At 43.5% G+C, this 57,671-nt stretch carries 47 protein-coding genes, 3 tRNA genes and 1 other RNA gene (1 of these 51 running past the window's edge); 25 read left to right on the top strand and 26 right to left on the bottom strand.

The genetic code is table 11. From position 1 onward, the window contains the following. Both CCC32_RS09460 and CCC32_RS09455 read left to right on the top strand, forming a co-directional pair. Nucleotides 1-338, top strand: the 3' portion of a protein-coding gene (locus tag CCC32_RS09460; RefSeq protein WP_287074016.1) for an L-threonylcarbamoyladenylate synthase. The gene continues 229 nt to the left of window position 1, outside the view; 338 of the gene's 567 nt are visible here — the last part of the coding sequence; the start codon falls outside the window, past its left edge; it ends in the stop codon at nt 336-338. Nucleotides 339-365: 27 nt separating this feature from the next. Then, complete coding sequence (locus CCC32_RS09455; RefSeq protein ID WP_044072304.1) at nt 366-2,159, top strand: chloride channel protein; 1,794 nt, start codon at nt 366-368, stop codon at nt 2,157-2,159. A 242-nt stretch (nt 2,160-2,401) separates the two neighbouring features. Here CCC32_RS09455 and fmt read toward each other — a convergent pair whose 3' ends face one another. From fmt to rfbA, 6 genes are all read right to left on the bottom strand, one after another. Continuing rightward, nucleotides 2,402-3,379, bottom strand: a complete 978-nt coding sequence (fmt, locus tag CCC32_RS09450; RefSeq protein ID WP_042517555.1) for a methionyl-tRNA formyltransferase — start codon at nt 3,377-3,379, stop codon at nt 2,402-2,404. A 4-nt stretch (nt 3,380-3,383) separates the two neighbouring features. Further along, on the bottom strand, nt 3,384-5,234 hold the full coding sequence (glmS, locus tag CCC32_RS09445) for a glutamine--fructose-6-phosphate transaminase (isomerizing) (RefSeq protein ID WP_287074006.1): 1,851 nt from the start codon (nt 5,232-5,234) through the stop codon (nt 3,384-3,386). Nucleotides 5,235-5,404: 170 nt separating this feature from the next. After that, nucleotides 5,405-5,791 carry a GtrA family protein gene (locus CCC32_RS09440; protein ID WP_044064952.1) on the bottom strand — a complete coding sequence of 129 codons (387 nt, stop codon included), beginning with the start codon at nt 5,789-5,791 and terminating at the stop codon, nt 5,405-5,407. An 87-nt stretch (nt 5,792-5,878) separates the two neighbouring features. Continuing rightward, the gene (locus CCC32_RS09435) at nt 5,879-6,313 is read right to left on the bottom strand and encodes a BT0820 family HAD-type phosphatase (RefSeq protein WP_022316559.1); all 435 of its coding nucleotides are present in this window, start codon (nt 6,311-6,313) and stop codon (nt 5,879-5,881) included. After that, entirely contained in the window at nt 6,313-8,823 is a 2,511-nt protein-coding gene (locus CCC32_RS09430) for a GumC family protein (protein WP_287074002.1), read from the bottom strand. Before CCC32_RS09430 ends, CCC32_RS09435 begins: the two co-directional genes overlap by 1 nt. 7 nt (nt 8,824-8,830) lie before the next feature. Beyond that, complete coding sequence (gene rfbA / locus CCC32_RS09425; protein ID WP_287074457.1) at nt 8,831-9,709, bottom strand: glucose-1-phosphate thymidylyltransferase RfbA; 879 nt, start codon at nt 9,707-9,709, stop codon at nt 8,831-8,833. 204 nt (nt 9,710-9,913) lie between these two features. On the opposite strand from rfbA, the gene CCC32_RS09420 reads away from it, so the two are divergent. From CCC32_RS09420 to CCC32_RS09385, 8 genes are all read left to right on the top strand, one after another. Next, entirely contained in the window at nt 9,914-10,537 is a 624-nt protein-coding gene (locus CCC32_RS09420) for a DUF8491 family protein (RefSeq protein ID WP_022316562.1), read from the top strand. A gap of 72 nt (nt 10,538-10,609) precedes the next feature. Then, nucleotides 10,610-10,903 (top strand): coiled-coil domain-containing protein, encoded by a 294-nt coding sequence (locus CCC32_RS09415; protein ID WP_287073998.1) that lies wholly within the window; start codon nt 10,610-10,612, stop codon nt 10,901-10,903. Between the two features lie 8 nt (nt 10,904-10,911). After that, complete coding sequence (locus CCC32_RS09410) at nt 10,912-11,208, top strand: cell division protein ZapA (RefSeq protein WP_042517564.1); 297 nt, start codon at nt 10,912-10,914, stop codon at nt 11,206-11,208. A gap of 64 nt (nt 11,209-11,272) precedes the next feature. Further along, nucleotides 11,273-12,805 carry a ribonuclease Y gene (gene rny, locus CCC32_RS09405; RefSeq protein WP_022316565.1) on the top strand — a complete coding sequence of 511 codons (1,533 nt, stop codon included), beginning with the start codon at nt 11,273-11,275 and terminating at the stop codon, nt 12,803-12,805. A gap of 254 nt (nt 12,806-13,059) precedes the next feature. Continuing rightward, complete coding sequence (gene metA / locus CCC32_RS09400; RefSeq protein WP_287073996.1) at nt 13,060-13,977, top strand: homoserine O-acetyltransferase MetA; 918 nt, start codon at nt 13,060-13,062, stop codon at nt 13,975-13,977. A gap of 9 nt (nt 13,978-13,986) precedes the next feature. Further along, on the top strand, nt 13,987-15,849 hold the full coding sequence (locus CCC32_RS09395) for a peptidase U32 family protein (RefSeq protein ID WP_287073993.1): 1,863 nt from the start codon (nt 13,987-13,989) through the stop codon (nt 15,847-15,849). After that, the gene (locus CCC32_RS09390; protein ID WP_287073991.1) at nt 15,842-16,870 is read left to right on the top strand and encodes a zinc ribbon domain-containing protein; all 1,029 of its coding nucleotides are present in this window, start codon (nt 15,842-15,844) and stop codon (nt 16,868-16,870) included. Before CCC32_RS09395 ends, CCC32_RS09390 begins: the two co-directional genes overlap by 8 nt. A gap of 120 nt (nt 16,871-16,990) precedes the next feature. Continuing rightward, on the top strand, nt 16,991-19,429 hold the full coding sequence (locus CCC32_RS09385) for a TonB-dependent receptor (RefSeq protein WP_287073989.1): 2,439 nt from the start codon (nt 16,991-16,993) through the stop codon (nt 19,427-19,429). Nucleotides 19,430-19,544: 115 nt separating this feature from the next. Here the strand turns inward: CCC32_RS09385 and CCC32_RS09380 are convergent, their stop codons facing one another. Further along, complete coding sequence (locus tag CCC32_RS09380) at nt 19,545-20,822, bottom strand: cofactor-independent phosphoglycerate mutase (protein WP_287073987.1); 1,278 nt, start codon at nt 20,820-20,822, stop codon at nt 19,545-19,547. Nucleotides 20,823-20,881: 59 nt separating this feature from the next. Further along, nucleotides 20,882-23,311: a bifunctional aspartate kinase/homoserine dehydrogenase I gene (thrA, locus tag CCC32_RS09375; RefSeq protein WP_287073985.1), complete on the bottom strand. Its 2,430-nt coding sequence runs from the start codon at nt 23,309-23,311 to the stop codon at nt 20,882-20,884. 268 nt (nt 23,312-23,579) lie between these two features. Here thrA and CCC32_RS09370 point away from each other — a divergent pair, with 268 nt between their 5' ends. The 12 genes from CCC32_RS09370 to CCC32_RS09315 all read left to right on the top strand — a co-directional run bounded on the left by CCC32_RS09370 (nt 23,580) and on the right by CCC32_RS09315 (nt 32,002). Next, a complete protein-coding gene (locus tag CCC32_RS09370) occupies nt 23,580-23,954 on the top strand; it encodes a RidA family protein (protein WP_022316572.1) in 375 nt (124 codons plus the stop codon). 2 nt (nt 23,955-23,956) lie between these two features. Continuing rightward, the gene (queC, locus tag CCC32_RS09365) at nt 23,957-24,610 is read left to right on the top strand and encodes a 7-cyano-7-deazaguanine synthase QueC (protein ID WP_042517575.1); all 654 of its coding nucleotides are present in this window, start codon (nt 23,957-23,959) and stop codon (nt 24,608-24,610) included. A gap of 633 nt (nt 24,611-25,243) precedes the next feature. Beyond that, nucleotides 25,244-26,554 carry an MFS transporter gene (locus tag CCC32_RS09360; RefSeq protein ID WP_022316574.1) on the top strand — a complete coding sequence of 437 codons (1,311 nt, stop codon included), beginning with the start codon at nt 25,244-25,246 and terminating at the stop codon, nt 26,552-26,554. Between the two features lie 51 nt (nt 26,555-26,605). Next, a complete protein-coding gene (locus CCC32_RS09355) occupies nt 26,606-27,154 on the top strand; it encodes a bifunctional nuclease family protein (protein WP_022316575.1) in 549 nt (182 codons plus the stop codon). A 12-nt stretch (nt 27,155-27,166) separates the two neighbouring features. Continuing rightward, a complete protein-coding gene (locus CCC32_RS09350) occupies nt 27,167-27,901 on the top strand; it encodes a 16S rRNA (uracil(1498)-N(3))-methyltransferase (RefSeq protein ID WP_287073981.1) in 735 nt (244 codons plus the stop codon). Nucleotides 27,902-27,963: 62 nt separating this feature from the next. Next, nucleotides 27,964-29,316: a DUF4836 family protein gene (locus CCC32_RS09345; protein WP_287073978.1), complete on the top strand. Its 1,353-nt coding sequence runs from the start codon at nt 27,964-27,966 to the stop codon at nt 29,314-29,316. Between the two features lie 19 nt (nt 29,317-29,335). Beyond that, the gene (locus tag CCC32_RS09340; protein WP_042517578.1) at nt 29,336-29,980 is read left to right on the top strand and encodes an ATP-binding cassette domain-containing protein; all 645 of its coding nucleotides are present in this window, start codon (nt 29,336-29,338) and stop codon (nt 29,978-29,980) included. Then, a complete protein-coding gene (locus CCC32_RS09335; protein WP_042517580.1) occupies nt 29,977-31,176 on the top strand; it encodes a transporter in 1,200 nt (399 codons plus the stop codon). Before CCC32_RS09340 ends, CCC32_RS09335 begins: the two co-directional genes overlap by 4 nt. Before the next feature lie 53 nt (nt 31,177-31,229). After that, nucleotides 31,230-31,565: a cupin domain-containing protein gene (locus tag CCC32_RS09330; RefSeq protein WP_022316580.1), complete on the top strand. Its 336-nt coding sequence runs from the start codon at nt 31,230-31,232 to the stop codon at nt 31,563-31,565. A 144-nt stretch (nt 31,566-31,709) separates the two neighbouring features. Then, nucleotides 31,710-31,797 (top strand) — tRNA-Ser (locus CCC32_RS09325). A 15-nt stretch (nt 31,798-31,812) separates the two neighbouring features. Next, nucleotides 31,813-31,884, top strand: a tRNA-Glu gene (locus CCC32_RS09320). Between the two features lie 43 nt (nt 31,885-31,927). Continuing rightward, nucleotides 31,928-32,002: transfer RNA gene (locus CCC32_RS09315), tRNA-Glu, on the top strand. 133 nt (nt 32,003-32,135) lie between these two features. Here the strand turns inward: CCC32_RS09315 and CCC32_RS09310 are convergent. Further along, complete coding sequence (locus tag CCC32_RS09310; RefSeq protein ID WP_042517582.1) at nt 32,136-33,473, bottom strand: DEAD/DEAH box helicase; 1,338 nt, start codon at nt 33,471-33,473, stop codon at nt 32,136-32,138. A gap of 123 nt (nt 33,474-33,596) precedes the next feature. Further along, the gene (gene dnaB, locus CCC32_RS09305) at nt 33,597-35,108 is read right to left on the bottom strand and encodes a replicative DNA helicase (RefSeq protein WP_022316582.1); all 1,512 of its coding nucleotides are present in this window, start codon (nt 35,106-35,108) and stop codon (nt 33,597-33,599) included. Nucleotides 35,109-35,545: 437 nt separating this feature from the next. Between dnaB and rnpB the strand changes: the two genes are divergently transcribed. From rnpB to CCC32_RS09290, 3 genes are all read left to right on the top strand, one after another. Continuing rightward, nucleotides 35,546-35,973, top strand: an RNA gene (rnpB, locus tag CCC32_RS09300) — RNase P RNA component class A. 175 nt (nt 35,974-36,148) lie between these two features. Next, nucleotides 36,149-37,459 (top strand): YihY/virulence factor BrkB family protein, encoded by a 1,311-nt coding sequence (locus CCC32_RS09295; RefSeq protein WP_044064914.1) that lies wholly within the window; start codon nt 36,149-36,151, stop codon nt 37,457-37,459. Nucleotides 37,460-37,619: 160 nt separating this feature from the next. Further along, entirely contained in the window at nt 37,620-38,000 is a 381-nt protein-coding gene (locus tag CCC32_RS09290; protein ID WP_022316585.1) for a YkvA family protein, read from the top strand. 297 nt (nt 38,001-38,297) lie between these two features. Here CCC32_RS09290 and CCC32_RS09285 read toward each other — a convergent pair whose 3' ends face one another. The 16 genes from CCC32_RS09285 to CCC32_RS09210 all read right to left on the bottom strand — a co-directional run bounded on the left by CCC32_RS09285 (nt 38,298) and on the right by CCC32_RS09210 (nt 57,559). Then, on the bottom strand, nt 38,298-40,019 hold the full coding sequence (locus tag CCC32_RS09285; protein WP_022316586.1) for an AAA family ATPase: 1,722 nt from the start codon (nt 40,017-40,019) through the stop codon (nt 38,298-38,300). Nucleotides 40,020-40,116: 97 nt separating this feature from the next. Further along, the gene (locus tag CCC32_RS09280; protein ID WP_287073970.1) at nt 40,117-42,624 is read right to left on the bottom strand and encodes a transglycosylase domain-containing protein; all 2,508 of its coding nucleotides are present in this window, start codon (nt 42,622-42,624) and stop codon (nt 40,117-40,119) included. Nucleotides 42,625-42,682: 58 nt separating this feature from the next. Continuing rightward, entirely contained in the window at nt 42,683-43,591 is a 909-nt protein-coding gene (gene miaA / locus CCC32_RS09275; protein WP_287073968.1) for a tRNA (adenosine(37)-N6)-dimethylallyltransferase MiaA, read from the bottom strand. Nucleotides 43,592-43,725: 134 nt separating this feature from the next. Then, nucleotides 43,726-44,496, bottom strand: a complete 771-nt coding sequence (gene lpxA, locus CCC32_RS09270) for an acyl-ACP--UDP-N-acetylglucosamine O-acyltransferase (protein ID WP_042517591.1) — start codon at nt 44,494-44,496, stop codon at nt 43,726-43,728. A 16-nt stretch (nt 44,497-44,512) separates the two neighbouring features. Continuing rightward, entirely contained in the window at nt 44,513-45,898 is a 1,386-nt protein-coding gene (locus CCC32_RS09265) for a bifunctional UDP-3-O-[3-hydroxymyristoyl] N-acetylglucosamine deacetylase/3-hydroxyacyl-ACP dehydratase (RefSeq protein ID WP_287073965.1), read from the bottom strand. 30 nt (nt 45,899-45,928) lie between these two features. Then, a complete protein-coding gene (gene lpxD / locus CCC32_RS09260; RefSeq protein WP_287074455.1) occupies nt 45,929-46,969 on the bottom strand; it encodes a UDP-3-O-(3-hydroxymyristoyl)glucosamine N-acyltransferase in 1,041 nt (346 codons plus the stop codon). 484 nt (nt 46,970-47,453) lie between these two features. Then, nucleotides 47,454-48,056, bottom strand: a complete 603-nt coding sequence (gene rsxA, locus CCC32_RS09255) for an electron transport complex subunit RsxA (protein WP_022316593.1) — start codon at nt 48,054-48,056, stop codon at nt 47,454-47,456. A 2-nt stretch (nt 48,057-48,058) separates the two neighbouring features. Continuing rightward, nucleotides 48,059-48,643, bottom strand: a complete 585-nt coding sequence (rsxE, locus tag CCC32_RS09250) for an electron transport complex subunit RsxE (RefSeq protein ID WP_022316594.1) — start codon at nt 48,641-48,643, stop codon at nt 48,059-48,061. Between the two features lie 16 nt (nt 48,644-48,659). Next, nucleotides 48,660-49,277: an RnfABCDGE type electron transport complex subunit G gene (locus tag CCC32_RS09245; protein ID WP_022316595.1), complete on the bottom strand. Its 618-nt coding sequence runs from the start codon at nt 49,275-49,277 to the stop codon at nt 48,660-48,662. Nucleotide 49,278: 1 nt separating this feature from the next. After that, nucleotides 49,279-50,286 carry an RnfABCDGE type electron transport complex subunit D gene (locus CCC32_RS09240; protein ID WP_287073963.1) on the bottom strand — a complete coding sequence of 336 codons (1,008 nt, stop codon included), beginning with the start codon at nt 50,284-50,286 and terminating at the stop codon, nt 49,279-49,281. 146 nt (nt 50,287-50,432) lie between these two features. Continuing rightward, the gene (gene rsxC / locus CCC32_RS09235) at nt 50,433-51,785 is read right to left on the bottom strand and encodes an electron transport complex subunit RsxC (RefSeq protein ID WP_042517592.1); all 1,353 of its coding nucleotides are present in this window, start codon (nt 51,783-51,785) and stop codon (nt 50,433-50,435) included. Nucleotides 51,786-51,788: 3 nt separating this feature from the next. Then, a complete protein-coding gene (locus CCC32_RS09230) occupies nt 51,789-52,691 on the bottom strand; it encodes a Fe-S cluster domain-containing protein (RefSeq protein ID WP_287073960.1) in 903 nt (300 codons plus the stop codon). A 76-nt stretch (nt 52,692-52,767) separates the two neighbouring features. Then, entirely contained in the window at nt 52,768-53,184 is a 417-nt protein-coding gene (locus CCC32_RS09225) for a SoxR reducing system RseC family protein (RefSeq protein ID WP_042517594.1), read from the bottom strand. 507 nt (nt 53,185-53,691) lie between these two features. Continuing rightward, on the bottom strand, nt 53,692-54,138 hold the full coding sequence (locus CCC32_RS09220; RefSeq protein ID WP_287073957.1) for a hypothetical protein: 447 nt from the start codon (nt 54,136-54,138) through the stop codon (nt 53,692-53,694). A 45-nt stretch (nt 54,139-54,183) separates the two neighbouring features. Next, on the bottom strand, nt 54,184-55,698 hold the full coding sequence (locus tag CCC32_RS09215; RefSeq protein WP_287073955.1) for a glycoside hydrolase family 10-like protein: 1,515 nt from the start codon (nt 55,696-55,698) through the stop codon (nt 54,184-54,186). Nucleotides 55,699-55,897: 199 nt separating this feature from the next. After that, entirely contained in the window at nt 55,898-57,559 is a 1,662-nt protein-coding gene (locus CCC32_RS09210; RefSeq protein ID WP_022316602.1) for an AMP-binding protein, read from the bottom strand. Nucleotides 57,560-57,671: the final 112 nt, after the last annotated feature.

Genomic DNA, 57,671 nt, shown 5'->3' with positions numbered 1-57,671 from the left:
GGGACCTGCTTGAGCTGGCTGAAAAACCGACAACCGTGATATTGGACAATGCCGTAAACCTGGCAGACAACCTGATAGCCGACGACGGAAGCATAGCAATGAGAATTACCAAAGAACCGTTCTCCAAAGAATTATGCTACAGATTCCAGAAGCCGATAGTATCCACAAGCGCAAACATCAGCGGAGACCCTGCCGCACAGAATTACATGGACATCAGTGAAGAGATACTGAATGGCGTGGACTATGTGTGCTGGTCGAGAAGACAGGAGCACAAGCCCCACAATCCATCAAGCATCATAAAGCTGTCGGAGAACGGCGAGGTGAAAATCATCAGATAGAAAAGAGAAAGACTTGAGGAACAAATCATGCACGAAAAAATATCAGCGCTGCTGAACCAGTTCATTGAATGGCGCACAAGACACATTAACAACAAGCAGTTCACATTGATACTGAGCCTGGCTGTCGGTTTCCTTGCTGCAGTAGCAGCAAGCATACTACACACGCTCATCAAGCAGATACAGCATCTGCTCACGGTGGGATTCGACATCGACGGATTCAACTGGCTATATCTCATATATCCGGTGATAGGAATCTTCCTCACGTCGCTATTCGTAAGATACATCGTGAGAGACAACATCAGCCACGGAATAACACGCATCCTATACGCCATCAGCAGCAAGAAAAACAGACTTAAAGCCCACAACTGCTGGAGCTCCGTGATAGCGTCTGCCATCACCATCGGATGCGGAGGAAGCGTGGGAGCCGAGGCGCCTATCGTGCTAACTGGCTCAGCGATAGGAAGCAACCTGGGAAGGCTGTTCAAGATGGACAACCACACGCTGATGCTGCTCGTGGGATGTGGCGCGGCAGCTGCCATCGCAGGAATCTTCAAGGCGCCGATAGCCGGACTGGTATTCACGCTCGAGGTATTGATGATAGACCTGACGATGGCTTCACTCCTGCCAATACTCATAGCCAGCGTGACGGCAGCATGTTTCACATACATATTCTCGTCGGACGGAGTGCTCTTCGACTTCCATGTTGACGGAACGTGGACTCTCTCAAGAGTGCCCGCATATATACTGATGGGAGTGGCTGGCGGAATAATAAGCCTGTATTTCATGCGCACGATGACAGCATGCGAGGGCGTGTTCGGAAAACTCAAGAACCATCCATACATAAAGCTGGCTCTCGGAGGAGCTATGCTGAGCACACTCATTGCCTTGTTCCCCGTGCTCTATGGCGAAGGATACCACAGCATCAACATTCTACTCAACGGAAGGACTCCGCAGGACTGGGACCAAATCCTCAACAACTCTCTCTTCTACGGACACAGCAACCTGCTCGTGGTGTATGTACTGCTTGTAATACTCACCAAAGTGTTTGCCACATCAGCTACCAACGGAGGAGGAGGATGCGGAGGAACATTCGCACCGTCATTGTTCATCGGAGCCTATGTGGGATTCTTGTTCGCAAGACTCTGGAACATGTATGAAATCGGAATTTACGTGCCTGAAAAGAATTTCGTGCTCCTGGGAATGGCTGCCGTAATGGCGGGAGTAATGCATGCTCCGCTCACGGGAATATTCCTTATAGCCGAAATAACCGGAGGCTACCAGATGTTCATACCGCTGATGATTGTCAGCATCTGCTCATATCTTACCATCATCATCTTCGAACCGCACAGCATATACGGCATGCGACTGGCAAGGCAGGGAAAACTCATCACCCATCACACAGACAAGGCAATCCTCACGCTCATGAACATAGACAGCGTGATTGACAAGAACATCAGCCACGTGCCTGAGGACATGGACCTCGGAGCTCTCGTACACGCCATAAGCAGAAGCCACACCACCATCCTGCCCGTTCTAGACGAGGGCGGGAAGTTCATGGGAGAAATCGATATGTCGAAGCTCAGGCACATAATATTCAGGACGGAACTTTACCACCACTTCAAGGTGAAGCAGCTAATATCCCAACCGCCATGTGTGCTCAGCGTAAACGACCCTATGGAGACAGTGATGAAGAATTTCGACCAGACAGACGCCGGAATGCTGCCTGTACTTGAAACCGACGGCACGTTGAGAGGCTACGTAAGCCGCTCGCATCTATATTCCACTTACAGGAAAATGGTGGCAGACATGTCGGCAGAATAACCGCAGAAACACACCTATAAGACAATAAAACCGCCGAATTGCTAACGCAAAACAAGCGACAAGCATACTACAAACAAGCGGTTGTCAGATGACAAACAACGATAAAAGCAAGCTAACGAGGAGACAAAACTTCTCTTAGCTTGCTTTTATCATTAAGACAAAAATGCGTTTATCCCAAATCGGTCATTAGGGCTTGCTATATATTACCAATCTGAGTCTACAGCATAACCTAACAGACTGGTCTACAATTTCACTTTCCAGCCCGAAACATCCTTACCATTTAGGAAATCGCGCGCCTCCATCCTCTTCTTGCCGCTAAGCTGAATGACTTCAAGCTGCAGCTTATAATCCGAAGCATTGACAAGCAGACGACCCTGGTCTACGGTAAACAGTCCTACCCCACCGTCGGAAGGGATTTCCGTCTTGGCAGCCTTATATATCTTGAGCACATATTCCTTACCCTTGTCGTCGAGCACGGCAGTCCATGCTCCTGGCACTGGTGAAAGACCACGAATGAAGTCATAAACCTTCTTTACAGGCTGATTCCAAGAAATATTACACGTATCCTTGAAAATCTTTGGGGCTGAATGCAAATCTGACGATGAAGCCACCATGTCGCTTTGAGCCATAGACTCAACATGGCCGTCGCCTTCCAACATCTTGTCGATAGTCTTCAGAGCGAGATTTGCTCCCAACTCCATCAGACCGTCATAAACATTCTCCACGTTGTAGTCGTCGTGGATGTCGAAGGTGTCTTGCATTATAATCCTGCCTGTGTCAATGTCGTGGTCTAGGAAGAAAGTGGTGACTCCTGTCTGTACCTCACCATTGATGACTGCCCAGTTTATAGGTGCTGCGCCACGATATTGCGGCAGCAAGGCGGCATGAACATTGAATGTGCCGAAACGCGGCATAGACCATACCACCTCCGGAAGCATGCGGAACGCCACTACCACCTGGAGGTCGGCATCATAGGCACGCAAGGCTTCAACAAACTCCGGGTCTTTCATCCTGACGGGCTGCAGAACAGGGATGTTCTTGCTCATCGCATATTGCTTTACAAGCGAAGGCTGGAGCGTGTCTTGATGACGGCCCACGGGTTTGTCGGGCTGGGTCACCACGGCAACGACGTTATAGCCACCCTCCACGAGTTTGCTCAACGTACCGACGGCAAACTCCGGAGTACCCATGAACACTATACGTAAATCTTTCTTTTCCATTTGATTATTCAACAGTAACTGATTTTGCGAGGTTTCTTGGCTGGTCCACATTAAGGCCCTTGAACACAGCTACATGATAGGCTATCAGCTGCAACGGCAAGACAGAGAGCAATGGTGCCACTACAGGCAAAGTGGCAGGAATCTCAATTGTGGCCTCGGCAATGTTTTTCACCGCTTCATCGCCTTCTGTGACAATTGCGATGATTCTGCCATTACGGGCTTTCACCTCCTGGATGTTGCTCAATATCTTCTTGTATAGCTGATGGTGGGTGGCGACGAAAACCACTGGCATATTCTCATCAACCAACGCAATCGGGCCATGCTTCATCTCTGCTGCCGGATAGCCCTCAGCATGGATATAACTGATTTCCTTAAGTTTCAGAGCTCCCTCAAGAGCTACAGGATAGTTGAAGCCACGACCCATATAAAGAGCATTGCGGGCATAGGTCAGAGTGCGCGAAATGTCTTTTGTCAAAGCATCCTGCTCCAACACCTTCTTCATCTTCTCTGGTATGAGAGACAACTCTGTAACGTATTTCTCAAACTCCATCTGGGAAATGCTGCCCAGTTCATGACCCAGAGCCAGGGCAAAGAGGGTAAGAACCATCACCTGACCGGTAAACGCCTTGGTTGAAGCAACACCAATCTCCGGACCGACATGAGTATAAATACCTGTATCGGAGGCACGGGCTATACTTGAACCTACTACATTCACGATACCGAAACACAGGGCACCTCTTTCTTTTGCCAATTCAAAGGCGGCAAGAGTATCTGCAGTCTCTCCACTCTGGGAAATGGCTATGACGACATCTCCTGGCTGAATGACAGGCTTGCGGTATCTGAACTCTGAGGCATACTCCACATCAACGGGAATCTTCGCCCATTGCTCTATCATCTGCTTGCCAATCAGACCAGCATGCCATGAAGTGCCACAGGCTACGATAATGAAACGGCTGGCACGCAAAAGCCTGTCGCGATGCTGGTTTATCGCACTGAGCACAATCTTCTTCTCATCTGCCAGCAATCTTCCTCTGATACAATCGGAGATACAGCGTGGCTGGTCATAAATCTCTTTGAGCATGAAATGTTCATAACCTCCCTTCTCAAGAGTATCGAGATTTACGTCCACTTCCTTGATCTTAGGGTCTACATCCTCATTGTCAAGTGTATGGATCTCTATTTTCTGTCCTACCTTCAGCAGAGCCACCTCTCCATCATTCAAATATACCATCTGCTTGGTGTATTCCACGATAGGCAGAGCGTCTGAAGCAAGGAAAAATTCCTTGTGGTCTTCACCAATTCCGACTACAAGCGGACTTGACTTTCTTGCCACTACGATTTTGTCTGGATTCTCCTTGTCAACCACAGCAATGGCATATGCTCCCGTTACTCGACGCAAAGCCGAAACTACGGCACCTTCCAGATCCTTGCCGTACTCATCCTGTATGAACTGAATCAACTGAACAAGCACTTCGGTATCTGTAGAACTCTTGAAGGTAAAACCCTTGCCCTCAAGAAAAGTCTTCAGATTGGAGTAGTTCTCGATAATGCCGTTATGAACAAGGGCCAGTCTGCCATTTTGTGAGACGTGGGGATGAGCATTCAATGTAGAAGGCTCTCCATGTGTAGCCCAACGAGTATGGGCAATGCCGATATGGCCGGATATGTCTTTAGAGGCAGCAGACTCTTCCAGATTGCTGACCTTACCCTTAGACTTATAAATGTTCATCTTATGATCGCCGGCAAGAAGAGCAACGCCTGCCGAGTCATAACCACGATATTCCAGACGATGCAAACCTTTTATCAAAATCGGATAAGCATCTCTATATCCTATATATCCTACTATACCACACATAATTTATCTAATTAAAAATTGTTGTTAAAAAACTAATCCGTATCGAATGATATTTGTACGCAAAGGTAACAAATAAAAATAAAACAATAGAAGATTTTCTATCTTTTATGTAATTGAGAACCAAGACTGGATTCCTCTTCAATACATAATACCCAATGAAAGCAAGGACGTCATTTCACCTTATTGAACACGAACCTTACGATGATGAAATTGACTGGTATTGATATTGCATACGCAGGAATCGGCGCCAGAGCTTTATGAATTCCTAACCAGACAAAAAAATTGAGCAGGCTTACTTGCAGCATGAAATTTATACAATGAGCAATTATAAAGCCCATGCCATTACGCTTCGTGGTCTTCTTCTTGAACGTGAAATACGCCGACATCAAATAATTGAACACGAAACTCAAAAAATAGCCGACGGCAAAAGCCAATGACATATTGACCGACAGCAAAAGCAGTACAAAATATATACCATAATGCAACGCTGTAGCCAACCCGCCTGTTATTATAAAGCGGAAAACCTCTGATTGGGTGAACGATCTGATATTTGCCATTAAAATATTCATCACAAGAAATGTATCAAAAAGCCGGCCTCCCCAAAGGAAGACCGACTTCTTAAGAAATTGATCAGGATATTAAAATCATTTTCTTGACCACCAATGCTTTTTCTTTGGAGGTTCCTGATTCAAATCTGTCAACATACTCTCCTTCAACACTCTGCGGTAACTCTTGCCGCTACATATCATCTGATATATCAGCCCCCATTCCGGTAGACCGCCGATGTTTCTGTCATCAATGAATATATCAGCCTTGATTTTCCTGCTGAAATGGTTGTTGTTCTGAGCGCCGTTCTCTTCGGGATAATCCTTGTTTACTGCCCAGAATTCCACGCCCCTTTCCCTGCACCACTCCACGGCTTCATCCAGAAGTTTGCCTTCTCTTACTGACCATAAGATCAATTTATGCCTGTCAGCAATGAGCTGTTTGAGGGTGTCGGTGGCAAAAGGTATTTCTTCACCGATCTCAGGATAACGATGTTCTACAATCGTTCCGTCAAAATCAACTGCTATCGTCATTATTTCAACTTCAGAGAGTTATCGTTTTCATTGCCATACTTGTTGCCATAGGTGCCGTAGGTTCCATATCTAGAAGAGCCGTATTTGCCATAGCTTCCATATTTGCCATAAGAACCATAATAGCGGTATTTACCGTATTTGCCTACACCGTAATAGTAGCCGTATTTCTTCTTCGACATGTCGATGCCATTAAGTACAATAGACATGTTTGGAAGTTTCTTCTCGGCATTCAACTGGTTGATGAGGCCGAATGCAGACTTAGGAGTATAGTCGGCACGACACATGAAGACAGTAGCGTCTGAAACCTTTCCAACCTGGAGAGTGTCTGTGACCAGACCTACTGGAGCAGTATCGATAAGTATGTAATCGTAATGCTCCTTAAGCTGATCGATAACGGTGTAGAGGGAAGGACGTGTCACGATTTCTCCTGGGTTTGGAGGAATAGGACCAGCCATAAGCAAGTCAAGATTAGGATTTATCTCAGAGGGGAGTATTTCCTTTTCCACATCAGCCCAAGTAGGGTTGTCCTTCATCAGCAACTTGGTTATACCGTTATGATGGTTGTCTATCTCGAACAGCTCAGCCAATCTTGGCTTACGGATGTCAAGACCTACGAGGATTACTTTCTTTTCAAGCAAGGCGAAACTTATTGCCAGGTTTGCAGCATTGAAGGTCTTGCCCTCACCTGATGTTGAAGAGGTGAACATGATAACCTTTTGTCCCTCCTTAAGCATAAACTGAAGGTTTGTTCGCATAGAACGGAAAATCTCTTCCATCTGGTTGTTCTGGTTTTCATGCACAACGATATCCGCACGTGTCTTCACAGCGTCGTTGGCTACGGCAACGTCAGCGATAATCGGAAGATCGGTAAGCGATTCAACATCATCATGACCTTCAATACGATAACGGAAGAACTGGATAACATACAGAATTCCGGCAGGGATACACAGACCGAGAACAAAGCCAATAAGCATAATCATAATGCTCTTTGGACTGATTACACCGGCAAACTGAGGCAACTCGATAAGTTTACCCTTATCTGCCGTAGCTGCCAGTGAAATGGAGTTTTCCTCTCTCTTCTGCAGCAACATCAGATACAGGCCGGACTTAACCTCCTGCTGACGTCCTATCTGTGTCAGTATCCTTTCTTGCTCTGGAGTTCTTGCCACTTCACTGTTATACTGACCATATTGTGAAGCCACAGCATCGCGCTGGATTTCAAGATTACGTTTCGCCTGTCCGAGCGCCATCTTGATGCTCACGCTGATGTCATTAAGCTGAGAGGTCAGCTCCTCTACTACAGGAGAGCTTTCGGATGCAGTGCGCAGGAGTCGGTTTCTCTCCAATGCCACCTTATTATAATCATTGATCAATGAAGTGGAGGCAGCATCCTGCAGACCGACGTTTGAAGGAATTACCTGATACTTATTGCCAGGACGCTCCACGAACTGTATCAAACTGTTCAAGAGAGAGATTTGGGTTCCGGCATCTTTAAGTTTCTGCTCATAAGAAGAGAGGTTAGTAACGCTATTGCTGGCACCTGTCTTGATGTCAACGAGTCTGTTGCTTCTCTTATAGTCCTCTAGAGCCCCCTCAGTAGTACTCAATTCGGCATTGATCTTCTCAAGTCGTTCATTGACGAATGCTTCAGTACGCCTTGCTATCTCATTCTTGTCTTCGTTAGCCTGTCTGTTATAACAGATAGCCAACTGGCTCAGATAATCAATACCGCGCTGGATATTCTGGTCATTGAGCTGGAGATTCAACGTTGAAGAAGAAGCACTGGTCTGGGAAACGGCAAGCGAACCACTGTATTTTCCAGCCATAGCCATAGGAGAACAGATTGAAACGATTTCTTCATCACCGTCATTCATCACACGTGTGGCGTTTCTTGTAAGATAAATCGTGCCTGCCTTGGTACGAATTGTAGCAGGCAGCATCTTTACTGTCGTGTTTATCTCATATGGTCCTGAATACATGTTCTCACCAAGCGAAACGAAATATGTTCCATTAACAACATAACTGTCTCCATCTCTCTTGATAGTCATGTTTACAGGCTGGTTCAACTTCTCTACATGAGCAGGATCCATATCAACGTTTACTGCCTGGTCTTTATAAAGGATGTTGTTCTTGAAACGGCCCTTGTTCCAATATGATACATAGAGCTTAAGATCTCTCACAGCCTCGGCTGCAAGGGTCCTCGTCTGAAGAATTTCCATCTCATTCTCCAAGCCATAGTTGTTGGAGATAATTCCAAGGTTCGCCATCTCACTAAGTCTTCCACGTCTTCCATTATCACCATCATCTTTGACAAGCAACTTGGCAACAGTGGAATATACAGGCGTCGAATATCTCAGATACAGATATGACGCACCTATACAAATGATAAGTGATAGTACAAACCATTTCCAATTCAGAAGGAACAAAGTGAATATTTTCTGAAAATCGAAAGAAGATTTTTCGTTTTCTTCATCGATAGAATAAAGATTTTTTTGTTGTTCAACCACCATATGATATTTAATTTAATTTTACTAAATTATAGAGATACTGCCCATAATTATTCTTCATCATAGGCTTGGCTGTTTCAAGAAGCTGAGCATCCGTTATCCATCCTTGTTTATATGCGATTTCTTCAAGACAAGCCACTTTCAGTCCCTGGCGTTTTTCTATCACCTCTATAAAGGTACTGGCCTCCGACAAGCTGTCATGGGTTCCTGTATCGAGCCATGCGAAACCTCGCTGAAGAGTCTTTACTTTCAAATCGCCACGTTTCAGATATTCCTGGTTGACGGTGGTTATTTCAAGCTCGCCCCTTGCGCTTGGTTTAATGGTCTTGGCTATACGGACGACATCATTGGGATAGAAATACAATCCGACTACAGCATAATTGCTTTTTGGGCATTCCGGCTTTTCTTCAATACTCAGGCAGTTGCCTTCTGCATCAAATTCCGCCACGCCATATCTTTCAGGATCATTGACATAATATCCGAAGACTGTTGCCTTTTTCTCTTTCTCTGCAGTCTTCACACTATCTTTAAGCAGACCGGTAAAACCGGATCCATAAAATATGTTGTCACCAAGCACAAGACACACGTCATCATTTCCGACAAAATCTTCACCGATTATAAAAGCCTGTGCCAACCCATCGGGGGATGGCTGTTCCGCATACTGGAAGCTTACACCGAAATCCGATCCGTCACCCAAGAGCCTTTTGAAACCAGGCAAATCATAAGGAGTAGAAATTATAAGAATTTCCCTTATGCCAGCCAACATCAGAACTGATATCGGATAATAAATCATTGGCTTGTCGAAAATAGGTATAAGCTGTTTGCTGATACCTTTTGTTATAGGATAGAGGCGTGTTCCGGACCCACCTGCCAAAACGATTCCTTTCATTTTAGTGCCGTTTAAATAATTAAATTCTAATTTAATCGCAATCTCATATTGACATAAGAATATCTTATTATGGACTGCAAAGGTAATAATAAAAATTACATTATTCAATTTTTATTTTGATTTTTGCTGAAAATCAAGTACATTTGCATAAACTTTTAATTCGACATAACAACTTTATCATATAAAACATTAAAATCAATCATAATGAGCATATTCAGCAAGTTATTTGGACACAAAGATAATGAAGAGCAAAAGATAGGCGGAATGGAAGACTACATGACCCTGATCAGAGTATATTTCCAGGCAGCTATCGCAGAACGAGTCGGCATCACAAACCTTAACGCCCTACCCGACCTCAGACAGTTCAAGACTTCACTCCACATACCTACAGTCAACAATAAATTAGGTATAGGAGAAAAATCACACTGCAAAAAAATGCTGCGTGACATATATGGCACCGAAGACTATTTCTTCAAAGAAATCGACCAAAGCATCAGAAAAGGATGTTCGAAGATGCAAGACGTGCAGGTTTACCTTTTGCAGTTCCAGAATTTCACACAGAATCTCATGATGCTTACCGGCAACTTGATGAAATTCAAATTGAGACTTCCTTCTATATTCAAGAAGGCATTATATTCTATGACGGAAAAAACCATTTCCGACATCTTCAACAAGAACAATTACACGGACCAAAGCGTACTGAAAGCGGTTGTTGAAGTAAGACAATACGACAAACGTTTGGGATTCAGCCAAAAATGGACAACAGACTTTGTATATCAGGTAGTCATGCTGGCAAAAAAGGAGAAAAAGCCTCAAAACGAAGAATAAGACAAGGCTTTTGTACGAAAAATTTGTACGATAAAACAAAAAACATTAAATTTGTAGGCAAAATAGTATCTGATGGCTGACAATGATAAAATCATAACACTTTTTACAACGCGCATAAGGCAGATGATTCTCCAATATAAAGAAACCAAGAAAGAGAATGAAGAGCTTTATGAAATGGTTGATGCCAAAGAGGCAGAAATCAAGCAGTTGAAATTAGAGTTGGAGCAGGCACAGAACAACTACAAAAACTTGAAGACAGCCAGAATGCTGGAAGTTGCTGATGGAGACATCGAAGAATCAAAGAAAAAGATAGCTTCCATGATCAGGGATGTCAACAAGTGTATCACACTGTTAAGCGGAAAATAACCAGAGTGATGGCAGGAGAAGAAGAAAAACTACATATAAGATTGCATATCTACGATACAGACATGCCGGTCGTGATTGACCGTGCAGACGAGTTTACGTATCGGGAAGCGGCAAAAGATATCAACAAGGCCATAAACGCTTATTCTGAAATTTTCAAAGGAAAGAAAAGCGATAAGGAGATTTTGTATATGGCACTTATTGATATCACTTATAATTATGAGGTGGAGAAAATGAAAAATGACACCACCCCCATAAATGACATTCTCTCTAAAATCACGACTGAAATAGAGGATGCACTCAAATAGCTGCATCTGTTTCGCCAACAGTAACAATCTGAAAGAGAGAATAATAACTTAAAGTAATAAATAAATGATAACAGCAGCAATAGTAGTGGCCGCCCTTTTTGTGGGTGGACTATGCGGATATTTTGTTTTCCGTTACATAATAAATGGAAAATACAAAGAATTGATGGACACCGCACAAAAGGATGCGGAAGTTTTGAAAGAAAAGAAAATGCTTGAGGTAAAGGAGAAATTTCTGAACAAAAAAGCAGAACTTGAAAAAGAAATCCAGTCAAGAAACCAGAAAATCCAGCAAAGCGAAAACAAACTCAAGCAAAGAGAAATAAGCCTCAACCAAAGACAGGAGGACATGGCTCGCCGCAAGCAGGACGTTGAGCAGCAACAGCAGCGTATCGACAACGAAAAGAAACTCCTCCAGATCAAAGCTGACGATCTTGAGAAGATGCAACAGCAAGAGCGCGAGAAACTGGAGGAACTTTCCGGTCTGAGTGCAGAAGAAGCGAAAACGCGATTGGTTGAAAGCATGAAAGACGAAGCTCGCACAGCAGCTGCAAGCTATATTAATGAGATAATGGACGAAGCCAAACTTAACGCCAACTCACAAGCAAAGAAAATCGTCATACAGACAATACAGCGAGTAGCCACTGAAACAGCCATAGAGAATTCCGTCAGCGTATTCCATATCGACAACGACGAAGTGAAAGGCCGTATCATCGGACGTGAAGGAAGAAACATCAGAGCTCTTGAAGCTGCTACAGGTGTAGAAATCGTTGTTGACGATACTCCTGAAGCAATTGTCATCTCTGCCTTCGACCCTATTCGTCGCGAAGTCTGCAGATTGGCACTACACCAGTTGGTGGCTGACGGCCGTATCCACCCGGCACGCATTGAGGAAGTTGTGGCAAAAGTCAAGAAGCAACTTGACAATGAAGTTATCGAGACCGGTAAACGCACAGCCATAGACTTGGGCATCCATGGTCTGCACCCTGAATTGATCAGGATTGTCGGTAAGATGAAATACCGTTCTTCATATGGTCAGAACTTGCTCCAACATGCAAGAGAGACTGCTAATCTCTGTGCCGTTATGGCTTCAGAGCTTGGACTTAACCCAAAGAAGGCGAAGAGAGCTGGTTTGCTACACGACATTGGAAAGGTGCCAGATGAGGAAAGCGAACTGCCACACGCTCTTTATGGTGCCAAGATTGCTGAAAAATACAAAGAAAAGCCAGACATCTGCAATGCTATCGGTGCCCATCACGACGAGATGGAAATGAACACGCTGCTTGCACCAATCGTTCAAGTATGTGATGCGATTTCGGGAGCACGTCCAGGTGCACGCCGTGAGATTGTTGAGGCATACATCAAGCGTCTGAACGACCTTGAGGCTATTGCCATGAGCTATCCTGGCGTTACAAAGACATACGCTATTCAAGCAGGACGTGAGCTACGCGTCATCGTCGGTGCTGACAAGATGGACGACAAGGAGTCTGAGGCATTGTCAAGCGAGATAGCAACAAAGATACAAAACGAGATGACTTACCCTGGACAGGTCAAGATTACCGTCATAAGAGAAACTCGTTCAATTGCTTACGCTAAATAAAGGAAAAAACTTTCCACATAAACCGAGACCAATCATTTACTTAAACTGTAATGGTTGGTCTTTTTCTTATATACCCATCACCATATCATCCGACAATGCTTTTAACCACAATCGGACATTAAGATTATCTGAAATTATGATTTCCACATTCCTAATCTAGAATAGAAATACGCCTGGCAATACTTAAATGACATCCAATTATTTGGTCGTAAAAGCTAAAAATGGTAATTTTGCAACTGTAAAAATCATTAGATATGCCACTAAAAATTCCAGATACCCTACCAGCTGTTGACATCCTGAAAAAGGAAAACATCTTCGTGATGGATGACACAAGGGCTCATTCGCAGGATATTCGTCCTCTGAAAATAGTAATATTAAACCTGATGCCCCTGAAAATAACCACGGAGACAGATTTAATAAGACTATTGTCGAATACTCCTTTACAGATTGACATCACCTTCATGAAACTCAAGAGCCATACGCCCAAGAATACTCCAATTGAACATATGATGATGTTTTACAAGGACTTCGACAAGATAGAAAAAGAAAAATTCGACGGGATGATCATCACGGGAGCCCCTGTAGAGAATTACGAATATGAAGAAGTGACTTATTGGGATGAAATCAAACGGATTTTCGAATGGTCGAAATCCCATGTGACGAGTACGCTATATATATGCTGGGCAGCTCAAGCTGGATTATACTACCACTACGGAATACCTAAATATCATCTGAAAAAGAAGATGTTCGGAATTTTCGAGCAATACTGCTTAGATGCGAAACTACCCATTTTCAGAGGGTTTGACGACATCTTCTTCATGCCACACAGCAGGCATACGGAAATAAGGAAACAAGATATTCTGAATGACAACAGGCTGAGCCTCATTGCTGAATCCCAAGAGAGCGGCGTCAGTATCGTGATGGCAAACAATGGCAGAGAATTCTTCATTACCGGACATTTAGAGTACGCCCCTTATACACTTGACCAGGAATATAAAAGAGATTTGGGGAAACGAGATGATGTTGATATGCCAAAGAACTATTATAAGGACAATGATCCAGAGCTTCCACCGGTAGTGCGCTGGCGAGCTCACGGCAATCTGTTCTTCACAAACTGGATAAACTATTATGTTTATCAGGAGACACCATTCGATATAAGTGAAATTAAATAAAGATAGAAAATGAGGAAGCTGGAACTTCTCGCTCCTGCAAAGGATTTAAAATGCGGAATTGCCGCAATAGACTGTGGTGCTGACGCCGTTTACATCGGTGCTGCCAGATTCGGAGCCCGACAGGCAGTAGGCAACAGTATTGATGACATAAATGAATTATGTGAATATGCTCACAAATTTGGCTGCAAAGTATATGTCACGGTCAACACTATAATCTATGACAACGAGCTAGAGGACACGCAAAAACTCCTCAATGAGCTTGGAAGGATCGGCGTTGACGCAATACTCGTACAAGACATGGGAATCACCAAGCTGCAGCTTCCTCAAAATGTAGCCCTCCATGCAAGTACGCAAACAGACAACCGCTCCGCAGAGAAAGTGGAATGGCTGGCTCGGCACAACTTCGACCGGGTTGTTCTTGCTCGCGAACTTTCACTTGAAGAAATAAGAAACATACACCGGAGAGTGCCACAGACAGAATTGGAAGTATTCGTTCATGGCGCACTTTGCGTAAGCTATTCCGGCGTTTGCTATGCATCGGAATACTGTTTTGGGAGGAGTGCCAACCGTGGTGCGTGCGCACAATTCTGCAGGATGAAATTTGACCTGACCGACAAAGATGGCAATGAGATCATCAACCAGGCACATCTTCTTTCACTTAAAGACATGTGCAGGATAGATTCATTGGAGCAATTGGCAGATGCCGGCGTGACATCCTTCAAGATTGAAGGCAGGCTGAAAGACATCAACTATGTGCGCAACGTTACCGCAGCATACAGCAACCAGCTTAATGAGATAATATCAAGAAGAGGCTCAGAATACGAGAGAGCTTCTTCTGGCGTATGCGATATCAGATTCACACCCAACTTGAACAAGACATTCAACAGAGGATTTACAGACTATTTCCTGAATGGAAGGACTAGCGACCTTGCTTCATTCTACACGCCAAAGGCGATGGGAGAATATGTAGGGAAAGTGAAAGAAATCAGAGGAAACTCTTTCAACGTGGCTGGAACCACTTCATTTGCCAACGGAGATGGCCTTTGCTTTATAAACAGCAACAACGAACTTGAGGGATTCAGGATAAACAGAGCTGAGGGCAACAGATTATTTCCACTGAGAATGCCACGAGGTTTAAGAAAGGGGATCGCTCTATACAGAAACAGTGACCAGCTGTTTGAGAAGGAGCTCAACGGAGATAACGGACAAAGGAAGTTAGACATACGGATTAACATAAAAGCGTCTGCAGAGGGATTGCATATAGAAGCCAAGACTTGCGATGAGAAACTGCACATCAATCTTCAAAAGGACATTTCTCTTGAGAAAGCACAGAAATCCCAGATAGACAACATCAAAAGACAGATTTCAAAATTCGGCAATACAATATTTACAGTAGAAGACGTAATCGTTGAGCCGACGGATTTTCCTTGGTTCATACCGAACAGTATTTTGGCTGAAATAAGACGCCAGGCTGCAGACGAACTAATGAGCAGACTGTCAGAGAACCATATAGATATCCGAACCAAGGATCATGCACGACAAATCCCCGAAAAAGGGAAAGTCTCGTTCCATAGCATATCGTCCTATCAGCAGCCCTATATGTACAACATTGCGAACAGACTTGCGCATTCATTCTATGAGCAAGAAGGCATGTCTGACATAACTCCTGCATTTGAAATAAGGAAGCCCTCTTCGCCGCTTGTCATGCAATGCCGCTATTGTTTGAGACACGAATTGGGACAATGCAAGAAGAGTCATAAACAAAGCGGACTATTAAAAGAACCCCTACATCTGAGACTTGCAGACGGGCGAACATTCAGACTTGAATTCGACTGCAAGAAATGCCAAATGAATATATATGCCGATGAATAAAAAAGATTCCAAGAAACATAAAGGTATCATTAATGTCATAATTTTATTATTGACAGCAGTTATCGTGCTCTCTGGATGCTACCACAGGAAGACATTCAGCGGCAAAAGACACATTGCCACAACTGAACTCACCCAGGAGCAACAAGACTCTTTGAATTTTGTACACACTCACCATTATTCCCAAAATTTCAACTTCATTGTAAAACAAGACTCAATTGTACTTCTGAAAGGACAACCAGAAGAAATTATAAGCAATCTTCCTACAGATTCTATAATCGTCAAAAAGGGAGAACGCATCGCTGTGGCTGAAATAAGGATGATGAGTTCAGATTCCACCGACTCCGTATGGGTGCAACTTGCTCGTGACCAATACACATTCGGATGGACAAGAGAAAAAACTCTTCTGCAGGCAGTAGTACCCGACGATCCTATATCACAATTCATATCAACATTCTCTGACACACACATTCTCATATCACTCATAATAATAAGTATCATCTCGATGGCTTATCTCTTGAGGAAACTATTCAAGAACAATGCAAACATCGTGTTGTTCAACGACATAAACACGTTCTACCCTACCCTTCTGACACTAACAGTTTCAGCGTCAGCCACATTCTATTCAAGCATACAACTGTTTGCTGCAGACATATGGCAGAATTTCTACTTCCATCCCACATTGAACCCGTTCTCTGTAACTCCAATACTATCCATATTCCTTTTCTCCGTATGGTTCATGGTAATCTTAATGGTGGCTGTAATCGATGAAGTGAGGAAACAGCTTCCCTTCAGTGACGCTATTCTTTATCTATGTAGCTTGTGTGGAATATGCGCCATTTGCTATATCGTTTTCAGTATCACTACATTATATTATATCGGCTACCCTTTATTGATAGCCTTCTACATCTATGCGCTGCGGAAATTCTACAATTCATCCCGTGCTCCTTTTATTTGTGGAAACTGCGGAGAACTAATAAGACACAAAGGCAAATGCCCTAAATGCGGAGCGATGAACATATAACAACAAATAACTTCAGATTCAAGAGGCATATTCATTCTGACAAAAAGTACAACCGTTTCGGCATAAAATCATAACATATTAGGATTGCACAATGCAAAGACATGAGGTAACTTTGCACCCATGAAATATATTAAAACAGTATTTACAACAGTATGTTGTGCCATTGTATATCATTCTGAAGCAAAAGGAATATACACAAGTGAGAATTCAGACAAAGAAAGTATCTACGTCAACAATGCTGACTCATCTAGAATCCACGACCTAGACGAGATAATCGTAGTATCGCAGCCCAAAGAAAGCACATTGCTACGATATCAGCCTATGGCTTCGAGCATGTTTTCATCTACCGAAACTGAAAAGCTCGGCATTCATGACATCAGCGAACTGTCAAATTATGTTCCTGGCTTCCAGATGCCATCATATGGTTCAAGGCTAACATCCTCTTTCTACATACGAGGAATAGGCTCAAGAATCAACAATCCGGCTATCGGTGTTTATTTGGATGGAATGCCATTGCTAACCAAAAGCGCTTTCAACCAGCATATATATCAGATAGACAGAATAGACATATTAAGAGGACCGCAAGGCACTTTGTATGGAATGAACACCGAAGGCGGACTCGTTAGGATTTATTCCAAAAACCCATTGGCGTATGACGGTACCGATGTCAAAATCGGAATCGGCAGCAGACTATACCGCAACTTCGAAATTACAAACTATCTGAAGTTGTCTGACAATTCAGCAATTTCATTTTCCGGGTTCTACAATGGGAATAACGGTTTCATACGCAACCAGACCACAGGGAAAAGAGCTGACGACATCAATGAAGCAGGTGGCAAGATCAGAATTGTAAACCAATATTCTCCAAGACTCACCTATGATTTCATTGCCGACTATCAATACGTGAACCAGGCAGGATTCCCCTATGGCGAGCTTGATCTGCAAAACGGTCACACCGCATCGCCTACAATGAACAGAGACTGCAGCTATCTAAGAAACATACTGAACTCCGCATTGAATATAAGATACACATCTGGAGACATAACATTCAACTCCACTACAAGCTACCAATTCCTTGCCGACAGGATGAATATGGACCAGGACTATACGGCAGCCGATCTGATGCACCTCTCACAGAAACAGCTACAAAACGGCATAACACAAGAATTCGCACTAAAAGGAAGAATAAATAAGAATTGGAAGTACACTACAGGACTGTTCGGCACATACCAATGGCTACGAACAGAAGCACCGGTTTATTTCGACAAGGATTTCACGACAATGATGGCAAGCAACATACAGTCTGCCATATATAATGCCATAACAGAATCCATGTCTGGCAAATTCATGTCAATACCAGGAATGACCGAAGAAAGAGCAAAAGAAATGGCTCAAGCCACAATAAACAAGGCTGGAGGCATAGAGGTTTCAGACCTGTCAATGTCTGTACCCGGAATGTTCCACACGCCACAATTCAACCTTGGCGTTTTCCATGAATCACAAATCGACCTGAACAAATGCCTGACGATGACCATCGGACTGCGTTATGATTACAGTCTCGTAAAAGTGAAATACGAGACAAGTGCCATCATGGCAATGAATGCAAGTGTAATGGGAATAACGGCATCAAGAAGACTAAGTTCAATTCTCACCAACACCAAAAGCAACAGCTTCAACCAAGTGTTGCCGAAATTGGGATTCACATGGCGAATAAACGACAATGGCAGCAACATCTACGCATTGGTAAACAAAGGCTACCGCTCGGGAGGATATAACATACAGATGTTTTCTGACATACTCCAGACTGAACTGATGGCTAACAGCAAGGAAGCCATGAAATCCGATTATGACATCCAGCATACTGATGAGGATTATGCAAAGATAAACAACACTATTTCATACAAGCCGGAATTCAGCTGGAACTATGAACTCGGTAGCCATATCAACCTTTTTGACGGTTCTCTTCAGACTGACATCTCAGTTTATTACATGAAAATCAGGAACCAGCAACTTTCAGTGATGGCAGGCACATACGGTTTCGGCAGAATGATGATAAATGCAGGAAGGAGTCACTCATGTGGCATAGAAGCCTCCATACGCGGAAAAGCAATTGACAACAGATTGTCATGGAGCGCAACATACAGTTTCACGAATTCAAGATTTGACAACTATAAAGAGGAGAGCAATGGCATCACGACAGACTATAAGGGTAAGCACATACCCTATATTCCGCTACACACAATGAGCGGCGTGGTAGACTGGACGATGCCGATCAAAGGACACTGGGCAAAAAGCGTAACTATAGGAGTAAACGCAAACGCTCAAGGGAAGACTTATTGGGATGAAGGAAATACCTATAGTCAAAAGCTGTACTGCATCCTTGGCTGCCATGCAGACATCATGTCTGATTTCCTCAAAATATCAATATGGGGCAGGAATCTTACTTCCACGAATTATAACACCTTCGCCCTGAAAAGCTCAGCTACAGGCAAGCCGCTATACCTGTCGCAGAGAGGAGCCCCATTCCAATGCGGCATAGACTTATCCTTCCACATATAAAAACAGAGCCGGTCATTAGAACGTAAAACAAATCATCAAGTAATCAAGTAATTACGTTCTAATGACCGATTTGGGTTAAAGGAAAACGAGCCATCGGAAATCCCAACGAACATCATCATTTTATCTTCATTATCTCTTCCATAAACTCCTGCAATCGCAGAAGACCGTAACTCCCTGACATACAACTCTGCTCGTCGTAACAAGAAACCGAATCCGGCTTTATCCCGGGATAATAGACCAAGAACGGAACAGGCTCATCTACATGAGTCCTCAGCTCTACAGGTGTAGGATGATCTGGCAGGAGGGCGATGCAGACCGGTTCCTTCCAATCGGAAAGTTCTGAACATATCGTCCCCATTACGCGAAGATCAATATCTTCAATCGTCTTCAACTTCAACTGTAAATCTCCATCATGGCCAGCCTCATCACTCGCCTCTATATGAAGGAACACAAAATCATCAGTCCGCAAAGCATCGATTGCCGCTTTTGCCTTGCCTTCATAATTGGTATCCGCAAGCCCTGTAGCACCATCAACATCGACAACTTTCAATCCGGCATATTGTCCAATACCCCGAATAAGATTGTCTGCAGAAACCACAGCGCCGCTTCTTACTTCAGGATATTTCTCACTTAATGTCAACATAGACGGACGATACCCTCCACCCCATGGCCATATAAGATTTGCAGGTGGCAAACCACAGGAGCGTCTGTTTATGTTGACTTTATGTTTTCCCAACAATCCTTGAGATTTGAGAATCAAGTCGTTCAGGATGTCCGAAGTTTCCTTCGGACTCAAACGGTTGTGCTTCACCCCCAAACTGTCAAAATAGCAATCATCGCCAGAATGTTCATAACCTTCTTTTGGCCTTACCAACAGGCCATGCCAATCTTTGTTGATGGAATCATGAGGCAACGCGCATTCTATATGTTTGTTGCCACCTTTTATCACAAGCAGATGCCGGTATTGCGAACCTCTATGGAAATGTAATCTCTCGTCAGCAAGTTCTGCATTGAGACAATCAATGAGCTGAAAGGACTCTTGTGTAGTAACATGTCCTCCATGATGATATACTATTCGTCCACGCTCGTCAACGGAAATCAGACTGACTCGAAGCGCTAAATCACCGGGCCTCATTTCATATCCTATGCTTGCAGCTTCGAGAGGACCACGCCCTTCATAAACTTTCTCCTGGTCATATCCGAGAATCACGCTATTGGCAACATCACTCCCCGGACTGAAACCATCAGGTATCGTTACCAACCGACCAGTACGCCCATTACAGGCAAGCGCATCCATATTGGGCACATCGGCAAACTGCAAGAGAGTCTTGCCTCCGAGCCTTTCAACTGGATGATCAGCCATTCCGTCGGCTACGATTACCAGATGTTTCATTCCAAATTCAGATTATAGCTTTCCTATATGTCATCTTTTTGCCAGTTTATGAAAAAGAATCATATATTGGCAATAGACATGATGTTTGCAAACACGCCAGCCGCCGTCACACCTGCTCCAGCTCCATATCCTTTTATCTGCATCGGATATTCATGATATCTTTCTGTAGTAAGGAGTACGACATTGTTTGAACCTTCAAGCATATAGAACGGATGCTGCTGGCCAACTGCCTCAAGAGAGACGCTCGTCTTGCCATGGTTCATCTTTGCCACAAAGCGCCAACGCTTGCCTTCGTTCTGAAGTTCCTCACGTTTCTTCTCGAAGCAGGCATCCAACGTCGGGAGATTATTCCAGAATTCTTCAACTGTACCATTGAAAAAGCCGGACGGAATGAAAAGGTTCTTCTCCACATCCTCTTGCTCAACCTTATATCCTGCCTCACGTGTCAGGATGACAAGTTTGCGTATTACATCCTTGCCGCTCAAGTCGATGCGTGGATCCGGCTCACTATAGCCTTCCTCTTTTGCTCTTCTCACAGTTTCGGAGAAAGGAACGTCTGCTGATATTTCATTAAATATAAAGTTTAACGTACCGCTGAGAACTGCCTCTATCTTAAGTATCTTATCTCCAGAATTACACAAGTCCTTTATCGTGCCCAATATTGGCAATCCTGCTCCGACATTCGTTTCATAAAGGAATTTCACTCCACGACGCAAAGCCGTCTCCTTAAGTTTCAGATAGCTGTCATAATCACCCGAAGCTGCCACCTTGTTTGCAGCCACTACGGAAACGTTATGTTCGAGAAGCTCCTGATACAGCGCCGCCACGTCGGCACTAGCCGTACAATCCACGAAAACGCTGTTGAAGGTATTCATGCTTATGATCTCATTCTTCAGCTTCTGAGTGTCGCTTTCTGCTGATTCTTTCAGCAAAGCCTGATAGTTGTCCAGGTCAATGCCGTTGTGGTCAAAGATTGCCTTATGGCTTGAAGCGATACCCACGACATTAAGCTTCAGCCGCTGCTTTTCCATAAGCTCCGTGTACTGCGATTTTATCTGTCCTATCAGGTTTCCGCCCACCGTGCCGACTCCACAGATGAAGAGGTTCAGCACCTTGTACTCGCTGAGGAAGAAAGAGTCGTGAATTACGTTCAATGCCTTATACAATGATTTCCCGTCCACCACGAATGAGATGTTTGTCTCTGAAGCACCCTGTGCACACGAAATGACACTTATACCGCTTCTTCCGAGAGTGCCGAAGAGCTTACCGGCAACTCCTGGCGTATGCTTCATGTTCTCGCCTACGATGGCCACTGTTGCCAGTCCGCTTTCAGCATGCATCGGGAACATGGCTCCGGTCCTGATTTCCTTTGAGAATTCATTGTTGAGCACAGCTACAGCTTCCTCCGCATCCACGTCTCTGACACCGATAGAAGTGGAATTCTCTGATGAAGCCTGTGACACCATGAATACGGAAATGCCATTCTCTGCCAAAGCCGTGAATATTCGGCGGTTGACACCAATGACACCAACCATCGAAAGTCCTGCAACGGTAATCAGTGTCGTTCCCTTGATACTCGAGATACCCTTGATTGGCTTTGAATCATTCTCCACATGGCTCAGAATCGTTGTTCCCGCACTATCGGGATTAAAGGTGTTCTTCACCTTTATAGGTATGTTCTTGACACATACCGGATAGATAGTAGGAGGATACACTACTTTTGCACCGAAATTACAAAGCTCCATAGCCTCAACATAACTGAGCTCGTTGATAGTATATGCAGTATGTATCACCTTAGGATCGGCCGTCATGAATCCGTCGACATCAGTCCATATCTCCAAGACTTCGGCATCCAATGCTGCGGCGATGATAGAAGCCGTATAGTCGCTTCCTCCTCTGCCGAGATTAGTAATTTCTCCAGTATTTCTGTCTGTGCTGATGAATCCAGGCACAACAGACTTCTGTGTCCTGTTTCTGAACGTTTCCTTCACGGCGTTGGCGGTAACCTCGCTGTCGAGCACGTTCTTGCCATGTTTCTTGATAGTCTTTATGAAGTCCAGAGAGTTGTACCTCTTTGCGCCATTTACCAGCGTCGCCACGATATGGCTGCTAAGTCTCTCTCCGTAACTCACGATTGCGGCCTGGATTTTGGGACTCAGGTCGTGTATCAGATATACTCCATAGTAAATGGACTTAAGTTCTTCAAACAATCTATCTATGGTATGGAGAAGTCCGCTCTTTTTTTCTTCATCATCAATTATTGCGTCAACCATTTCATAATGACGCTTCTGCATGAATTCAAACTCCGCCTTATACGATTCATCTCCACCAAGGGCCAACTTAGAAGTGGCTATGAGTTTGTCAGTGATGCCGCCGAGAGCGCTTACAACAACGATAACGTCATCATTCTCCCCCTCCACGATTTTCTTCAAGCTCAAAATACTTTCAACAGAACCGACCGAGGTTCCGCCAAACTTCAATACTTTCATACCTTAATTTCTGATATCTATTGTTATGCTATATTTCTTTTTAAGACTGCAAAAGTAATAATAATTGTTTTGGTACACAATATATCAGGTATCAAAAAGAAAATCTACGACTACAATATCCCGTATAAATCCGGACAAATATTTGTGCAATGAAAAAAAATACGTAAATTTGCATCGTAAATAAGATTTCTAACGCCGTCTGCAACCACAGAAGGCGCAATGAGACTTAAAGCAAAATTATTATCATACAACTTAAAACTTTAAATTTATGAAAGCATTAAAAACAGACAAGGCTCCTGCAGCCATCGGTCCTTACAGCCAGGCAATTGAAGTAAACGGTTTCGTATTCGCTTCCGGTCAGATTCCTCTCAACCCAGCAACAGGTGAATTCGTTGAGGGTGGCATCAAGGAGCAGACCCGTCAGGCTTTGAACAACGCTCGCGAAATCCTCCGCTCTGCTGGTCTCGACCTCAGCAACGTTGTCAAGACATCTGTAATGCTTGCCGACATCAAGTATTTCGGCGAGATGAACGAAGTATACGCCGAGTTCTTCAACGAGCCATTCCCTGCACGCTCTGCATTCGCAGTGAAGGACCTTCCAAAGGGTGCCCTTGTTGAAGTTGAGTGCATAGCTGCAAAATAAGAATGAAAGACAGCATAATCATCGTGAGCGGCGGAATGGACAGCATTACGCTGCTCTACGATTTTAAAGACCGCATAGCGCTCGGCATCTCCTTTGACTACGGCAGCAACCATAACGCCAAAGAGATTCCATTCGCAGAGATGCATTGTCAGAGACTTCGCATCCCACACATAACGATTCCTCTAGATTTCATACACAAATATTTCAAGAGCAGCCTCCTGGAGGGAGCAGAAGCCATACCCGAAGGCCACTACGAGAATGAGAACATGAAGTCTACAGTAGTACCTTTCAGAAATGGAATCATGCTCTCCATTGCCGCAGGAATAGCCGAAAGCTGGGGCCTGGACAACGTCTTCATAGCCAATCACGGCGGAGACCACGCCATATACCCAGACTGCAGGCCTGAATTCATCTCTGCCATGTGTGAAGCGACTAAAGCCGGTTCATACAACAACGTGAAGATTTCGGCACCTTATACCAACATCACGAAGGCAGACATCGCAAGAAAGGGAAAAGAACTCGGCATCGACTACACCGAAACCTGGTCTTGCTACAAGGGCGGAGAGAAGCATTGCGGCAAATGCGGGACTTGTGTCGAGAGAAAGGAAGCCCTTAAAGACGCAGGAATCACAGACAATACCCAATACGAAGAATAGGGGCAATTCCTCTCAAATACGCATTTCAGAATATTAATTCCAATGGAATAATATCAAAGTATCATTCTCACAAGAAAAATCAATGACAAACCACTGAGAGTCAATCACTTGTGAGAATGATACTTTTTAGATTATTTTACATAAAAGTATCACGGAAGTATCACAGAAGTATCATTGGCATCTTTTGAATAATGAACTGTGCCACCCTCCAATATTCCACAATTCAGACAAAACTTGGGCGGTATCTTAAAAAACACCGCAGCAGCCATATTCACCCTGCGGTTTGCGCATGACAAACCACCGTGTTTCAAGACAAAACCCTATAGGTTAACAAAGCCAAACAGCCAATTTACACATCCACAAACACCTATAAGACAACATTTCTTTCCTCAGAAAAGCATTACCACAGAATGATAAAAACAAAGATAATCAAGAAATTGATTATTTATCTTTGCCAGTTAGCTTTTTTATCCTATCTTTGCAAATTAAGATAAGCAGCAGCCCGGCATGACATTCACACAGGCTTGATCTTGTGCATTCGGTCTGCATCATCTATCTTCCACGAACCGGCTGAAGCCGGAAATCTGGATGTTTGAGACAAAAGGAATATAAAACAACTAAAATGTAAATACGATGAACTTGAAAGTGCGTCTGGCGATAATGAACTTCCTGGAATTTGCAGTCTGGGGAGCATACTTGACCTCTATGGGCCAATATCTTGGCAAAGCAGGAATGGGAACAGAAATATCATGGTTTTATGCCATCCAGGGCATAGTGTCCATATTCATGCCCACATTGATGGGAATCGTTGCCGACAAATACATACAGCCACAAAGGCTGCTCGGACTTTGTCATCTGGCAGCAGGATTAGGCATGGTGGCATTATGCATGATTGGAGAGTTCAACGCAATGCCAGACAAGGTAGTCTTCATGACCGTATACACATTGAGCGTGGCTTTCTACATGCCTACCCTGGCATTGTCTAACACCGTAGCATTCAAGATTCTACAAAACCATGGACTTGACACCGTGAAGGACTTCCCCCCTATCAGAGTGTTGGGAACAGTAGGGTTCATAATCACCATGTGGTTTGTGAATTGTGCCGCGATAAACGATGGAGCATTCACTCTGACTATCGCCGAAAACAGCAGCAAATTCCAATACACCCATCTGCAGTTCCTCGTGTCGGGCATTCTAAGCATCGTCCTCTTTGCATACTGTTTCTCACTGCCCCAATGCAAAATCGAGAAGCACCAAGACAACAAAGGCAAGAAGTCGATGGCAGAAATCCTCGGACTCGATGCTTTCAAGCTGTTCAAGTCAAGAAGAATGGCAATGTTCTTCATATTCTCAGGCCTTCTCGGAATGTCGTTGCAGGTGACAAACGGTTTTGCCACTCCTTTCATCACACATTTCAAGGCAGATCCGGCACTTGCCGATACATTCGCGGCAAACAACGCCACCCTGCTCGTATCGATTTCTCAAGTAGCTGAGGCATTCTGCATTCTTCTGATACCTTTCTTCCTGAAACGCTACGGAATAAAGAACGTGATGCTCTTGGCTATGCTCGCCTGGGTACTGAGATTCGGATTCTTCGGTCTCGGTGGTCCTGCATTCCCAGGAGTGACGCTCCTGATTCTTTCGTGCATAGTATACGGCATGGCTTTCGACTTCTTCAACGTTTCCGGCGGACTATTCGTCAATGCGGAATGCGACAAAGAGCTACAGGCATCAGCACAAGGACTGTTCATGCTAATGACTAACGGACTCGGTGCTACAATCGGCACTATACTTGCCGGTATGATTGTGAACCACTACTGCCATTGGACAGAAGACGGATTCCTTGTAGGTGAATGGCAGACATGCTGGTTCATTTTCGCAGGATTCGCTCTTGCCGTAGGTATAGGCTTCGCCTTGCTGTTCAAGGAGAGAGAAACGAAATGATACAAATAGCTATCGGCTAAACAAACGGTAAAAACAAACTTGAAAGCTGATATGGACAAAACAAGACTTATATTCGACAATGCGACAGAAATAGCCGGCAACAAGGAAATTGGCATCTTGTCACTTACAGACCTTGACAAGACACGCCAATTATCCATAGTCTGTGAGCGTAACGTGGCTTTGGAAATAGACAAGAGAAAGTCGCCAGAACCTGTAAATGACAATTTACTGCCTGAGGTTCTCGTGAAACTGCTGACCAAAAACACGAACAGCATTTTCGAAATCCTCATCACAGACATCGTTGACGGACAATACAAAGTCTACGTGTTCAACGCCGACACCCTCGACTACACGCCAATAAGAGCGAGCGACGCTGTGTTGCTCTCAATGGTTGCCGACATTCCGATATTCATCTCAGAAACACTCATGAGACAACAGTCTGTAGAATATACAGGAAAAAAGACAGGAGTTACGGTACCCATCAACGCCATAAGCATACCAATGCTCGAAGAGTCCTTGAAAAAAGCAATAGACTCGGAGAATTACGAAATGGCGTCGAAACTGAGAGACGAGATTAACAAAAGAAAAAAAGACTCATAAAGCTTTACTTACATGAAAGAGGCAAGATACTTTTTTGTTCCAGATGCAGAATCATCCACCGAACTGCCTGCTGAAGAGGCTATGCACGCATTAAGAGTTTTGCGGCTGAAAAGCGGCGACGATATGTTTCTGATGGACGGCAACGGCAATTTCTTCAAAGCGAAGGTGACTCTGGCTGCGACAAAACACTGCATGTATGAAATCACAGAAAAGATGCCACAGGAAAAGACATGGAACGGAAACATCTGCATTGCCGTTGCTCCTACCAAGATGATGGACCGTATAGAATGGTTCGCAGAAAAAGCCACCGAGGTAGGCATCGACGAACTTGCTTTCCTGAACTGCCAGTTTTCTGAAAGAAAGGTATTGAAAACACTACGTCTGGGCAAAATCATAATATCAGCAGTAAAACAAAGCCGCAAACCATACAGGCCACAACTCACACCACTCACACGCTTCAATGATTTCATAAAAAAAGAAAGAGCCGGACTGAAATTCATAGCCCATTGTTATGAAGAAATACCCAGCGTAGACTTCTTCGACACGGCAAGCAAAGAGAAAGAACAGGCTTCGAGCGATGGCATCACGGTACTTATCGGACCAGAAGGCGACTTCTCTATCGACGAAGTGAGAGAAGCGATGAAATACGGTTTTACACCCATATCGCTTGGCAAAAGCAGACTACGCACAGAAACAGCAGCCTTGTATGCCGCGATGTGCGCCCAACTGATTTGCAGAAAAGATTAAAGAAACATAGTTCAATAGGTAAATAAATTACTGGTGAAATGAAACTGACAGGAAAATCATTTATGCATTTACTCGTTTTAATGTCGTGTATTTGCATCAACTTGTCTTGCTCAAACGATGACTATACAAATGCCATCCCGGCAAACAGCAAAGCGATAATATCAATAGATGCCGGAGAAATGGAGCCAACAGACGGCAATGACGGCAAAGGTATTATATCGGCACTTTTCAAAGACTGCGGGATAGATGAAAGCGGACTGGACTTGACAAGCAGGATATATCTCTTCGAAACGGTAGAAGGCAATCTTGGAGCCTGCATGAAGGTGGACGACAGCGACGACCTCAACACCTGCTTTGAAAAGCTGAAGGAAAAGGGGATATGCGACAAAGTCATTAAAAAGCGCGATTTCAATTTCACTCTGCTCAAAGGCTCATGGGCTATCGGCTACAACGACAAGGCCATGCTGATACAAGGACCGATACTTCCCGCCCAACAAGCTGATGCAATCAGAGCAATCGGAAGGTGGCTGAAACAAGAAGATGACGATGGTATAAAGAGTTCACCCCTATTCGAAAAGCTGAACAGCATCGAAGGCTCTATGACAATGGTGGCACAAGCTGACGCACTTCCAGAAAAACTCTCCATACCATTCACCATAGGACAGCCAAAAGGCTCTGACGCTTCACAAATACTCATAGCAGCCTCGATGACTGCGACAAAAGACGGATGCCTGTTGATAAACGGAAATACGTTCTCGCTAAACAAACAGGTGGATGAAGAACTACAGAAATCAACTGGGAAATTAAGGAAAATAAACGGCAGATACACCAACAATATATCAGGGAAATCGCTCTGCAGCATATTCATGAATGTCAACGGACCGGATTTCGTTGATATAGCACACAACAATCCTGCACTCGGAGCACTTCTGGCTGGAGCAAATACCGCAATCGACATGGATAATATCCTAAGATGCGTAAATGGGGATTTTGCAATCAGCATCGGATCATACGACGAAAACGACATGAAAATTTCGATGGTCGCACAACTGGCAAACAGGAATTTCCTCAAAGACGTGGATTATTGGAAAAAATCATGCCCGGCAGGAACACAGATTGAAGATTGCGGCAAAGACTATTTCCACCTTAAAGGCAGCGAGACATCGCTCTGGTTTGGAGCATCAGACAGCAACGAATTCTTTGCAAGTTCAGACAACGACATTGCCACAAACATACTGAAGCCAAGCCTTCACCCAATACCGCGATCTATCACTAAACACATACAAGGCAACCGATTGTGCATGATTCTGAACATATCAGAAGGTTTTGGTGACAACAAGGCGCTTTCAAACGCTGCCGACATCATCAAGCCGATATTCGGAGACATCAAGACTATAATATATACTCTGAAATAAAGTCACAAGACAATATAAAATGAAGACAATAACTTTTGACAAAATCATTCCCAACGTATTTTCCAGCCAACAAGACATCGACTCTGAAATATGGAATTGCAAAGCCGAATTTGAAAAGGGCAAGCTGTATCTTGTTGAAGCAGAAAGCGGAAAAGGCAAAAGCACATTCTGCAGTTACATCCTCGGCTACAGACATGACTACGAGGGAACAGTAAGATTCGACAATGCCATCACTTCAGAATTCAAAGTGAAAGACTGGACTGAAATACGCAAGAAGCATATCGCATTTCTATTCCAGGAACTCAGACTATTCCCAGAGCTGACCGCATGGGAAAACGTGCAGATAAAAAACGACATAACCAAATTCAAGACAGAAAAAGAAATTAAAGAATGGTTTGAAAAATTGGGAATATCAGACAAGCTTGAGAGCAAAGCCGGAAGGATGTCATTCGGCCAGCAGCAGAGAGTGGCGATGATCAGAGCTCTTGTACAGCCATTCGACTTCATTTTAGCCGACGAACCCATCAGCCACCTCGACGACAAGAACTCTGAAGCAATGGCAGAAATAATGATGAATGAAGCCCGAAGACAGGGAGCCGGCATAATCGTAACAAGCATCGGCAAACACATGGAATTAAATTACGATAAAACATACAGATTATGAAACTCGTTTGGAAACTTCTAAGACAACATATCAGCATCCCACAATTCATCGGATTCTTCTTTGCAAACCTTTTCGGAATGTTCATAGTATTGTTGGGATTCCAATTCTACAATGATGTTCTGCCGGTCTTCACGTCACAAGACAGTTTCATGAAGGCTGACTATCTGATAATAAGCAAGAAAATCGGAGCTGGCAGCACTCTGTCTTCATCATCAAACACATTCAGCAATTCAGAAATTGAAGACCTCAAAGAACAAAGTTTCACAAAGAAAACAGCAGCCTTTACATCTACTGAATACAAAGTAGACGCGAATATGGGCATAAACGGACAAACGATTCTGAACTCAGAACTTTTCTTTGAGAGTGTTCCTGACGGCTTTGTAGACGTGTCGCTACAAGACTGGAAATACACGGAAGGCAGTCACGAAGTGCCGATAATACTACCACGCACATATATTAATATGTATAACTTCGGATTTGCCCAGTCTCACTCTCTTCCCAAAATAAGCGAAGGGTTGATGGGAATGATAGACTTCAAGATCTTCATACACGGCAATGGACACAAAGATGAATACAAAGGAAAAGTGATCGGATTCTCAAGCAGACTGAACACGATACTCGTTCCGCAGAAGTTCATGGACTGGAGCAATAAGCTCTACGCTCCAGAACAACACTCAGAACCATCCAGACTGATAGCAGAAGTGGGAAATCCTGCAGATGAAAACATCTCTCAATACTTGGACAAAAAAGGCTATGAAGTGGATACGGACAAGCTGCAAGCAGAAAAGACAACATATTTCCTCAGAATGATAGTGACGCTCGTCATGGGTATCGGATTGATAATAAGCGCACTGAGTTTCTATATACTCATGCTCAGCATATACCTTCTGGTTCAAAAGAACTCTTCGAAGCTAGAAAACCTGCTCCTTATAGGATACAGCCCACGCAAAGTTGCCCTGCCCTACCAGATACTTACGATAGTACTCAACATCACGGTATTGGCAATAACATGGACGATACTATACTTCGTGCGCAACTATTATATGGGCATTATAGAAACACTTTTCCCGCAGATTGAAGACACGACGATGATAAAGTCTATAACACTCGGAATAATACTTCTGGTGTTCGTTTCTGCAATCAACCAAATCGCCATCCACAGGAAAGTGATGAATATTTGGAAAAGGAAAGAATAAGGACAAGCGAAAATACAAGATAACATTCATATTTAAAATTAAACAAAAACATTATGGTAATTGATTTTGATAAAATAGGAAAAAACTCCATCCTTAACTTCAAAGGGGGAGAAGGCGAACTGATAACCCGAAATTTTGTTGACGACGACAACAAAATCATGTTCAGCATCCTTAAACCTGGAGCATCAACAGGATACCACCTACATGACGGCAACTGTGAGATTATTTATATAGTAGAAGGAGAAGCCACCTTCAATTACGACGGAGAAACTGAAATCGTAAAAGCAGGAAAAGTGCATTACTGCCCAAACGGACATTCGCATTCCATGAAAAACAATACTGATAAAGATATGGTCTATTTTGCAGTTGTCACGGCATTAGCAAGATAAATAATGGCAAAAACAGCGTAATTCTGTATAGAAAAAGCAAAAAAACAAGCATTTTGGAAAATTATACGCAAAAAAGTTTGGTATTAAAAAATAAAACGCTACCTTTGCACCGCATTAAGAGAAATGCTGATAAATAAATTGCTTGGAAGTTTGGGTGAGTGGCTGAAACCAGCAGTTTGCTAAACTGCCGTACGTGTTTAACGTACCGGGGGTTCGAATCCCCCAGCTTCCGCAATTTAAACATGATGGTGGATTCATCTAATGGTTAGGATACAAGATTCTCAATCTTGGCATAGGGGTTCGATTCCCCTATCCACTACAGAATGTTTTTATCAACAATCTCTTCAAAGCAATCATAAGATGGTGGATTCATCTAATGGTTAGGATACAAGATTCTCAATCTTGGCATAGGGGTTCGATTCCCCTATCCACTACCAGAATAGAGTTACAGAAATGTAACTCTATTTTTTTTGCCACACCTATAAACTCTATGGAATATTCAGTGGGCGAATTTGAAAATGGTCTACGCCTCAAGAGACGCAGACCATTATATATTACAAGAAAACAAAATCATCTGTTACTATTGCCCTTAAGCTTGAACTCCGTTTTCACGCCTTTAATCTTCTCACCATTTGCCAACTTAAGCACCTGCTTTGCCTTATTGCGAGCAACAGCGACATAGCAATAACGGTCTGCCACGTCAATACGACCTATCTGATTTGAAGTGAGACTGCATTTCTTACACAAGAAGCCCAACACGTCACTCTTTGAAATCTTGTCTTTCTTGCCCTTTCCGATATATATAGTAGCCATGCGAGGCTGTGGAATATCTCCCAAATCATCAGGAATGACATATTCAGGAAGTTCCTGGTCAACAAATTCCGGCAATTTCTCTTCAGGCCCTAAAAGAACAAAGGCACGGCCGACAGCATCCCAACGGGCTGTTCGACCTACCCTATGAGTATATTCCGCCTCACCCTGCGGCAAATGATAATGGATTATATTATCAACATCTGGAATATCCAAGCCACGAGAAGCGAGGTCGGTGCTTACAAGAACCGTAGACGAGCCGTTACTGAACACATAAAGGTTGTCCTCCCTGTCCTTTTGTTCAAGACCACCATGATAAGTGCTCGTCACAAAACCCTGTTCGGAGAGATATTTAGCAGTTCGCTCCACACTATCCCTATAGTTCAGGAAAACGATGCTGCTTGAGTTTCCGAAACTACGCAACAGTCTCGACAACGTTTCCAACTTATCCTTCTGCGGACTTCTGACTACAAAGTTTGATATACGGTCGGAAACACTGATTCCGGAATCCGGTTCGGTATAGTCTATTTCACTCACCTTATCGATATTTACGAAAAGCGGAATTTCGTTAGAACGTGTTGCCGACAACAAGATTCTTCTTTCCAACAGCGGAAGACTCTTGAACACCTGCTTCATCTCTTCCTCGAAACCCATCTCCAGACACTTGTCGAATTCATCAAGCACAAGGAACCTCACGCTTCTCGGATTGATATTCCCTTTTGACACATGGTCATTGAATCGACCAGGAGTGGAAAACACGACATGCGGCAGCACTTTCTTGATTTCCTTATGCTCTTCCATCGCTGTTCTACCACCATAAAGGGCAAGGCCGCGCAACGGAACACCCATTGAACGCAGGACTTCAACAGACTGTTTTGCAAGTTCTCTACTCGGAACAATAACTACCGCCTGAAGAAAATCCACGGTTGTGTTGAGTTTGAAAACAAGCGGCAAGAGATACGCCAACGTCTTACCACTACCCGTAGGAGAAAGGATAACGACATCATCTGCTGTTGTACTCATCGCCTTCGCAACATCAAGCTGCATTTTATTGAGCGACTCTATATGCAGTTTCTCAAGAATGGAATCAATATTCATAATTATATAGGATATTTGTTAAACGAGATAATATATCATGTCGGACAAGCGACACGCCAAAACCTCTGTCTTTTTATTTAATGGTATTTTTACCTTACCGCTTAATCCCCAAAGGAAAGACAATCAGAATGGCGGTTCAGAGACAGGTATCACCCCCGGATCAATAAATGGAGGGGGCACATCGTCACCGCCATTCAGACGGCTACCCACAATCTCCCCGCCGATATCTCCAGCATTTGACATGCGGCTCTCATCGGGATTCTCAAATCGCGTGAATGCACCCTTGAAAGTAAGCGTGACATCTCCTGTGGCGCCCTTACGATGCTTTGCGATAATCACCTGTGCCATACCTCTCAAATCATTGCCATGATCATCCTGGTAAATATGGTAATACTCTGGACGATGCACAAAGAGTACCATATCGGCATCCTGCTCAATGGCTCCAGACTCACGCAAGTCGCTCAACTGAGGACGCTTGCCGTCAAGTCCATCTCTGTTTTCCACAGTACGGTTGAGCTGTGAAAGGGCAAGGATAGGGATGTTCAATTCCTTTGCAAGACCTTTCAGCGAACGGCTGATAGTAGACACCTCCTCCTGACGGCTTCCGAAACGTGCACCATTGGCATTCATAAGCTGCAAGTAGTCGATCATTATCACCTTGACCCCTTTCTCTCTCACAAGGCGTCGCGCCTTGGTACGCAACTCAAAGATTGACATACCGGCAGTATCATCTACATATATCGGCGAATTCTGCAATTTTCCTACGTTAGCATCAAGTCGTTTCCACTCCTCATCATCCAGCTGGCCATTAAGGATTTTGCGTCCCTCCACCTCACATACATTCGAGATAAGACGGTTGACCAGCTGCACATTGTTCATCTCAAGAGAGAAAAAGGCAATCGGTATATTGTAGTCTACCGCTATATTCTTTGCCAGAGAGAGGGCAAATGCGGTCTTACCCATGGCCGGACGACCGGCTATGATTACAAGGTCACTCGCTTGCCAACCAGCCGTTATCTCGTCCAACTTGCGGTAACCCGTCGGCACACCGGTAAGTTCACCTTTGTTTTCAGCCGCTTTCTGCAGAATTTTGATAGCCTCCTTCACAACAGGATCTACTTGAGTATAATCCTGGCGAAGGTTCTTTTGAGAAAGTTCAAAAAGACTCGACTCGGTTTCCTGCATCAGCTCATCCACGTCTACGGTATCATCAAACGCCTTTGTCTCTACAACGCTGGCGAAAGAAATCAGCTGCCGGGCCATATATTTCTGAGCCAGAATATGAGCATGATACTCAATGTGTGCAGAAGATGCCACATGTGAACTCAGTTCTATGACATAAGCCTCTCCTCCCACTTCTTCGAGAGTGCCTTCATGTTTCAGTTCCTCTATGACAGTAAGGATGTCTACAGGTCGCTCGTCAATATTAAGCTTTTGTATTGCGCTATAAATCTTCTGATTACGTGGTTCGTAAAAAGTTTCGGGATGCAATATCTCACCAACTATGGTGAAAGCATCTTTATCTATCATCAAAGCTCCAAGAACAATCTTCTCAATATCCGGAGCCTGAGGCTGCAAATGACCATAATTATTATCTATCGGTCTATGTTGCGGACGTTTCGGTTGATTAGCCATATTTTGAATTTAATGAAATGTTTGCTATGATAATGCAAAGGTACAATAAAGTTTCACTCCAACAAAATTTCATTTAATACAGAAGATTACACTACTTTTCATTAAGGCATATCTATATAAAGCCAACAAATCGCAACAAATACTAAATAATAATGTAATATTGATAGTACAACATTGATGAAATTAAACTAATTTTAATTATTTTCCTTAATTATTTTACAGATTGAAACTAATCTATCTCTTTTGTAAACATACGTACAAAACAAGAGTTGTAAACACACAAATAATCATACAATAAAATGATGTCAACATAATTATCAGGAACAAAAAGTAAGAAAATCTTATCGTCAATGCCAAAAAGACAAGCATATTTCAAATTATGGAATACAAATCCAACATATTCCAATTTTTATTTGTAACTTTGCATTGAAAAGAATGCAGCGTCCCGGCTCTGCCGCTGGTAGCATCTGGCTACGAGAGGAAAGTCCGGGCAGCATAGGGTGCTCCGCTTCTGAAAATGGAAGCTATTGGCAACAGTAGGATACGACAGAAGAAAACAACCGCCATCCTTTGATAATAATGCGAGGATTCGAGTCTTCACTATATTATCCAAAACAAAAGAAGGATGGTAAGGGTGAGAAGGTGGTGTAAGAGACCACCAGTCGCTGGGTGACCAGCGGGCTGTGTCGTCCGGAGGCTGCAAGTTCGTGTAAACCATCGTTTGAGGATTGCCCGTCCGACTAACTCCGATGGAGGGTAGAATGCTTGAGACATGGGGTGACTCATGTTCTAGATAAATGGCAGGCGCCGGTATCGTCGAGAGGCTTTACCGGAACAGAACTCGGCTTATAGGGACACTGCTTTCTTTTTCATTTTTATAATTCATCCCAAATCAGCCATCAGGATCTGCTTGAAAAACGAAAAGCAACAATTAAGCAAAAACCGACTAAACAATATGGTGTGTAATGGCTGGTGGAGATTATTGCATCCGATATCTGGCATAATCAATCTTAATCAAAAAAAACGCACAATAGCATCAAATGACAATAAAAGACATAACTGATTTCTACAAAGTAGGAATTTGGCGAGACTACAGCAACAAACCTCAATCACAACGGCTGATTATCGCATCCTTTAGAATGCTGATACTGACCATTGAGAGTTTTACAACAAAAAGAATGATAAACAACGCTGCCGCACTCACCTACTCCACTCTCCTGGCAATAGTCCCTATCCTGGCAGTAGTCTTCGCTATAGCAAGGGGGTTCGGCTACAACAAATACATAGAAGAGTGGTTCAGAAATGTATTGTCGAGCCAGCCACAGGCTGCCGAAACGATAATCGGCTTCGTCAATTCGTATCTGATCCACACCAAAAGTGGAATCATACTCGGTATCGGACTTGTTTTCATGTTATGGACAGTAACGATGCTTATCAGGAACATCGAACTGGCCTTCAACAATATATGGCAGGTGAAGAAACCGAGAAGTTTCTTCAGGACTGTGACCGACTATATGGGAATGTTTATCCTTGCCCCTATCATCATTGTCGTCACATCCGGTATATCAATATTCGTAGCTACGGTGACAAGCCAGACAGAGGGCATAGAATTGTTTGCCCCGATGGTGAGGACATTGTGGGATATCATGCCCTTCGTTTTGATGTCAGCCATTTTCATAGCCCTTTATGTATTCATGCCAAACATAAGGGTAAAACTGAAATGCGCCATTTGGCCGGGAGTTTTGGCAGGTGTTGCCATGCAGGGACTACAGCTATTCTATATCCATTCGCAGATTTGGGTAAGCAGCTATAATGCAATCTATGGTTCATTCGCAGCCTTGCCGCTCTTCATGCTCTGGGTGCAGATATCATGGTCGATATGTCTTTTCGGCGCAGAGCTATGCTATACGAGCCAGAATATGGAAGAGTATGCCTTCCGCACGGAAACATACGAAATCAGTCCGCGATACCGCATGATAATGAGTATGCTGATCATGAGCATGATATGCAAGCGTTTTGAAAAAGGAGAATCACCGTACACGGCCCTTGAACTGAAGCTCAATACGAACATCCCCATACGCATAACACAAAACATACTATATGAGCTCATCGATCTCGGACTCATCAATGAAATATCAGGCGATGAAAAGGGAGACGTCAGCGTATATCAGCCGGCGCAAGACATATCAAGACTCAGCGTAGGGCGACTTATCGACAAATATGAAACAAAGGGGAAATGGGAACTCAAACTGAATATGTCTGAGGCGAACCATGAAAAATGGAACAAAGTAATTGCTGAACATTCGGCATATCTCAAGAAACAAAGAGAGATATTGCTGAAAGACCTGTGATTTAGCATAAGAATTACTAAAAATAAGAAGTAAACAAATGATGAACAAATGTATCATTTGGGACATACAAGTTTTTTTTGTAATTTTGCCATCATTAAGACGATTACATTATAAAGGTGTGGCGTCAGACAACTAATTAGAAACGTAAAATATAATAAAAATGGAATTACCTGATTTTATGTCATACTCCAACAAATTCACAAATGGTGAATTCTTGGAGAAAATAGCGAAAATAGCCAAACGTGCCGGTGCTAAACTTGTATACATCGCACTCGTGCTATATTACACCTTGCAGAGCGACAAAGTGTCTATCAAGGACAAAGCCATCATTGTAGGAGCTTTAGGCTATCTCGTCAGTCCGCTTGATGTAATACCGGATGCAATTCCAATCGTAGGTTTGGGAGACGATTTGGCAGTATTACTATATGTAATCGGCAAAATAGGCGATGTTTCTGAAGAAATCAAGGAGAAAGCCAAGAGCAAACTGACAAAATGGTTTGACGAGGACGAAATGGAAGAAATCAACGAGCTGAAAATGTAAAACCACAGACGTTAATCCAACAAATCATTTTCTGATATTCCATCATCAACAAGTATTAGTCTTGAACCCAAATCGGTCATTAGGCCGTTAAATGTATAATTTTAATAACTGCTTGCAGTCTTTTGTTTTTTTATAAGGTGCCTTTTGCTTGTTTTTAATTCGCAATAGCTCGCTATTACTCATTAAAAGCCAAACAAAACCCATCCTTCTAAAAAGCAAAATCCAAGCAAGCCCTAATGAACGATTCGGGTTGAAGCATTCATAAAACATGCTTAAAGACTAATACTTTTATTCAAATCATTTCTGCAACCTTTTCAGGCGACGCTTGGCTTCAGGAATATCAGGGCAAAGCTTCAGAGCCTTCTTATAATTGGCAATGGCTGCATCGTTCATTTTTTCCTTTTCACATTCCTTGCCAAGCATGACGTATTCTACAGCCAGACGCTTCAGAAAATCATCTTTTTCTTTCTTCTCTTCCAATAGACGCTGGTTTTCAGCACGCAACTTATTTACCACATTCAGTTTGCTACGGATAAACCGCCGGGCTAATGGCTTCTCTATATCATAACGACTATGTATAGCCTTGAAGAAGTTGTCGAGAAAGGATTCCATATCACCCTTGTCAAATGCCTTGACCGCATCATGATACTCCCTGTCCGCCTTAGATTCAGACAAAGCCTTGTTGATAACAAGAGAATCGTTATAATTTCTGGAAAAGGCAACTACCTCGGGGCGCACGAAAACATCACTCCTCCGTATTGGCTCTTTCAGAGTTATTCCCTCCAAAGAAGTACAACGTGAAAGTGCGACATAAGTCTGTCCACCGGCAAACACCCCACCAGTAAAGTCTATGTTGACATTTCTGAATGTAAGTCCCTGGCTTTTATGAACAGTAATAGCCCATGCCAAACGTATCGGGTACTGAGTGTAAGAACCTATCTCCTCTTCTTCTATCTTCTGTTCCTTGTCATTATATGTATAACGCATATTGCTCCAACATGCCCTCTCTACCTCCAATTCTCTGCCATCCTCGGAAACGATATATATAACGCCTTGCCCTTCGTCTATGCCCTCAATGACTCCTAAGGTGCCATTCACCCAGCGTTTGTCCAAATCATTCTTTATGAAAATGATTTGGGAACCGACTTTAAGGTCTAGTTGCATAGGAGTAGGCAGACTGCTTTCAGGGAAATCCCCTTTTATATCACCATAAAAAACTGATGCTTCGCCTGGCAATTTATCCAACTGGCATTGATTGATGTAATCAACTGTATCACGCCGTGTAGAGAGTGTTATCGACAGACCATTACTATCTGATGGGGAAACTGCCGCCACCCTATTGTTGAGAAGTTGCAAATCATTTGCAGTAACCATATTAGTCCGTATATGATCCAATATATTGATGAATGTAGAATCGGACTGGCGGTATACTTTTCTCAACTCAATGCTCACCAATTTGAAAGAACGGAAAACATGTGCATCAAAGAAATAAGGTGATGGATAAAAAGGGCGCAGGAACTGGCGGTCTTCTTCTTTCACCACGGGTTCCAACTGATATATATCACCTACAAAAAGCAACTGCTTCCCACCGAACGGTTCCCTCATATTTCGTGTATAGATTCGCAGAACCTTATCAATAAAGTCGATAATGTCTGCACGAACCATACTTATCTCATCTATAATGACAAGTTCCACCTCACGTATCAATTTTCTTTTCTCTCCATTATACTTGAGAGTTTCCTTGATATTCCTATTCGAAAAACGAGAATCCGTCGGAATCAATGGATGGAATGGCAATTTGAAAAAACTATGAAGCGTTGAGCCACCGGCATTAATAGCGGCAATACCTGTAGGTGCAAGCACTACATGTTTTTTCTTTGTATGCTGGCATATATATCGTAGGAAAGTAGACTTACCCGTCCCCGCCTTTCCTGTAAGGAAAAGCGAACGACGGGTAAAGTTAACTATCTGAAGAGCCTTCTTGAACTCCTCGTTTTCAGTATCAATGATATCTTCCATTTCGAGACACCTTCTCTTTCTCATAGAGGCTTGAAGAAGACTTCAATCTCTGAATATGGCAAATGAAAAGGCATTTATCCAATTCGTAAAATCGTCATCAGAAATCATCCAACGACATGTTGTGGTTCTTCGGTTTGCTGTTCTTTGGCTCAGCTTCACTTTGAGGCTTGGCATCCTCTGCCTTAGAGCCTTTATGCTGAGATTCTGGGCTCTGAATTATATTTCCATTTTCATCCAGGAACACTTCATCTTCCATAATGACAGCCGTACTGTCTGTCTGGGTCGTATCCTTCTTTACAGCAACATAACTTGAACAATTGTACATTCCGTAAGAAATGTCAGAATCTTTCGGTTTGTCGAAATGTCCATGATATCTTGAAAAATTAGGATCATTCATGACAGACTGCATGAAATAGCCACATACAGGCAATGCCGTTCTGCTACCCTGACCTAATGCTCCAGTACGGAAATGAATACATCTGTATTCGCCACCTACCCATGAACCGGCAACAAGCTTTGGACTTACACACATGAACCATGCGTCAGAATGGTTGTTTGTCGTACCTGTCTTACCGCCGAAATCCGTATCCTTGGCATTGCCTACGTATCCCCATAGACTCTGGGATGTTCCACCAGGTTCTCTCATTCCGCCCATCAAAAGCTGCTGCATGAAGAATGCGCTCTTATAGGGTATTGCCTGTTGCTCCTCTATATTCTCCTGATAAACGACTTTACCTTCTCTATCTACAATCTTCGTAACTAATGAAGGCAGCACATGCTTACCATTGTTTGCAACAGTACAATATGAATTAACCATATCGAGGAGTCTCACATCAGAAGAACCCAAAGCCAATGATGGGGCGTCATCAAGTTCATTTGTAATACCCATCTGATGCGCTGTGTTTATCACATTCTTTATGCCCATCTCCTGCCCAAGCCTTACGGCAATGGAATTGATGCTTCGGGCAAATGCGCTCTTCAACGGAATGGAGTCACCTGAGAATCTGCCGTTTGCATTGCTTGGAGTCCAAATCGTATTCTCATGCTTCACCTTGTCATACACTTCCATTCTGATGTATTCATCACGGCGCTTGTCGCATGGAGTGAGTCCTTGATTCATCGCTTCTGTATATACAAACAGTTTGAATGTAGAGCCAGGCTGACGGTCAGCTTCCACCTTGTCATATTTCCAAGTGTCAAAGTCGATATCTCCTACCCAAGCCTTCACAGCACCGGTCTGAGGTTCCATCGCAACAAAAGCGCAATGCATGAACTTAACCATATAACGAATGGAGTCAACAGTACTCATCTCCTTCTCAATCATTCCTTTTTCATAATCGAAAAGTTTCACCTTATGTGGTTTGTTGACATAATAGCTCACTGAATCCGGACTGTTAGGGAACCGTGCAAGAAGCTCTTGATAATAAGGTTGCTTCTGCAATATTCCTTCTATGAATCCTGGTATTACATTACCATTTTCATCGCGCCATGGCTCCTGGTTACCCCAATGACTGTTGAAATTCTTCTGTACCTGACGCATCTGTTTGGTAACAGCCGCCTCGGCATATTCCTGCATCTTGGAATCTATAGTGGTATAGATCTTCAATCCACTATTATATAGGTCATAGCCATTCTCCTTACACCAGTCTTTCAGATGTCTTGACACAGCCTCTCTGAAATACTTTGCCTGTCCGTCATAATTCTCTTCCTGATTGAAATCCAACTTGATCGGAAGTGCCGAAAGTGAATCGCAGACACTTCTAGACAAATCGCCATGCGTCACCATATTGTTGAGAACAACATTACGACGGTTCTTGCTGTTCTCCGGATTAGACTTCGGATTATAGAATGTGGTAGCCTTCAACATACCAACCAACACTGCAGCCTGTTCAGTCTTCAAATCTTTCGGGGTCGTGTTGAAATAGGTTTTTGCAGCCGTTTTGATGCCATACGAATTAGAACCGAAATCTACAGTATTGGCATACATCGTGATTATTTCCCGCTTTGAATAAACCGTCTCAAGTTTAACAGCAATAATCCACTCCTTGCTCTTCATTATCAAGATGCGAAGACCCGGTATCTTGCCGAGCAGGCCAGTAGAATAGTTCTTCCTCACTCTGAACATATTCTTTGCCAACTGCTGGGTTATAGTAGAAGCACCACGCGCACCATGATGAGTGGCAGCATCTTTCACGGCGCCGAACAAACCGATAGGATCGATACCAAGATGCTTATAAAAACGCTCATCCTCTGTATCAACCAATGCTTTGAAAAATGACGGGGACACTTCATCATACTTCACTGGAGTACGATTCTCATTAAAGAACTTTCCTATCATCTTGCCATCAGCACTATAAATCTCGGAAGCCTCGCTTACCTGAGGATCGAGTATTCCGGAGAAATAGCCAGGCGAGCTACCAAAAAGCCATAGGAAGTTTATGTCTACCATTCCAAGATAGAGGATAAATGCCACTATACTGGAACAGAAACCTAGTATGGTCTTTGTGTACCATGCCCTACCTTTATAAAGGTTCTTATACCATCTGAAGAAAGCACCAAGCTTCTTAATGACAAGAACAAAGATTTTTCTCAACTTATCAAGCATATAATGTCTACATTTATTTAACAATTACGTAAATTCAGAACAAAAGTACAAATTTACTTTAGATATATATCATTGTTTCTATATATTTTATGATTTCTTCAATATTGTCCGGGTGGAACCACTTGATTTGAGGGTCTCTTCTGAACCAAGTAAGTTGTTTGCGGCAATACTTACGACTGTCACACTTTATACGGAAAACGGCTTCATCCAGAGTGCATTTACCGTCAAAATATTCGAACAACTCTTTATATCCAACTGTATTCAACGAGTTGAGATGGCGGAAAGGATAAACTTCACGTGCCTCCTTTTCAAGTCCCGAACCGACCATCTCATCCACACGCTTGTTAATACGTTCATAGAGTTCGTCTCTGTCTCTATTAAGACCTATTTTAATGATATCAAAGGGACGTTCTTTTATTTTGTTTTTTCTGAATGAAGTATATGTCTTGCCTGTCATATGACATATTTCCAAAGCATGAACTATTCTTTTGGGATTCTTCTTGTCAACAATTGAATAATATTCAGGGTCAAGTTCCTCCAATTCAGCACACAAAGGCTCCAGCCCTTCGGTCGTATATCTGTCTTTCATCCATTGACGAGTTTTATCGTCAATGGTAGGTATATCGTCTATCCCGTTACAAACAGAGTCTATGTACATCATGCTGCCGCCAGTCATCAAAGCCAATTTTCTATCGCTGGAAAAATAACCAGACAGGAAATCCATCACGTCTTCTTCATATCTTGAAGCACTATAATAATCACCAAGCGATAGGTTTCCAACGAAATAATGCTTCACGCGTTGCTGTTGTTCCGGGGTTGGAGCAGCAGTACCTATAGGAAGTTCCCTAAACAATTGTCTGGAATCGGCATTGATAATTGGAATACGGAAATGCTCGGCTACGCGAAGACATAGTTCCGTCTTGCCTACGCCTGTAGGCCCAAGAATAACGAGAAGGGTATTTTTCATGAATACAAGAATGGAGTATACAATGTTTTTAAACGAAATGTGTTTGGCGAGCAACTTGTAAAGAAGCCAACCAAACACTATTTTAACACTATTAATTCCAAATCATCAACAAGATTTGGGCTAACTTCTCTTCATCAACGGATAATACCACGTTTAGAAGACTGTACGAAATCAATGATATAATCTATCTCCGGACAAGAAGGCAATGTTGAACGTATTTCAGCTATACCTTCAGAAATCAGTCCCTTGGAATACAATATTCGGTAGGCATCATGTATCATCTGGATTTTCTCATTGCTAAATCCGCGGCGACGTAAACCTATTAGGTTTATTCCGCAGTACTTGGTAGGATCCTTGCCAGCAATAATATATGGGGGAATATCCTGACTGAAACGGCTTCCGCCCTGAATCATGACATAGCCACCGATACGGCAAAACTGATGACACAACACGGTACTGCTGACAATGGCATTGTCGTCAATAACTACTTCACCTGCAAATTTAGTAGCATTTCCTATAATACAACCATTACCCATGACACAGTCGTGAGCCACATGAACACACTCCATAAGCAGATTGTTGCTGCCTACTATTGTGGTACCCTTGGAGGCTGTACCACGCGAAATAGTAACATTCTCGCGGATACTGTTGTTGTCTCCTACGACGCAAGTAGTTTCCTCACCGACAAATTTCAGGTCCTGTGGTTTGGTGCTTATACTTGCACCAGGAAAAAATTCATTTCCATTCCCTATGCGAGCACCCGTATGTATCGTAACGCCGTTTTGGAGAACATTGTTATCTCCTATGACTGTATTCTTGTCGATATAACAAAATGGGCCAATTATATTGTTATCCCCAAGTTTCGCTTCAGGATGAACAAAAGCCAACTGACTGATTTGATTCATATTATAATAATGTTGTCTATTTATTCTTTACTATCTGTGCGGTAAATGTAGCCTCCGACACGACTTTGTCGCCGACAAACCCGTATCCCTTCATAGAGGAGATGCCATGTCTTACAGGAGCCAAAAGGTCTACCTTAAACAACAACGTGTCACCAGGCACCACTTTCTGACGGAATTTCACATCGTCGATTCTCATGAAATATGTAGACCAACGCTCTGGTTCTTCCAAAGTGTTGAGAACAAGAAGACCACCGCATTGGGCCATAGCTTCAATCTGCAGGACTCCCGGCATAACAGGCTCTTGAGGGAAATGTCCTGTAAAGAACGGTTCATTGCTCGTGACATTCTTCACTCCTACAATACTGTTAGCCCCAAGAGAAATCACCTTGTCTACAAGCTGCATCGGGTAACGGTGTGGAAGCAGCTCACGAATTCGGTTGACATCCATTACTGGCGGCTCATTGCAATCATAAATCGGAGCCTGTATCTCATGCTTGCGGATTTCGCGACGCATAAGACGGGCAAACTTATTATTGATAGTATGTCCTGGACGAGTTGCGATAATACGTCCTTTGATAGGACGACCGATAAGAGCCATATCACCGATGATATCAAGAAGCTTGTGGCGTGTACATTCATTTTCCCAAACCAAAGGCTTGTGCTGAATATAACCAAGCTTTGTGGCATCAAGACGTGGAACCTTCAAGAAATCAGCAAGCTGGTCAAGCCTCTCCTGAGTAGTCTGACGCTCATAGATGACAATGGCATTGTCCATATCACCACCTTTGATAAGATTAGCCTTCAACAACGGCTCAATGTCTCTTACGAAGACAAACGTTCTTGCAGGCGCGATCTCTGTTGCATAAGCATCCATATCGTCCAATGTAGCGAATTGGCTGTTGATGAACTTGGACTCAAAAGAGCACATTGTGGTAAGGCTGAATCCTTCATCCGGAAGAATCGTTATACAAGAACCTGACTCCTCGTCTTTAATCTCTATCTTGTGTCTGATTATATAATAATCCTTTGGAGCATTCTGTTCTTCTATGCCGATTTCGTTGATTTTGTCCACATACATGGAAGCAGAACCATCAAGAATCGGGAATTCCGGACCATTAACCTGGATAAGACAGTTGTCTATGCCCATGGCATACAATGCAGACATTCCATGTTCTATGGTAGAGACCCTGACATCTCCCTTGCCTAAGACGGTACCACGTTGTGTATCTACTACATTTTCAGCTATAGCCTCTATAACAGGCTGGTTTTCCAAATCTATACGCTGTATTTTATAGCCTGAATTCTCTGGCGCCGGATTAAAAGTGACCGTCAGACTGAGACCAGTATGCAGTCCTTTGCCACAAAGGGCAAAACTACCTTTAAGCGTTTTTTGTTTAGACATAATCTTCTATTATTATTCTTTAATAAATCGTTAAGCTTCAGACTCACCCTTTAGCTTAGCCAATTCTTTTTCCAATTCATTGATTTTGGCATACATTTCCGGCAAACGGCGGAAAATGGCCTGAGACTTGAAATATTTCTTAGGTTCCATTGGTGGAGTACCGATGAGTGTCTGAGCGTCTTTAATGTTTCCCGGCACACCTGACTGAGCTCCCAAAAAGACTTTATTGCCGATTTTAATATGCCCTGCGAGACCGACCTGACCACCGAACATACACCAGGAGCCAACTTTCGTACTTCCTGCGATTCCTACCTGTGCAGACATTACGGTATTCTCTCCGATGTCGGTATTATGGGCTATCTGTACCAAGTTGTCAAGTTTTACGCCCTTGCGAACGTATGTGCTTCCCATGGTAGAACGGTCAACACAGGTATTGGCACCGATTTCAACATTATCCTCTATGGTGACTATGCCTATCTGAGGGATTTTGTCGTAACCTTCTGCATTAGGAGCGAAACCGAAGCCGTCAGCACCAATTACAGAACCAGAGTGGATTGTAACACTATTGCCAAGTTTGCAACCATGATAAACAGAAACATTTGAATAGAGAATAGTGTTTTTGCCTACCTTCACGCCATCACCGATCGTGACATTCGGATAAATCTGACAACCATCTCCTATCTCAACATTGTCTCCGATACAAACAAAAGGCGCAATATAGCAATTCTCACCTATTTTGGCGGAAGCAGAAATGCTCGCCAACGAGCTGACGCCTGTCTTCTTTGGCTTCATAGACTCGTATAACTGCAGGAGCTGTGCCACCGCCTCATAAGCACTTGGCACTCGTACAAGAGTACAAGGAACATCCTGTTCCAGTTTCAAATCATTATTAACCAGAACGATACTAGAATTTGTAGAATACAAATAGTGAGTATATTTGGGGTTTGCCAAGAACGAAATTGCTCCTTTTTTTCCTTCTTCTATTTTTGCAAAAGTATTTACAGTAGTATTGTCATCACCTTCAACGCATCCATGTACGAATTCGGCAATTTGTTTAGCAGTAAATTCCATATTTATATTAATATTTCGTTTCATTTGCAAATATAGTAATATTTATTTGTTAGATGAAATATTTGATTGTTTTTTTAATAAATTGACCATATACAACCATTAATCAAATTAACGTTCTGAAAATTTCAGACCAATGAGGAATTGAAATGATGTAAGACGAAAAGACAACCTTCTTTAAAAATTATCCCCCGATATCACATCGGAGGATAACAACAACACAAACACAAATACAACATGCCTTGTTAAAGGACATGAGTTTATCTTTATATTAAAAAAATATATTCTTATATTGTGATTTCATAATTTAGTGCTGCAAATATAGCAACTATAATTTGAATTACGAAAATATAACTGCTTATTTTTTAAATAAATTCATATTTAACAAGAAAATCCATTGATTTTCCGCATTTCGTCATATAAAAACCACTTATATGAAATGGGAAACCAATGGATTCAGATATCAAAAACAAGTTATTTCTTATGCTTAATTCAAGCCAAAGAGAATCTTAAGACCGCCATCAACTCCTGAGAAACCCATGAAGGCAAGACTCAGCAGTCCGGCAGTAACAAGGACAATTGCCATGCCTCGCATACCTTTAGGCACATTTACAAATGCCAGCTGTTCACGCAATCCGGCAAACACAGTAAGAGCAAGGGCAAAGCCAATAGCTGTGGAAAATGCATATACAACACTTTGCACAAGCGAGAACTCCTTCTGGATAACCAAGATCGCTACTCCCAAGACTGCACAGTTTGTGGTAATGAGAGGAAGAAAAATTCCCAAAGCCTGATAAAGGGCTGGAGAAACTTTCTTCAAAACTATCTCTACCATCTGCACCAAGGCAGCAATTACCAGGATAAACGCAATGGTCTGAAGATACTGAAGGCCGAAAGGCTCAAGTATAAACATTTGCACCAGATAGGTTACTATCGTGGCAAGCGTCAACACGAAAGCTACAGCAGCACCCATTCCCAATGAAGTAGTTACCTTTTGTGATACTCCCAAGAAAGGACAAATTCCCAAGAACTGGGACAGCACTATATTGTTTACGAATATAGCCGAGATAAATATCAAAATATATTCCATGATTACGCTTTCTTAAATTTGTTTACAATAGCAATTAGATAACCTAATGTGATGAACGCTCCTGGAGGGAGGATGAAGAGAAGCATGTTGCAAGTTTCAGGCAGAAGACCTATTCCAAAGATAGAACCTGCACCCAGGAGTTCTCTTACTGCACCCAGCAATGTCAACGCCAAAGAGAAGCCCAATCCCATACCAATACCATCGAAGATACTCTGAAGAGGACCGTTCTTACAAGCGAAGGCCTCGGCACGGCCAAGTATGATACAGTTTACCACGATAAGAGGGATATACAAGCCCAATGTAGCATAGATAGCGGGTACAAAAGCCTGCATAATCATCTGAAGTATAGTGACGAATGAAGCTATGACAACAACAAAAACAGGAATACGCACCATATCAGGCGTCAGATTCTTGATCAGGGATATAACCAGATTTGAGCAGATAAGCACAAACATAGTGGCCAATCCCATAGACAATCCGTTAATTGCCGAGGTTGTCGTGGCCAATGTAGGACACATACCGAGGAGAAGCACAAACGTAGGGTTCTCCTTGAATATTCCGTTAAGTAATATCTTTATATAATTCATATTCTCAACCTTTCATTTATTTGTTATCATTAGAAGCTACATTCTGAGAGCCTGCCGAGCTTTTCTTATATGCAGAATAAGCATTGTTCACAGCCTTGAGGAAGGCGCGGCTCGTGATAGTACTTGCCGTTATGGCATTCACTTGGCCACCGTCCTTGCTTACCTTGAGTTCTGCGGACGGATTCATGCCGATGATGCTTCCTTTGCCATCTTTCTGAAACCACGTCTCAGCCTTTGCACCGAGTCCAGGAGTCTCGGCAGTCTGCAGAATTGTGTAGCCAAGGATGTTGCCATTGGAGTCAAATCCTACCAACACTTTCAAGTCTCCACCGAAACCGACAGTAGTACTCTCGACTGCTGCTCCCAAATCCTTACCCTGAGCATCGTTCACCTTATGTATGACGTAAGTGAGCTCCTTTCCGTCAACTGTCTGACTATAAGGGTCACTTCCCGTTACGGTAATTTCTCCGCCACCCATCACTTTTTTGATACCGTCGGTCAGAGTCTTCTCTGCCTGTTCCTTGATAGGACCCGTGGTGATATGGTTGACATATGCAAGAATTGCACCTGTTATAAGCGCCACTCCAACAAGAACAATTACCATGTTCGTAATTGATGATTCTAATTTCTTCATACTATTTGTCCTCCTTCTTTATTACCTCACCAAAACGTTTTGGCTTAATATAAGCGTTGATAAGTGGAGTGAATGCGTTCATTATCAAGATAGCAAACGACATACCCTCAGGATATGCTCCCCAGTTACGGATAACAACGGTAAGGAAACCGATTGCCACACCATAAATCAATTGACCTTTATAAGTCATTGGAGAGGTAACATAGTCAGTAGCCATGAAGATGGCACCCAACATAAGACCACCGCTGAGAAGCTCGGCTACAGGAGATGCATAAACAGGGTTTGCCAGATGGAGAATACCGCTGAACACAAAGACCGTAGCAATGATGCTGACAGGAATATGCCAAGTGATGATCTTCTTCCAAAGCATGAAAGCAAGACCTAGGAGCAATGCCAAAGCACAAACCTCTCCTACCGTACCTGCTCCGTTGTTCAGTCCCGGATTTCCAAGCAGCATAGACATGGAATCTGGAAGTTGGTTGAGACAAGAGGCATCTCCGGTCTTTATCGCATTCTTCATCACGCTGAGAGGAGTGGCAGCTGTGGTTGCATCCGTATACTTAAGGAGCTGACCTGCTACAGGCCATGACGTCATCTCTACCGGAAATGAAACCAAAAGGAAGCAACGGCCAACCAATGCCGGGTTGAAAGGATTACAGCCCAGACCGCCGAAAGTCATCTTTCCTACTCCTATGGCTACGAGCGCACCTATGAGAACTATCCATACCGGAAGGTTTGAAGGAAGGTTGAATCCAAGCAGCAGACCTGTAAGTATGGCTGATCCGTCAAGAACCGTGGACTCTTTCTTGAGCAGATACTTTGTTATTGCCCACTCAAAGAACATACATGCAGCTACGCTTGTCAAGCATACTATTGCAGAGCCGATGCCGAAATAGAAGAAAGACACGAGAAGAGCAGGTACCAAAGCCAATATGACTCCGTACATATTGCGCTCCACACTATCCGTATCATGGGCATGCGGCGATAATGATACTATTAAATTACTCATTTTATTATTTGATTGTTAGCTTAAACTCTGCTGGGAATCCAAAGGGTCAAGTTCCTCTGCTTTATCAAGAACAGGAATCATACTGTAGGATTTCGGACCTGACCAATATTTGACTTCCCAAGAGTATACAACTGTTATTACCTTAATTACTTCTTTGCATTCCTTGCTCTGATGATTCCCATCACAGTAGTCTTTCCAAGACGGATATTGTCAAGAAGAGGTCTGTGGGCAGGGCAAGTGAATTGACAGGAGCCACATTCTATACAAGAGGTAATGTCTTCCTGTTCCACTTTCTCCCAATTATGCATAGAGCTTGCCGTAGCCAAAAGGAATGGTTCCAGTCCCATAGGACATACGCTGACACATTTTGCACAACGAATACAAGCCTGTGGCCTTTTGCGGCGTGCGTCAGAATCGGTCAAGATTGTTATACTGTTAGTTCCCTTGCAGACAGGTACTTCAGTAGAAGTCAAAGCCTTACCCATCATTGGTCCACCGGCAAGGACTTTGTTGTCACCCTCTGGCATTCCGCCACAGAAATCGATAAGTTCTTTCATCGGGGTACCCATTCTTACGAGGAAGTTGCCAGGATTAGCCACTTTCTTACCTGTCACAGTAGTGTAGCGTTCAAACAACGGTTTGTTTTTCATCACAGCCTGATATACGGCAAAAGCAGTTCCAACGTTCTGAACGATGGCACCCACGTTGACAGGAATAGCAGGAGGCGCAGGAACCTGACGGCGAATAACTGCGTCAACAAGCTGCTTCTCACCACCCTGCGGATACTTCTTTGCCAAAGGCACAATCTCCACATTAGGATTGTTGGCTGTCTTTTCTTCCAGCAGGCGGATAGCCTCAGGCTTATTATCCTCAATTCCGATGTAACCCTTATCCACTTTAGCTGCCTTCATGAGCAGGTCAAGACCAACGAGAATCTCATCCGCATGTTCCATCATCAGTCTATAGTCAGAAGTGATATAAGGCTCACATTCCACTCCGTTGATGATCACACACTCTGCCTTTGCTCCAGGAGGAGGACAAAGCTTGATGAATGTAGGGAAGCCTGCGCCACCCATACCTGTAACACCTGCCACCTTGATACGGTTTACGATTTCTTCCGGCGTCAGTTCAGGATGAGCCGCAACAGTCTCAAGTTTGTCAGATCTGTCAATAGACTCTTCCCACTCATCTCCTTCCACCTTGACGATGATACATGGTTTGCGATAGCCTGTAGCATCTACCGCATTATCAATTTTGAGTACTGTACCCGAAACAGATGAATAAATAGGAGCTGATACGAATCCGCCGGCTTCGGCCAACAAAGTACCTACCTTCACCTTGTCGCCTTTTGCCACAACAGGCTTGGCAGGAGCTCCTATGTGCTGCGACAATGGGAATATCGCCTGTGTTGGGAGAGCAGCCACCTTTGTCGCCACCTCTGCCGTTATTTTGTTTTCCTCTGGGTGAATACCACCTATTCTAAAAGTTCTCAACTTCATTTCTTATGCCTCCTCTTTATTTTCTGAACCATTTTTAGCTGCAGTAGCAACCTCAACACCAGGCTCAGCCTTAGGCTTGCGAGGAGGGAAGTTAACGGCAACGATAGCTCCTGTAGGACAAGCAGCCTCACACTTACGGCACATACGGCATTTGTCCGGATCAATATAACTCAAATTATTCTCGACAGTAATTGCTTCGAACTTACATTCCTTCAAGCACTTGCCACAACCGATACAAGCAGCTTTGCAAGCTTTCATAGCGGCGGCGCCTTTGTCTTTGTTTACGCAACGCACATAAACACGGCGTCCCTTAGGTCCTTTCTTGCGAAGTTCTATGACATGGCGCGGACAGGCTTTTGCACAAGCGCCACAACCGATGCACTTATCTTCGTCAACTTCCGGCAAGCCTGTCTCTAGATTGATCTGGATAGCACCGAACTGACAAGCGCTAACGCAGTCGCCACATCCCAGACATCCGAAACCGCAACCTGTCTCACCTGCTCCACATGCATTTACTGCGGTACAAGTCTTCAGACCGTCGTATACGGCAATACGCTTCCTAAGCTCACACGTACCGTTGCAACGTACCACAGCAACCTTTGGCTCGCTATTAGCTACTGCCATACCGAGCAAATCTGCAACTTGTCCCATCACGGCAGAACCGCCGACAGGACAGAACAAACCCTCAATTGACCCACTGTCTGCCCCCTTAACGAGAGCGTCGGCCATACCTGAACAACCGGCAAAGCCGCATCCGCCACAGTTGGCACCAGGCAGAACGGAAGCCACTTGTCCGATACGTGGATCCTCATGCACAGCGAATTTCTTGGAGCATATATAGAGTATCACAGCTGCAACGAGCGCAATACCCCCCAAGACTACAAGTGCAATTAAAATAAAATTCATAATAGTTGTATTTGTTTTTATTAATTTGTTTTTACCAAATAAGTTATGTTATTATCAAGAATCATCAATATGCAAATCACTTGGACAACTCAATGTCGAAAGTGACCTTTCTGTTTATTCTACCACGGAACATAAAGAGGAGAAAATAATAAGGAGCGAGTGAAAGAAGAGCTCCGAGAGCGGAAATCAGCTCAGAATAACCAGTAGCCAACATAGCGAACAAGACTACAAGCATCAACAGCATTGGCACAAGCATTCCAAGGGAAAGAGCCAAGAAACCTACGTTGTATGAAGCCATGACATTCACTCTGTCTCCTGCCGAATATCTATTGTCCTTTGTATATATGTCAATTATTTTCTCTTTGCTTTCAGAGGTATTGCATTGTTTAGCCACCTTGCATGAGGCACATGCAGAAGACTGAACTACACGAACCTTCACGCACTCGCCCACTACCGACTCTACAACGCCCACATGTTTAATTTTGTTCTCCATAACCATATCATAAGTCAATTTTGCAACATCGACTTTACAACTGCAAATTTAGTACTTAATTTCCACATTGCAAAAAATATAAAATTAAAACAAGGAAATGGAGTAATGTTTTTTTGATTTATTAATCCTTAAACGTTTACGTAAACTTGCAAAAAAATGAAAAACGCTCAAAAATATCATTTAAACCCGATAGAAAAATTCTTAATTCGAGTTTAGCGTTACTTTTTGTCAACACAACACTATATTGTCCTTATGATACCACATGGTCATTTCCCTTCTTTCCGTTTATCTCAGAACAAAGCATAGCCACATCTTTATGGAGCACAAGAAAGACACAGCAAACCTTGAAATGACAACGAAGCAAGATGCAAAAACTTTGAAGTACAACAGGCATAGATACACGTCAGCAAAAGAGCGTCTACACACAATACTCTCATCCATGTTAAAGATCGTGGCAACAACAAGCTATCAAGATTCTTGTTTTCTTCAAGCCAAGCCATCGGATTGTCAGTCCTCTTTCATGAGTTCATCAAAGAACTTGTCGAGGTCCTTGTCCCATCCATCCATGATATCACCTCCAAGGATGTTTATATCGTCATCCGAAACGAAGAGTTCGGCAACATGCTCTTTGTCATCGTTTTCCAGAACGAAGCTGAACGGTTTCAAGAGTCCCATCCTGTCTATCTCAGCAGCCATTGTGTTGAGCCTTTCTCTCAACAGACCTACTGCAACGTCATAGAAATTGTCATCTCTGCATTCTATCCATTCTTCTACCACACTTCTTGTTATTTCTTTGTCTTCGTCATCGAATGCCATCAAGTCACCGCTTTCGGGAGATATTCTGATATGGATATCTGTAAGACATGCATTTTCCTCATCGCATGGGAATTTCTGCACCACCTTCTTCAAGAATCTGTCTATCTGCCTAACGCTCCGTTCGTTATTGTTTGCCATAATACAAGATTTTTAGTTATTCTTTTTCTGGTTATCGTTTGGAGCTCATAATGCCACCTTAACTTTCTTCGGTTTGCTCTCATTGCTCATTCTGTCCAACGCCGTGACGACGTATGTCACTTTCTTGCGTTTTCCAGTAGTGGTACTGCTAGAGTGTGTCGGGATTTTACAGAAGGTTTCTGTGGTAACTGCAACGATTTTCGAGGCATCAGACAGATCAGGCTGCTCACCGTTCTCAAATCTGTAGACCACATATTTAACTGCTTCATCCTTCCATCCTTTGCCTTTAGGCTGCATCCAGAAGAGTATTTGGTCGCCATCTATCGTCATGGCCTTGAGCTTCTTCACCTTGTTGGGCGCCTTTGCATCTATATGCGGCATAAGCGGCTGCAGGGCTGGATATTTCCAATAGTTGTTGCGCAGCACGTTCTGATAGTTTCCCACATTGTCCACTACAGCTTTAGCATACCACAACACCGTGCCTTTAACATTCTGCATGGCTTTATGAAGATTGTATTTGGCAGGCATCTGGTTTATGGTCGGATTCTTAATATCGGCAGCCTTCACCGTGCGCTCCACATCTTCTCCTATATATAATGGTCTTGCCCCTGCATATTTGTTCCACCATTTTATGAGCGTGGCATAATCTGCACTCTTATGACCGATTTCCCAATACAGCTGCGGCACGCAATAGTCAAGCCACCCGTTGTTCACCCACATCAGCACGTCGGCATAAAGGTCATCGTAGTTCTGCAGTCCGTTGGTCTTGCTTCCTATGCCAGGAGCCGATTTTGCGTTGCGATAGATTCCAAATGGCGAAACTCCGAGCTTTACCCATGGTTTCACTTTGTGTATTGTCTCATATAGCTGCTTCACGAAGAGGTTCACGTTGTCTCTCCTCCAGTCGCCACGGTCTTTTATCCCATTATTGTTGGCTCTGAAATCCGCATCATCAGGAATTGGGAGTCCTTTCACAGGATAAGGATAGAAATAGTCGTCGATGTGAATTCCGTCCACGTCATATCTCTCAAGAATATCCTCGACCACGCTGCATATATAATCCCGGTTTTCCTGCTTGGCAGGGTTCAGAATCATCAATCCGTCGTATGGGAACACGTTCCCTGGCTGCCGTATTGCCACATGCTGGGGTGAGAGCTCCTTGGTGCCTTTCGTCTTGGCGCGGAATGGATTTATCCACGCATGCAGTTCCATTCCTCTTTTGTGGCATTCGGCCACCATCCACTTCAGAGGGTCCCAGTATGGCGAAGGGGCCGTTCCCTGTCTTCCTGTGAGGAATCTGCTCCATGGTTCCAGTTTGCTTTCATACAACGCGTCGCATTCCGGCCGCACCTGAAAGATTATTGCATTAACTCCGTCTTTCTGCAGCTCATCGAGCTGGTAAGTCAGCGTCTGCTGCATCTTTTGCGTTGACATGCCCTCAAACTGTCCGTTCACGCATTGTATCCATGCACCACGGAACTGCCGTTTTGCGTCTTCCGCCGAAACCGAAAGACTTATTATCAGGGCTACTAACATTAACCAACTTCTGAGATATTTCATATAATCTTCTGTCTGTGAATAAGTTATTATTAAATTGACGAGCAATTGTTTGATATGCAACTGTTTGACGAGCAAACGGGCTTCATGCATTTGGGTTGCGTGTTGATAGGCTGACGAGCAATTGTCTGACGAACGAGTTGGAATGCAACATACCGGAAGTCGAACGAATTGTCAATTCTCCGCTAAAGACCGTTCCATATTACTTATACAAGTATCTCTTTATACTCTTTTTCGGAGTTTTTTCAAATTCCTCGTCATGGATTTCTATCGCAGCAATCTTGCAGTATACCGGCAGGTTGGCGTTCACCTGCACTCTGTTCTCCTCCATAAGGCTCTGCAGATCATCTCGAGAGAGCCCCATAGCTTGAACTTCGTCGAAGTCAGGATGCACGAGTCCGACGAGTTTTCCGTCTCTCTGCACCACCACACTCTCCATTGCGAACGTCATACTGTTGAGCTTGTCCTCTATTTCCTCCGGATAGATGTTCTGCCCGTTAGGTCCAAGCAACATGTTCTTGCTGCGTCCCTTTATGAACACGTTCCCACCTTTGTCCATAAGCCCGAGGTCTCCGGTATGATACCATCCGTCCTTGTCTATGGTCTGTGCCGTGGCTTCGTCATTCTTGTAGTATCCGAGCATCACATTGAGTCCTCTTGCAAGTATCTCTCCCGGCACGGTCTCCGGGTTCTCGCTGTCGATTTTCACCTCCATGTGTACTACTTCCCTTCCACACGACATCGGCACAAAGTCATGCCAGTCAGAATAAGTTATGATAGGCGCACACTCCGTCGCTCCGTATCCTACTGTGAACGGGAAGTCTATGTCTTTGAGGAACGACTCTATCTCCTGATTGAGTGCGGCTCCTCCGATGATCACTTCGTAAAGGTTTCCTCCGAAAGCCTGATACACCTGCTCACAGATTCTCTTCTTCACCTTCTTGCCCACTCCAGGCATTTTCATCAGCAGTTTCACCTTGGTGTTCTGAATCTGCGGGAACACTTTTTTCCTGATTATCTTCTCTATCACAAGCGGCACAGCTATGACGATAGCCGGTTTCACGTCTTTGAACGCCTGGGCTATGATGGCAGGACTTGGCACTCTTGTGAGATAGAACACATGACACCCGTGGAGGAATTCGAAGAGGAATTCGAACGACATTCCGTACATGTGGGCCATTGGGAGAATGCTGATAGTGTTGTCACCTTTTTTAATGGTTTTGCCAAGCACACCTTTAGCGAAATCGATATTGCTCCACAACGCCCTGTATGGCAGCATCACACCTTTTGAGAATCCTGTCGTACCGCTTGTATAATTGATGAGCGCGAGCTCCGACGGGTCTTTCTCCTTATAGTAGCTTATGTGTTGCTGGCGGAAAGCCTTCGGGTATTTTTTTCCGAAGAGCTCATTTAGATGCTCTCTGGCATATGTCAGCTTGTCGGTTCTCGACACCACGAGCGAATAGTCTGGTATGTATACGATACCTTCGAGCGACGGCATTTTGGTGGGATCTATCACGGTAGCCACCACATCGCCCACGAAGAGGAGTTTTGCTTCGCTGTGGTTCACGATGTTGTGTATCTGGTCTGCCGTGAACTCATGCAACACCGGTACAGCCACGGCGCCGTAAGTCAGGGTCGCCAAGAATACTACTGCCCAAGAAGCGCAGTTTCTACCACAGATGGCGATTTTGTCTCCGTGCTCAACTCCGCTGTTTTCAAATAATATGTGGAGTTTCTCTATTTTTCTTGCCACATCTTTATATTGCAGCGTTATTCCTTTATAATCGGTCAGGGCGTCTGAATCCCAATGTGAGATGATGCTCTGTTCAATCAGCGAATTGAAACTTGGTATTGATTCCATTTAATGACTTGTATTAATTTAATGCAAAGTTATAGTATTTTTTGCACACTCCAAAATTAATTGTGCAATAATATACTCCTTGTCTCTATTTTTAACCCAAATCGCTTTCTAT

The sequence above is a fragment of the Prevotella sp. LMAG:51 genome, assembly GCF_008680225.1.
Classification (GTDB): domain Bacteria; phylum Bacteroidota; class Bacteroidia; order Bacteroidales; family Bacteroidaceae; genus Prevotella; species Prevotella pectinovora.
Note: the sequence above shows the minus strand (reverse complement) of the source record. Positions and strands in the feature narration are given on the sequence as shown.

Bases quoted from the DNA above. Each gene is read 5' to 3' on its own strand.
- CCC32_RS09455 (WP_044072304.1), top strand. From the start codon at position 366: ATGCACGAAAAAATATCAGCGCTGCTGAACCAGTTCATTGAATGGCGC.
- fmt (WP_042517555.1), bottom strand. From the start codon at position 3,379: ATGGAAAAGAAAGATTTACGTATAGTGTTCATGGGTACTCCGGAGTTT.
- glmS (WP_287074006.1), bottom strand. From the start codon at position 5,234: ATGTGTGGTATAGTAGGATATATAGGATATAGAGATGCTTATCCGATT.
- CCC32_RS09440 (WP_044064952.1), bottom strand. From the start codon at position 5,791: ATGGCAAATATCAGATCGTTCACCCAATCAGAGGTTTTCCGCTTTATA.
- CCC32_RS09435 (WP_022316559.1), bottom strand. From the start codon at position 6,313: ATGACGATAGCAGTTGATTTTGACGGAACGATTGTAGAACATCGTTAT.
- CCC32_RS09430 (WP_287074002.1), bottom strand. From the start codon at position 8,823: ATGGTGGTTGAACAACAAAAAAATCTTTATTCTATCGATGAAGAAAAC.
- rfbA (WP_287074457.1), bottom strand. From the start codon at position 9,709: ATGAAAGGAATCGTTTTGGCAGGTGGGTCCGGAACACGCCTCTATCCT.
- CCC32_RS09420 (WP_022316562.1), top strand. From the start codon at position 9,914: ATGAGCATATTCAGCAAGTTATTTGGACACAAAGATAATGAAGAGCAA.
- CCC32_RS09415 (WP_287073998.1), top strand. From the start codon at position 10,610: ATGGCTGACAATGATAAAATCATAACACTTTTTACAACGCGCATAAGG.
- CCC32_RS09410 (WP_042517564.1), top strand. From the start codon at position 10,912: ATGGCAGGAGAAGAAGAAAAACTACATATAAGATTGCATATCTACGAT.
- rny (WP_022316565.1), top strand. From the start codon at position 11,273: ATGATAACAGCAGCAATAGTAGTGGCCGCCCTTTTTGTGGGTGGACTA.
- metA (WP_287073996.1), top strand. From the start codon at position 13,060: ATGCCACTAAAAATTCCAGATACCCTACCAGCTGTTGACATCCTGAAA.
- CCC32_RS09395 (WP_287073993.1), top strand. From the start codon at position 13,987: ATGAGGAAGCTGGAACTTCTCGCTCCTGCAAAGGATTTAAAATGCGGA.
- CCC32_RS09390 (WP_287073991.1), top strand. From the start codon at position 15,842: ATGAATAAAAAAGATTCCAAGAAACATAAAGGTATCATTAATGTCATA.
- CCC32_RS09385 (WP_287073989.1), top strand. From the start codon at position 16,991: ATGAAATATATTAAAACAGTATTTACAACAGTATGTTGTGCCATTGTA.
- CCC32_RS09380 (WP_287073987.1), bottom strand. From the start codon at position 20,822: ATGAAACATCTGGTAATCGTAGCCGACGGAATGGCTGATCATCCAGTT.
- thrA (WP_287073985.1), bottom strand. From the start codon at position 23,311: ATGAAAGTATTGAAGTTTGGCGGAACCTCGGTCGGTTCTGTTGAAAGT.
- CCC32_RS09370 (WP_022316572.1), top strand. From the start codon at position 23,580: ATGAAAGCATTAAAAACAGACAAGGCTCCTGCAGCCATCGGTCCTTAC.
- queC (WP_042517575.1), top strand. From the start codon at position 23,957: ATGAAAGACAGCATAATCATCGTGAGCGGCGGAATGGACAGCATTACG.
- CCC32_RS09360 (WP_022316574.1), top strand. From the start codon at position 25,244: ATGAACTTGAAAGTGCGTCTGGCGATAATGAACTTCCTGGAATTTGCA.
- CCC32_RS09355 (WP_022316575.1), top strand. From the start codon at position 26,606: ATGGACAAAACAAGACTTATATTCGACAATGCGACAGAAATAGCCGGC.
- CCC32_RS09350 (WP_287073981.1), top strand. From the start codon at position 27,167: ATGAAAGAGGCAAGATACTTTTTTGTTCCAGATGCAGAATCATCCACC.
- CCC32_RS09345 (WP_287073978.1), top strand. From the start codon at position 27,964: ATGCATTTACTCGTTTTAATGTCGTGTATTTGCATCAACTTGTCTTGC.
- CCC32_RS09340 (WP_042517578.1), top strand. From the start codon at position 29,336: ATGAAGACAATAACTTTTGACAAAATCATTCCCAACGTATTTTCCAGC.
- CCC32_RS09335 (WP_042517580.1), top strand. From the start codon at position 29,977: ATGAAACTCGTTTGGAAACTTCTAAGACAACATATCAGCATCCCACAA.
- CCC32_RS09330 (WP_022316580.1), top strand. From the start codon at position 31,230: ATGGTAATTGATTTTGATAAAATAGGAAAAAACTCCATCCTTAACTTC.
- CCC32_RS09310 (WP_042517582.1), bottom strand. From the start codon at position 33,473: ATGAATATTGATTCCATTCTTGAGAAACTGCATATAGAGTCGCTCAAT.
- dnaB (WP_022316582.1), bottom strand. From the start codon at position 35,108: ATGGCTAATCAACCGAAACGTCCGCAACATAGACCGATAGATAATAAT.
- CCC32_RS09295 (WP_044064914.1), top strand. From the start codon at position 36,149: ATGACAATAAAAGACATAACTGATTTCTACAAAGTAGGAATTTGGCGA.
- CCC32_RS09290 (WP_022316585.1), top strand. From the start codon at position 37,620: ATGGAATTACCTGATTTTATGTCATACTCCAACAAATTCACAAATGGT.
- CCC32_RS09285 (WP_022316586.1), bottom strand. From the start codon at position 40,019: ATGGAAGATATCATTGATACTGAAAACGAGGAGTTCAAGAAGGCTCTT.
- CCC32_RS09280 (WP_287073970.1), bottom strand. From the start codon at position 42,624: ATGCTTGATAAGTTGAGAAAAATCTTTGTTCTTGTCATTAAGAAGCTT.
- miaA (WP_287073968.1), bottom strand. From the start codon at position 43,591: ATGAAAAATACCCTTCTCGTTATTCTTGGGCCTACAGGCGTAGGCAAG.
- lpxA (WP_042517591.1), bottom strand. From the start codon at position 44,496: ATGAATCAAATCAGTCAGTTGGCTTTTGTTCATCCTGAAGCGAAACTT.
- CCC32_RS09265 (WP_287073965.1), bottom strand. From the start codon at position 45,898: ATGTCTAAACAAAAAACGCTTAAAGGTAGTTTTGCCCTTTGTGGCAAA.
- lpxD (WP_287074455.1), bottom strand. From the start codon at position 46,969: ATGGAATTTACTGCTAAACAAATTGCCGAATTCGTACATGGATGCGTT.
- rsxA (WP_022316593.1), bottom strand. From the start codon at position 48,056: ATGGAATATATTTTGATATTTATCTCGGCTATATTCGTAAACAATATA.
- rsxE (WP_022316594.1), bottom strand. From the start codon at position 48,643: ATGAATTATATAAAGATATTACTTAACGGAATATTCAAGGAGAACCCT.
- CCC32_RS09245 (WP_022316595.1), bottom strand. From the start codon at position 49,277: ATGAAGAAATTAGAATCATCAATTACGAACATGGTAATTGTTCTTGTT.
- CCC32_RS09240 (WP_287073963.1), bottom strand. From the start codon at position 50,286: ATGAGTAATTTAATAGTATCATTATCGCCGCATGCCCATGATACGGAT.
- rsxC (WP_042517592.1), bottom strand. From the start codon at position 51,785: ATGAAGTTGAGAACTTTTAGAATAGGTGGTATTCACCCAGAGGAAAAC.
- CCC32_RS09230 (WP_287073960.1), bottom strand. From the start codon at position 52,691: ATGAATTTTATTTTAATTGCACTTGTAGTCTTGGGGGGTATTGCGCTC.
- CCC32_RS09225 (WP_042517594.1), bottom strand. From the start codon at position 53,184: ATGGAGAACAAAATTAAACATGTGGGCGTTGTAGAGTCGGTAGTGGGC.
- CCC32_RS09220 (WP_287073957.1), bottom strand. From the start codon at position 54,138: ATGGCAAACAATAACGAACGGAGCGTTAGGCAGATAGACAGATTCTTG.
- CCC32_RS09215 (WP_287073955.1), bottom strand. From the start codon at position 55,698: ATGAAATATCTCAGAAGTTGGTTAATGTTAGTAGCCCTGATAATAAGT.
- CCC32_RS09210 (WP_022316602.1), bottom strand. From the start codon at position 57,559: ATGGAATCAATACCAAGTTTCAATTCGCTGATTGAACAGAGCATCATC.